At 60.6% G+C, this 57,671-nt stretch carries 51 protein-coding genes (2 of these 51 only partly in view); 36 read left to right on the top strand and 15 right to left on the bottom strand.

What is annotated here, in order from left to right; genetic code table 11:
* The 4 genes in view from gyrB to dnaA are tightly spaced (at most 39 nt apart) and all read right to left on the bottom strand, a layout consistent with a single transcriptional unit that may run on beyond the window.
* A protein-coding gene (gene gyrB, locus AC27VU_RS02725; protein WP_103484001.1) for a DNA topoisomerase (ATP-hydrolyzing) subunit B crosses the window boundary here: on the bottom strand, positions 1-500 show its start. 1,918 nt of this gene lie to the left of the window's left edge; only the first 500 of its 2,418 coding nucleotides appear in the window; it begins with the start codon at positions 498-500; its stop codon lies off the left edge, out of view.
* 5 nt (positions 501-505) lie between these two features.
* Positions 506-1,609, bottom strand: a complete 1,104-nt coding sequence (recF, locus tag AC27VU_RS02720; RefSeq protein ID WP_488723350.1) for a DNA replication/repair protein RecF — start codon at positions 1,607-1,609, stop codon at positions 506-508.
* Between the two features lie 14 nt (positions 1,610-1,623).
* Positions 1,624-2,727, bottom strand: a complete 1,104-nt coding sequence (dnaN, locus tag AC27VU_RS02715; RefSeq protein WP_003220202.1) for a DNA polymerase III subunit beta — start codon at positions 2,725-2,727, stop codon at positions 1,624-1,626.
* Between the two features lie 39 nt (positions 2,728-2,766).
* Positions 2,767-4,281 (bottom strand): chromosomal replication initiator protein DnaA, encoded by a 1,515-nt coding sequence (dnaA, locus tag AC27VU_RS02710; protein ID WP_003220200.1) that lies wholly within the window; start codon positions 4,279-4,281, stop codon positions 2,767-2,769.
* A 566-nt stretch (positions 4,282-4,847) separates the two neighbouring features.
* Between dnaA and rpmH the strand changes: the two genes are divergently transcribed.
* The 24 genes from rpmH (at position 4,848) to AC27VU_RS02590 (ending at position 28,977) form a co-directional block, all read left to right on the top strand.
* Positions 4,848-4,982 carry a 50S ribosomal protein L34 gene (rpmH, locus tag AC27VU_RS02705; protein WP_003213577.1) on the top strand — a complete coding sequence of 45 codons (135 nt, stop codon included), beginning with the start codon at positions 4,848-4,850 and terminating at the stop codon, positions 4,980-4,982.
* A 16-nt stretch (positions 4,983-4,998) separates the two neighbouring features.
* Positions 4,999-5,400, top strand: a complete 402-nt coding sequence (gene rnpA, locus AC27VU_RS02700) for a ribonuclease P protein component (protein WP_045122860.1) — start codon at positions 4,999-5,001, stop codon at positions 5,398-5,400.
* On the top strand, positions 5,393-5,638 hold the full coding sequence (yidD, locus tag AC27VU_RS02695; RefSeq protein ID WP_010565858.1) for a membrane protein insertion efficiency factor YidD: 246 nt from the start codon (positions 5,393-5,395) through the stop codon (positions 5,636-5,638). The genes rnpA and yidD overlap by 8 nt, the downstream gene beginning before the upstream one ends.
* Before the next feature lie 2 nt (positions 5,639-5,640).
* Positions 5,641-7,323 (top strand): membrane protein insertase YidC, encoded by a 1,683-nt coding sequence (gene yidC, locus AC27VU_RS02690; RefSeq protein ID WP_201136175.1) that lies wholly within the window; start codon positions 5,641-5,643, stop codon positions 7,321-7,323.
* Between the two features lie 81 nt (positions 7,324-7,404).
* Positions 7,405-8,775 (top strand): tRNA uridine-5-carboxymethylaminomethyl(34) synthesis GTPase MnmE, encoded by a 1,371-nt coding sequence (gene mnmE, locus AC27VU_RS02685; protein WP_400509879.1) that lies wholly within the window; start codon positions 7,405-7,407, stop codon positions 8,773-8,775.
* Positions 8,776-9,328: 553 nt separating this feature from the next.
* The gene (gene mnmG, locus AC27VU_RS02680) at positions 9,329-11,227 is read left to right on the top strand and encodes a tRNA uridine-5-carboxymethylaminomethyl(34) synthesis enzyme MnmG (RefSeq protein WP_488723349.1); all 1,899 of its coding nucleotides are present in this window, start codon (positions 9,329-9,331) and stop codon (positions 11,225-11,227) included.
* Positions 11,224-11,868 carry a 16S rRNA (guanine(527)-N(7))-methyltransferase RsmG gene (gene rsmG / locus AC27VU_RS02675; protein WP_003229789.1) on the top strand — a complete coding sequence of 215 codons (645 nt, stop codon included), beginning with the start codon at positions 11,224-11,226 and terminating at the stop codon, positions 11,866-11,868. Before mnmG ends, rsmG begins: the two co-directional genes overlap by 4 nt.
* A gap of 18 nt (positions 11,869-11,886) precedes the next feature.
* Entirely contained in the window at positions 11,887-12,684 is a 798-nt protein-coding gene (locus AC27VU_RS02670) for a ParA family protein (protein ID WP_003229787.1), read from the top strand.
* A 9-nt stretch (positions 12,685-12,693) separates the two neighbouring features.
* Entirely contained in the window at positions 12,694-13,566 is an 873-nt protein-coding gene (locus AC27VU_RS02665) for a ParB/RepB/Spo0J family partition protein (protein ID WP_003229785.1), read from the top strand.
* A gap of 148 nt (positions 13,567-13,714) precedes the next feature.
* Positions 13,715-14,122 carry a F0F1 ATP synthase subunit I gene (locus AC27VU_RS02660; protein ID WP_003229783.1) on the top strand — a complete coding sequence of 136 codons (408 nt, stop codon included), beginning with the start codon at positions 13,715-13,717 and terminating at the stop codon, positions 14,120-14,122.
* A gap of 16 nt (positions 14,123-14,138) precedes the next feature.
* Positions 14,139-15,008, top strand: a complete 870-nt coding sequence (gene atpB / locus AC27VU_RS02655) for a F0F1 ATP synthase subunit A (RefSeq protein WP_003229782.1) — start codon at positions 14,139-14,141, stop codon at positions 15,006-15,008.
* 133 nt (positions 15,009-15,141) lie between these two features.
* The gene (gene atpE / locus AC27VU_RS02650; RefSeq protein ID WP_003097235.1) at positions 15,142-15,399 is read left to right on the top strand and encodes a F0F1 ATP synthase subunit C; all 258 of its coding nucleotides are present in this window, start codon (positions 15,142-15,144) and stop codon (positions 15,397-15,399) included.
* 59 nt (positions 15,400-15,458) lie between these two features.
* Positions 15,459-15,929, top strand: a complete 471-nt coding sequence (locus tag AC27VU_RS02645) for a F0F1 ATP synthase subunit B (protein ID WP_003229781.1) — start codon at positions 15,459-15,461, stop codon at positions 15,927-15,929.
* Positions 15,930-15,941: 12 nt separating this feature from the next.
* The gene (locus AC27VU_RS02640; protein ID WP_007911956.1) at positions 15,942-16,478 is read left to right on the top strand and encodes a F0F1 ATP synthase subunit delta; all 537 of its coding nucleotides are present in this window, start codon (positions 15,942-15,944) and stop codon (positions 16,476-16,478) included.
* Between the two features lie 21 nt (positions 16,479-16,499).
* Entirely contained in the window at positions 16,500-18,044 is a 1,545-nt protein-coding gene (gene atpA, locus AC27VU_RS02635; protein WP_488723348.1) for a F0F1 ATP synthase subunit alpha, read from the top strand.
* Positions 18,045-18,094: 50 nt separating this feature from the next.
* Positions 18,095-18,955, top strand: coding sequence for a F0F1 ATP synthase subunit gamma (gene atpG, locus AC27VU_RS02630; protein WP_003229775.1), 861 nt, complete (start codon positions 18,095-18,097; stop codon positions 18,953-18,955).
* A gap of 27 nt (positions 18,956-18,982) precedes the next feature.
* On the top strand, positions 18,983-20,359 hold the full coding sequence (gene atpD, locus AC27VU_RS02625) for a F0F1 ATP synthase subunit beta (RefSeq protein ID WP_003229774.1): 1,377 nt from the start codon (positions 18,983-18,985) through the stop codon (positions 20,357-20,359).
* A 45-nt stretch (positions 20,360-20,404) separates the two neighbouring features.
* Entirely contained in the window at positions 20,405-20,830 is a 426-nt protein-coding gene (locus AC27VU_RS02620; RefSeq protein WP_003229772.1) for a F0F1 ATP synthase subunit epsilon, read from the top strand.
* A 117-nt stretch (positions 20,831-20,947) separates the two neighbouring features.
* Complete coding sequence (gene glmU, locus AC27VU_RS02615) at positions 20,948-22,315, top strand: bifunctional UDP-N-acetylglucosamine diphosphorylase/glucosamine-1-phosphate N-acetyltransferase GlmU (protein WP_488723347.1); 1,368 nt, start codon at positions 20,948-20,950, stop codon at positions 22,313-22,315.
* A 228-nt stretch (positions 22,316-22,543) separates the two neighbouring features.
* Positions 22,544-23,320, top strand: a complete 777-nt coding sequence (locus AC27VU_RS02610) for a DeoR/GlpR family DNA-binding transcription regulator (RefSeq protein ID WP_488723346.1) — start codon at positions 22,544-22,546, stop codon at positions 23,318-23,320.
* 2 nt (positions 23,321-23,322) lie between these two features.
* On the top strand, positions 23,323-25,155 hold the full coding sequence (glmS, locus tag AC27VU_RS02605) for a glutamine--fructose-6-phosphate transaminase (isomerizing) (protein ID WP_473018499.1): 1,833 nt from the start codon (positions 23,323-23,325) through the stop codon (positions 25,153-25,155).
* A gap of 75 nt (positions 25,156-25,230) precedes the next feature.
* The gene (locus AC27VU_RS02600; RefSeq protein ID WP_103484006.1) at positions 25,231-26,157 is read left to right on the top strand and encodes a LysR family transcriptional regulator; all 927 of its coding nucleotides are present in this window, start codon (positions 25,231-25,233) and stop codon (positions 26,155-26,157) included.
* Positions 26,158-26,259: 102 nt separating this feature from the next.
* A complete protein-coding gene (locus AC27VU_RS02595) occupies positions 26,260-26,886 on the top strand; it encodes a glutathione S-transferase family protein (protein ID WP_003229768.1) in 627 nt (208 codons plus the stop codon).
* A 60-nt stretch (positions 26,887-26,946) separates the two neighbouring features.
* On the top strand, positions 26,947-28,977 hold the full coding sequence (locus AC27VU_RS02590) for a 2Fe-2S iron-sulfur cluster-binding protein (RefSeq protein ID WP_488723345.1): 2,031 nt from the start codon (positions 26,947-26,949) through the stop codon (positions 28,975-28,977).
* Between the two features lie 140 nt (positions 28,978-29,117).
* Here the strand turns inward: AC27VU_RS02590 and AC27VU_RS02585 are convergent, their stop codons facing one another.
* The 8 genes from AC27VU_RS02585 to AC27VU_RS02550 are packed head-to-tail and all read right to left on the bottom strand — an operon-like array spanning position 29,118 to position 38,103.
* Complete coding sequence (locus AC27VU_RS02585; protein WP_488723344.1) at positions 29,118-30,248, bottom strand: glycosyltransferase family 4 protein; 1,131 nt, start codon at positions 30,246-30,248, stop codon at positions 29,118-29,120.
* A complete protein-coding gene (locus AC27VU_RS02580; protein WP_488723343.1) occupies positions 30,249-31,379 on the bottom strand; it encodes a glycosyltransferase family 4 protein in 1,131 nt (376 codons plus the stop codon).
* Entirely contained in the window at positions 31,363-32,730 is a 1,368-nt protein-coding gene (locus AC27VU_RS02575; RefSeq protein ID WP_488723342.1) for a glycosyltransferase family 4 protein, read from the bottom strand. The genes AC27VU_RS02580 and AC27VU_RS02575 overlap by 17 nt, the downstream gene beginning before the upstream one ends.
* Positions 32,727-33,980 carry an ABC transporter ATP-binding protein gene (locus AC27VU_RS02570; protein ID WP_003229759.1) on the bottom strand — a complete coding sequence of 418 codons (1,254 nt, stop codon included), beginning with the start codon at positions 33,978-33,980 and terminating at the stop codon, positions 32,727-32,729. The genes AC27VU_RS02575 and AC27VU_RS02570 overlap by 4 nt, the downstream gene beginning before the upstream one ends.
* The gene (locus tag AC27VU_RS02565) at positions 33,980-34,777 is read right to left on the bottom strand and encodes an ABC transporter permease (RefSeq protein WP_103521798.1); all 798 of its coding nucleotides are present in this window, start codon (positions 34,775-34,777) and stop codon (positions 33,980-33,982) included. The genes AC27VU_RS02570 and AC27VU_RS02565 overlap by 1 nt, the downstream gene beginning before the upstream one ends.
* Entirely contained in the window at positions 34,778-36,220 is a 1,443-nt protein-coding gene (locus AC27VU_RS02560; RefSeq protein ID WP_488723341.1) for a mannose-1-phosphate guanylyltransferase/mannose-6-phosphate isomerase, read from the bottom strand. It lies immediately after the preceding gene.
* A gap of 3 nt (positions 36,221-36,223) precedes the next feature.
* Complete coding sequence (gmd, locus tag AC27VU_RS02555) at positions 36,224-37,192, bottom strand: GDP-mannose 4,6-dehydratase (RefSeq protein ID WP_003229754.1); 969 nt, start codon at positions 37,190-37,192, stop codon at positions 36,224-36,226.
* Positions 37,189-38,103 carry a GDP-mannose 4,6-dehydratase gene (locus AC27VU_RS02550; protein ID WP_488723340.1) on the bottom strand — a complete coding sequence of 305 codons (915 nt, stop codon included), beginning with the start codon at positions 38,101-38,103 and terminating at the stop codon, positions 37,189-37,191. The genes gmd and AC27VU_RS02550 overlap by 4 nt, the downstream gene beginning before the upstream one ends.
* A 427-nt stretch (positions 38,104-38,530) precedes the next feature.
* Between AC27VU_RS02550 and AC27VU_RS02545 the strand changes: the two genes are divergently transcribed.
* Genes AC27VU_RS02545 through AC27VU_RS02520 form a run of 6 tightly spaced genes read left to right on the top strand, consistent with a single transcriptional unit; the run spans position 38,531 to position 46,735 of the window.
* Complete coding sequence (locus AC27VU_RS02545; protein WP_488723339.1) at positions 38,531-40,108, top strand: glycosyltransferase; 1,578 nt, start codon at positions 38,531-38,533, stop codon at positions 40,106-40,108.
* Positions 40,102-41,406, top strand: a complete 1,305-nt coding sequence (locus tag AC27VU_RS02540) for a glycosyltransferase (RefSeq protein WP_488723338.1) — start codon at positions 40,102-40,104, stop codon at positions 41,404-41,406. The genes AC27VU_RS02545 and AC27VU_RS02540 overlap by 7 nt, the downstream gene beginning before the upstream one ends.
* Positions 41,403-42,557, top strand: coding sequence for an acyltransferase family protein (locus AC27VU_RS02535; RefSeq protein WP_488723337.1), 1,155 nt, complete (start codon positions 41,403-41,405; stop codon positions 42,555-42,557). Before AC27VU_RS02540 ends, AC27VU_RS02535 begins: the two co-directional genes overlap by 4 nt.
* A complete protein-coding gene (locus AC27VU_RS02530; protein ID WP_488723336.1) occupies positions 42,551-43,369 on the top strand; it encodes a class I SAM-dependent methyltransferase in 819 nt (272 codons plus the stop codon). The genes AC27VU_RS02535 and AC27VU_RS02530 overlap by 7 nt, the downstream gene beginning before the upstream one ends.
* Before the next feature lie 47 nt (positions 43,370-43,416).
* On the top strand, positions 43,417-44,610 hold the full coding sequence (locus AC27VU_RS02525; RefSeq protein WP_488723335.1) for a DUF3142 domain-containing protein: 1,194 nt from the start codon (positions 43,417-43,419) through the stop codon (positions 44,608-44,610).
* Complete coding sequence (locus tag AC27VU_RS02520) at positions 44,597-46,735, top strand: hypothetical protein (protein WP_488723334.1); 2,139 nt, start codon at positions 44,597-44,599, stop codon at positions 46,733-46,735. Before AC27VU_RS02525 ends, AC27VU_RS02520 begins: the two co-directional genes overlap by 14 nt.
* Here the strand turns inward: AC27VU_RS02520 and AC27VU_RS02515 are convergent.
* Positions 46,732-47,361: a LysE family translocator gene (locus AC27VU_RS02515; RefSeq protein ID WP_488723333.1), complete on the bottom strand. Its 630-nt coding sequence runs from the start codon at positions 47,359-47,361 to the stop codon at positions 46,732-46,734. The two genes, AC27VU_RS02520 and AC27VU_RS02515, sit on opposite strands and share 4 nt — an antisense overlap.
* 144 nt (positions 47,362-47,505) lie before the next feature.
* Between AC27VU_RS02515 and AC27VU_RS02510 the strand changes: the two genes are divergently transcribed.
* Complete coding sequence (locus tag AC27VU_RS02510; RefSeq protein ID WP_045122687.1) at positions 47,506-47,979, top strand: Lrp/AsnC family transcriptional regulator; 474 nt, start codon at positions 47,506-47,508, stop codon at positions 47,977-47,979.
* A 96-nt stretch (positions 47,980-48,075) separates the two neighbouring features.
* Here the strand turns inward: AC27VU_RS02510 and lpdA are convergent, their stop codons facing one another.
* On the bottom strand, positions 48,076-49,476 hold the full coding sequence (lpdA, locus tag AC27VU_RS02505; RefSeq protein WP_338800395.1) for a dihydrolipoyl dehydrogenase: 1,401 nt from the start codon (positions 49,474-49,476) through the stop codon (positions 48,076-48,078).
* 210 nt (positions 49,477-49,686) lie between these two features.
* On the opposite strand from lpdA, the gene hflK (AC27VU_RS02500) reads away from it, so the two are divergent.
* The 5 genes from hflK (AC27VU_RS02500) (at position 49,687) to cfaB (ending at position 57,049) form a co-directional block, all read left to right on the top strand.
* Positions 49,687-51,648, top strand: coding sequence for a protease modulator HflK (gene hflK / locus AC27VU_RS02500; protein ID WP_488723370.1), 1,962 nt, complete (start codon positions 49,687-49,689; stop codon positions 51,646-51,648).
* Positions 51,645-52,688 (top strand): protease modulator HflC, encoded by a 1,044-nt coding sequence (gene hflC, locus AC27VU_RS02495; RefSeq protein WP_103522512.1) that lies wholly within the window; start codon positions 51,645-51,647, stop codon positions 52,686-52,688. The genes hflK (AC27VU_RS02500) and hflC overlap by 4 nt, the downstream gene beginning before the upstream one ends.
* The gene (gene hflK / locus AC27VU_RS02490) at positions 52,685-53,746 is read left to right on the top strand and encodes a protease modulator HflK (protein WP_103484020.1); all 1,062 of its coding nucleotides are present in this window, start codon (positions 52,685-52,687) and stop codon (positions 53,744-53,746) included. Before hflC ends, hflK (AC27VU_RS02490) begins: the two co-directional genes overlap by 4 nt.
* Entirely contained in the window at positions 53,743-55,644 is a 1,902-nt protein-coding gene (locus AC27VU_RS02485; protein WP_488723332.1) for a heavy metal translocating P-type ATPase, read from the top strand. The genes hflK (AC27VU_RS02490) and AC27VU_RS02485 overlap by 4 nt, the downstream gene beginning before the upstream one ends.
* 217 nt (positions 55,645-55,861) lie before the next feature.
* Positions 55,862-57,049, top strand: a complete 1,188-nt coding sequence (gene cfaB, locus AC27VU_RS02480; RefSeq protein ID WP_003229726.1) for a C17 cyclopropane fatty acid synthase CfaB — start codon at positions 55,862-55,864, stop codon at positions 57,047-57,049.
* Positions 57,050-57,093: 44 nt separating this feature from the next.
* Here the strand turns inward: cfaB and cls are convergent, their stop codons facing one another.
* Positions 57,094-57,671: the 3' portion of a cardiolipin synthase gene (cls, locus tag AC27VU_RS02475; RefSeq protein ID WP_103484022.1), read on the bottom strand. 862 nt of this gene lie beyond the right edge of the window; 578 of the gene's 1,440 nt are visible here — the last part of the coding sequence; its start codon lies beyond the right edge, outside the window; it ends in the stop codon at positions 57,094-57,096.

Raw genomic sequence — 57,671 nt, 5'->3', positions numbered from 1 at the left:
GTACCAGTGGTTTCGCTGTCGCCAACGATCGCCATCGGCGCCTGAGGTACACCGTGGACGTAGGTCTGTTCCCAGATCTTGCCGCTGCGGCGTACGGTCAGTACCAGCTCTTCGGACAGGGCGTTCACGACCGACACACCTACACCGTGCAGACCGCCGGATACCTTGTAGGAGTTGTCGTCGAACTTACCGCCAGCGTGGAGGACGGTCATGATGACCTCGGCGGCGGAAACGCCTTCCTCTTTGTGCACGTCTACCGGGATGCCACGGCCGTTGTCTTTAACGGTGATGGACTCATCCGGGTGGATGATGATGCTGATGTCGTCGCAGTGGCCAGCGAGGGCTTCGTCGATCGAGTTGTCGACCACCTCGAACACCATATGGTGCAGACCGCTGCCATCGTCGGTGTCACCAATGTACATACCGGGACGTTTGCGTACGGCATCCAGGCCTTTCAGCACTTTAATGCTCGTTGAGTCGTACGTATTTTCTTCGCTCAATGCCTTCACTCCCGATGGTCGTGGGTCTGGGTGATACGGCCCTGTTCCACGTGGAACAGAGCGACTGGCGTTTCCGTCTGCCAGCCTTCCCTCAATAATTCGTGATCTACACAGGTGATGAACACCTGGCAGCGTAAGTCTTCCAGCAAGCGGCACAGCGCGCGACGGTGGCTCTCGTCCAGCTCGGACGGCAAGTCATCCACCAGATAAATACACTGGCCGCGTCGGGCCTGGCTCACCAGATGCCCCTGGGCAATTCGCAAGGCACAGACCACCAGTTTCTGCTGACCCCGGGACAAGATGTCCGCGGCATTGTGTGCGCCCAATCTAAGACGCAAATCAGCCCGTTGCGGTCCGGCCTGGGTATGACCCATTTGCTGGTCCCGTTGCACGGATCCAGCCAGTACGGCACTCAATTCCCGGTCCTTGTCCCAGCCTCGGTAATAGCTGAGCGTCAAACCTTCAAGCTCAACCAGTTCGCTCAAGGTTTGTTCAAAGACTGGTTTCAAGGCTTTGATATAAGCGCGGCGGTATTCATCGATTTCAGCGCTGGCCTGGCACAGTTCCCTGTCCCAAACCGCTTGCGAAACGGCGTCAAGTGTACCATGCCGCAGCCAGGAGTTTCTCTGGCGCAAGGCCTTCTGCAAATGCTGCCAGGTCGACATGAAACGCGGTTCGACGTGGAACACACCCCAATCGAGAAACTGCCGACGAATCTTCGGCGCACCTTCGAGCAGGCGAAAGCTGTCGGGGTTGATCAGCTGCAACGGCAGGATTTCTGCCAGTTGCGCGGCGCTGCGGGCGTTCTGCCCGTCGATGCGGATCTGGAACTCCCCCTGACGGTCGCGAGATATCCCCAACGCACTGTGGCCACCCTCGGCCAATTCGACCTGACCGAACACGGTGCAGGCGAGTTGTTCGTACTGGATGACCGGCAACAGCCGCGTGCTACGAAACGAACGGGCAAGCCCCAGCAGATGAATGGCTTCCAGAACACTGGTTTTGCCGCTGCCGTTGGCGCCGTAAAGAATGTTGATGCGGGGGGAGGGGGAGAAGGTCACCGGGAGCAGATTGCGCACCGCGGTGACCGAAACACGACTTAAGGACATCCAGGATCAGCTGATTACAGACGCATCGGCATGACAACATAAGCCGAGTCGTCATTGTCGGACTCTTGCACCAGCGCACTGCTGTTGGAGTCGGACAGGATCAGGCGAACCTGCTCGGTGGTCATCACGCCCAGCACGTCGAGCAAATAGCTCACGTTGAAGCCGATTTCCAGCGAGCCGCCGTTGTATTCAACGCCCACTTCTTCTTCCGCTTCTTCCTGCTCCGGGTTGTTGGCCTGGATCTTCAACTGACCGTTGGCCAGTTGCAGACGGATGCCGCGGTACTTCTCGTTGGACAGAATCGCGGTACGGCTGAACGCTTCACGCAGGGCCTGACGATCGCCCAGTACCAGCTTGTCGCCGCCCTTCGGCAGAACGCGCTCGTAGTCCGGGAATTTGCCGTCGACCAGCTTCGAGGTGAAGGTGAATTCGCCGGTGGTGGCGCGGATGTGGTGCTGACCCAGAACGATGCTGACGTTGCCATCCGGCTCGGTGAGCAGACGCGCCAGTTCCAGAATACCCTTGCGCGGCACGATCACCTGGTGACGATCCGGCTGACCGATATCGGCCTGCATCGAGCACATCGCCAGACGGTGACCGTCGGTGGCCACGGCGCGGATCACACCGGCCGAAACTTCCAGCAGCATACCGTTGAGGTAGTAGCGCACGTCCTGCTGGGCCATGGCGAAGCTGGTGCGTTCGATCAGACGACGCAGTTTGCTCTGCTCCAGGCTGCAGGTCAGCGAACCCGGGCCTTCTTCAACCGTCGGGAAATCGTTGGCCGGCAGGGTCGACAGGGTGAAACGGCTACGGCCGGCCTTCACGACCAGCTTCTGCTCGTCGACCTTGATGTCGATCAGCGCGTCGTTGGGCAGGCTCTTGCAGATGTCCATCAGCTTGCGCGCAGGCACGGTGATGGAACCGGTTTCGGCCGGCTCTTCGAGTTGCACGCGACCCACCAGCTCGACTTCCAGATCGGTACCGGTCAGCGACAGTTGCTGGCCATCGACGACCAGCAGCACGTTGGACAGTACCGGCAAGGTCTGTCGGCGCTCGACGACGCCTGCGACCAGTTGCAGGGGTTTCAACAGGGCTTCGCGTTGAATGGTGAAATGCATGGTCTAGTCCCTTGCCTTAATAAGCTGCGCTGGTGTTCATCAAGTGGTCAGTGTACGCAGCAGGTTCTTGTAGTCCTCGCGGATGTCCGCGTCGGATTCCTTAAGTTCGTTGATCTTGCGGCAGGCGTGCAACACCGTCGTGTGGTCGCGACCACCAAACACATCGCCGATTTCCGGCAGGCTGTGGTTGGTCAGTTCCTTGGACAATGCCATGGCCACCTGGCGCGGACGAGCCACCGAGCGCGAACGGCGCTTGGACAGCAGGTCGGAAATCTTGATCTTGTAGTACTCGGCGACAGTGCGCTGAATGTTATCCACAGAGACCAGTTTGTCCTGCAGTGCCAACAAGTCCTTCAGGGATTCGCGAATCAACTCGATGGTGATATCGCGGCCCATGAAGTGCGAGTGGGCGATCACGCGTTTCAGCGCGCCTTCCAGCTCGCGGACGTTGGAACGAATTCGCTGGGCAATGAAGAACGCCGCGTCGTGCGGCAACTCGACTTTGGCCTGGTCGGCCTTCTTCATCAAGATCGCCACGCGGGTTTCCAGTTCCGGCGGCTCGACGGCAACCGTCAGGCCCCAGCCGAAACGCGATTTGAGGCGCTCTTCAAGGCCTTCGATTTCTTTCGGGTAGCGGTCACTGGTGAGAATGACCTGCTGGCCACCTTCAAGCAGGGCGTTGAAGGTGTGGAAAAACTCTTCCTGGGAACGCTCTTTACGGGCGAAGAACTGAATATCGTCGATCAGCAATGCGTCCACCGAACGGTAGAAACGCTTGAACTCGTTGATCGCGTTCAGTTGCAGCGCCTTGACCATGTCGGCCACGAAGCGCTCGGAATGCAGGTACACGACCTTGGCATTCGGGTTCTTCTTTAATAGATGGTTACCCACCGCGTGCATCAAGTGGGTTTTACCCAAGCCGACGCCGCCATAAAGGAACAGCGGGTTGTAGCCGTGCTTCGGGTTATCCGCTACTTGCCAGGCCGCCGCACGGGCGAGCTGGTTGGACTTGCCTTCGACGAAGTTCTCGAAGGTAAAAGTGCGGTTCAGGTAGCTGGTGTGTTTGAGCGCGCCTTCGACCTGCACAGTGCGCTGTTCGGCGCGAACCGGGGCCTGTTGCGACGCCGCACCGGCCATCGGATCAAAGCTGTCGCGGGACGGCTCTTCACTGACTTCCTCGGTTTTCTGCGTCGAGCGCTTGGCCGGGGCTGCGCTCGGCGCTGGCGTTGGCGGGCTGGCCGGCGCGGCATTGGCCTGAGCTTGCGCCGCAGCCAACGGTGCATTCGGCGCGGCGCGCGGTGCCGAGCTGCGTTTGCTGCCTATTAATAAGGAGAGCGCTGGCGCCATGCCGTTGCCGTGCTCATCCAGCAGTTCAAGGACGCGACCGAGGTACTTTTCGTTGACCCAGTCCAGCACAAAACGGTTCGGTGCGTAGACGCGCAACTCGTCGCCTTCGGCTTCGACCTGTAGTGGACGGATCCAGGTGTTGAATTGTTGGGCAGGCAGCTCCTCGCGCAAAAGCTCCACGCACTGCTGCCAAAGTTCCACTGACACGGATATCCCCTAAGTTGAAAGCCGGTGAGGCAAAAACAAGCGGCCATTGTAACGGCGAGCCGTCCACTTATCCACATGCAGGTTGTGTGGTGACCATGATTAATCAATGCGTTAACCGGTAAAAAGGCGACCAACGGTGTGTGAATAAGCTCTGTGGATAACCGCCTCTGAGGGCACTGGACAACTGGGGGTGGAACTCGGTGGATAACCTGCCTGTGGATAACTGACGGTTCCACACACAGGTTATCCGACAGCGCAGCACAGGCTGACCACGGTTTTCCACTGTAGTTGTCATTCTCTGTACATCAAGCCAGACAAGGGCTGAACGTGGTTATCCACAGAAGACTGTCGCCCTAGCTTTTATAAGCTTTACAGAAAAGCTTTAAATAATTCCCTTCTTTATTTTTATGTTTGGCAGACAAGGTCTTGGTTCTGGATGCTCCAGATATCTATTTATAAGGAAACGTTGGTTGGAAATTGACCTGAAGGCTTGCTTTCTCTAGAATCCCCGGTCTCTTAAAACGGGGGCCATTCCGGCCCGTTGTGGACGAACCAGGTAACACGACATGAAACGTACTTTCCAACCAAGCACTATCAAACGCGCTCGTACCCACGGTTTCCGTGCTCGCATGGCTACCAAGAACGGTCGTGCCGTCCTGTCGCGTCGCCGCGCCAAAGGTCGTGCGCGTCTGGCAGTTTGATAATCCGGCACTGGAGGTGAGTCAGGACTTCAGTCGGGAAAAGCGTCTGCTTACCCCCCGGCATTTCAAGGCAGTCTTTGACTCCCCTACCGGCAAGGTTCCGGGGAAAAATCTCCTGCTCCTTGCGCGCAACAACGATCTCGATCACCCCCGTCTCGGGCTGGTTATCGGGAAAAAGAGCGTAAAGCTCTCCGTTGAGCGCAATCGCCTCAAACGTCTGATGCGCGAATCGTTCCGTCTGCACCAGGACTCACTGGTCGGCTGGGACATCGTTATCGTCGCGCGTAAAGGTTTGGGCGATGTAGAAAACCCCGAATTGATTCAGCATTTCGGCAAACTCTGGAAGCGCCTGGCCCGTAACAAGCCAGTTCCAGCAGTCAACACCGAAACTGTAGGGGTAGACAGTCCAGATGCGTAAACTGGCCCTCGTTCCGATCCAGTTTTATCGCTATGCCATTAGTCCCCTGATGGCTGATCACTGTCGTTTCTACCCCAGTTGTTCCTGCTACGCGTTAGAAGCCATCGAAAATCATGGCCTTCTGCGCGGTGGCTGGCTGACCTTTCGTCGTTTAGGTCGCTGTCATCCGTGGAATCCCGGTGGTTATGACCCGGTTCCACCTATCCCTACCTCCCGTTCTTCTTCGATGGCCGAGTAATCATGGATATCAAACGCACGATCCTGATCGTCGCCCTGGCAATCGTGTCCTACGTTATGGTTCTTAAATGGAACCAGGACTATGGCCAGGCTGCCCTGCCGACTCAGAATGTTGCTTCCAGTACGACTGCATCCGGTTTGCCGGACACCGTTCCTGGCAATAACGCTTCCGCCAGTGACGATATTCCGCGTGCCGCAAGCGATACCAGCGCGCCTGTGGAAACTCCGGTCGCTGCCAGCAAGGATCTGATCCAGGTCAAAACCGACGTGCTCGATCTGGCGATCGATCCACAGGGCGGTGACGTTGCTCAACTGACTTTGCCACTGTATCCACGTCGTCAGGACCGTCCTGATGTGCCGTTTCAGCTGTTCGACAACGGCGGCGAGCGTACTTATCTGGCACAAAGCGGCCTGATCGGCACCAACGGTCCGGACGCAAGCCCGGCCGGTCGTCCGGTTTACTCCTCGGAGAAGAAAAGTTATCAACTGGCTGACGGTCAGGACCAACTGGTCGTCGACCTGAAGTTCAGCAAGGACGGCGTCAACTACATCAAGCGTTTCACTCTGAAACGCGGCCTGTATGACGTGACCGTCAGCTACATTGTGGATAACCAGAGCGCTCAGCCTTGGTCCGGTTCGATGTTCGCCCAGCTGAAGCGCGACGCCAGTGCCGACCCTTCGTCGACCACTGCCACCGGTACCGCGACTTACCTGGGCGCCGCCCTGTGGACAAGTTCCGAGCCGTACAAGAAAGTGTCCATGAAAGACATGGACAAAGGTCAGCTCAAGGAAACCGTCACCGGTGGCTGGGTAGCCTGGCTGCAACACTACTTCGTGACTGCATGGGTTGCGCCGAAGGGCGAAAACAACATCGTTCAGACGCGTAAAGACAGCAAGGGCAACTACATCATCGGTTACACCGGTCCTTCGCTGACCGCTGCACCGGGTGCCAAAGTTGAAACCAGCGCCATTCTGTACGCCGGTCCGAAAAGCCAGGCCGTGCTGAAAGAGTTGTCCCCAGGTCTGGAACTGACTGTCGACTACGGCATTCTGTGGTTCATCGCTCAGCCGATCTTCTGGTTGCTGCAACACATCCACGCGATCGTGGGTAACTGGGGCTGGTCGATCATCTTCCTGACCATGCTGATCAAGGGCATCTTCTTCCCGCTGTCGGCTGCCAGCTACAAATCCATGGCGCGCATGCGTGCCGTGGCGCCGAAACTGGCTGCACTGAAAGAGCAACATGGCGATGACCGGCAGAAAATGTCGCAAGCCATGATGGAGCTGTACAAGAAAGAGAAGATCAATCCGCTGGGTGGCTGCTTGCCGATCCTCGTGCAGATGCCGGTTTTCCTTTCGCTGTACTGGGTTCTGCTGGAAAGCGTGGAAATGCGCCAGGCGCCGTTCATGCTGTGGATCACCGACCTGTCGATCAAGGATCCGTTCTTCATCCTGCCGATCATCATGGGCGCGACCATGTTCATCCAGCAGCGTCTGAACCCGACTCCGCCGGATCCGATGCAGGCGAAGGTCATGAAAATGATGCCAATCATCTTCACCTTCTTCTTCCTGTGGTTCCCTGCTGGTCTGGTGCTGTACTGGGTTGTGAACAACTGCCTGTCGATTGCCCAACAGTGGTACATCACGCGTAAGATCGAAGCGGCGACGAAAAAAGCCGAGGCGTAACTTACTCTGTGGATAACACCACTCAAAACGCCCCCTAGTGGGGCGTTTTGCTATCTGCCACTTTTGTCTGGATTCCGGTTTATGAGCGCACCTCGTGAAACCATCGCCGCCGTCGCCACCGCTCAAGGTCGTGGCGGTGTCGGCATCGTCCGTATTTCCGGGCCGTTGGCCAGTGTTGCGGCCAAAGCCATCAGCGGCCGCGAACTGAAACCGCGTTACGCGCATTACGGGCCATTTTTCAGTGATGACCGGCAGGTGCTGGACGAAGGTCTGGCGCTGTATTTCCCGGGGCCAAACTCGTTCACCGGCGAAGACGTGCTGGAGTTGCAGGGGCACGGTGGCCCGATCGTTCTCGACATGTTGCTCAAGCGTTGCCTGGAACTGGGTTGCCGTTTGGCTCGTCCGGGTGAATTCAGCGAGCGCGCGTTCCTCAACGACAAACTCGACCTGGCTCAGGCCGAGGCGATCGCCGACCTGATCGAAGCCAGTTCTGCACAGGCTGCACGCAATGCCTTGCGCTCCCTGCAGGGGGCGTTTTCCCAGCGTGTGCATAACCTCACCGAACAACTGATCGGCCTGCGCATCTACGTCGAAGCCGCCATCGACTTCCCGGAAGAGGAAATCGACTTCCTCGCCGATGGCCACGTGCTGAGCATGCTCGACAAGGTGCGTGAAGAGTTATCCACTGTGCTGCGTGAAGCCGGGCAGGGCGCGTTGTTGCGTGATGGCATGACGGTGGTGATCGCCGGTCGTCCGAATGCCGGCAAGTCCAGTCTGTTGAATGCCCTGGCCGGCCGCGAAGCCGCAATCGTGACGGAGATTGCCGGCACCACCCGCGATATCCTGCGCGAACATATCCACATCGACGGCATGCCGTTGCACGTGGTGGACACCGCCGGTCTGCGCGATACCGATGATCAGGTGGAAAAGATCGGCGTCGAGCGTGCGTTGAAGGCGATCACTGAAGCGGATCGGGTGCTGCTGGTAGTCGACGCCACAGCGCCGGAAGCTGCAGATCCGTTTGCCCTGTGGCCGGAATTCCTCGAAACCCGGCCAGATCCGGCCAAGGTCACCTTGATCCGCAACAAGGCTGACCTGACGGGTGAAGCAATCGCTCTGGAAGTCAGCGACGATGGCCATGTGACCATCAGCCTCAGTGCCAAAGCCGCCGGTGAAGGTCTGGAATTGCTGCGCGAACACCTCAAGGCCTGCATGGGCTACGAGCAAACCTCGGAAAGCAGCTTCAGTGCCCGTCGCCGGCATCTGGAAGCTCTGCGCCACGCCAGTGCAGCGCTGGAACATGGTCGTGCACAGCTGACCTTGGCGGGTGCCGGTGAGCTACTGGCCGAAGATTTGCGCCAGGCACAGCACTCTCTGGGCGAAATCACCGGGGCATTCAGCTCCGATGATCTGCTTGGCCGGATCTTCTCCAGCTTCTGCATCGGCAAATAACCCTTCTGCTGTTCACAGACAGGCCCGTTCGCGGCCTGTCTGCACTCCTCATTTCTCAATTCCATTCTCCAGTGCCGGGCAGATTCTCTCGCCCTGAGCGGATTTCCGCTGCCCGCCAATCACTCATTCAGCTGATTTCTGTGGATTAAGCCCTGTGAATAACTGCCAATGAGGTCAGTTGATAACAGGGCCTCAAAACTGGATATAACTGCCTCTGTGGATAACCACTCCATTCATCCACAGGCTTAAACCGGTTATCCAAGGGCCTCATTGGCACCTGATAACAGGGTTTTAAAACTCTGTACACATTGAATAATAAGGCCTGTAGTAATCTATCCACAGAAAGGTCGGTCAGTAAGAATAAACATAAAAACAAAGGTTTTATAAATTTCTCTCTTTTTTATTCTTTTAACTTCGAGTTCTCCACAGCTGGTTAAATTTTGTGCAAAGGGTTCTTTAGGAAGGGCGAAGTCCCTATACTTGTCGACCAGGTCCAGAAACCTGATCTCAAACTATTCCTGAATTACCTACTTAAGCAGGCACGAGGTGCGTGGTGGATTTCCCTTCCCGTTTTGAAGTGATCGTCATCGGCGGCGGTCATGCCGGTACCGAGGCAGCACTGGCCTCAGCACGTATGGGGGCAAAAACCCTGTTGCTGACGCATAACGTGGAAACCCTCGGTGCCATGAGCTGCAACCCGGCCATCGGCGGCATTGGCAAAAGCCATCTGGTCAAGGAAATCGACGCCCTCGGCGGCGCGATGGCCATGGCTACCGATCTGGGTGGCATCCAGTTTCGCGTGTTGAACAGCCGCAAAGGTCCGGCCGTGCGGGCGACCCGTGCGCAAGCCGACCGGATTCTGTACAAGGCCGCTGTCCGCGAAATCCTCGAAAACCAGCCGAACCTGTGGATATTTCAACAGGCCGCTGACGACCTGATCGTCGAGCAAGAGCAGGTACGCGGTGTTGTCACCCAAATGGGTCTGCGTTTCTTCGCCGATTCCGTGGTGTTGACCACCGGTACCTTCCTCGGTGGACTTATCCACATCGGCTTGCAGAATTTCTCCGGCGGTCGCGCCGGTGATCCGCCGTCGATTGCCCTCGCGCATCGTCTGCGTGAACTGCCGCTGCGTGTCGGTCGCCTGAAAACCGGTACCCCACCACGCATTGATGGCAAGTCTGTGGATTTCTCGGTCATGACCGAGCAACCGGGCGATACGCCGATCCCGGTCATGTCGTTCATGGGCAACAAGGAACAACATCCGCGCCAGGTCAGTTGCTGGATTACCCACACCAACGCCCGTACCCACGAAATTATCGCGGCGAACCTCGATCGTTCGCCGATGTATTCCGCTGCCGGCGAAATCGAGGGCATCGGTCCACGGTATTGCCCGTCGATCGAAGACAAGATCCATCGCTTTGCCGACAAGGAAAGCCATCAGGTGTTCATCGAGCCGGAAGGCCTGACCACCCATGAGCTGTACCCGAACGGGATATCCACAAGCTTGCCGTTCGACGTGCAATTGCAGATCGTGCAATCGATCCGCGGCATGGAAAACGCGCACATCGTGCGTCCGGGTTATGCGATCGAGTACGACTACTTCGATCCGCGCGACCTGAAGTACAGCCTGGAAACCAAAGTCATCGGCGGTCTGTTCTTCGCTGGCCAGATCAACGGCACCACCGGTTACGAAGAAGCCGGTGCGCAAGGTTTGCTCGCCGGGGCCAACGCCGCGTTGCGTGCCAAGGGCAAAGAAGCCTGGTGTCCGCGTCGCGATGAGGCGTACATCGGCGTGCTGGTCGACGACCTGATCACCCTCGGTACCCAAGAGCCGTACCGCATGTTCACTTCCCGTGCCGAGTACCGCCTGATCCTGCGCGAGGACAACGCCGACCTGCGTCTGACCGAAAAAGGTCGCGAGCTGGGTCTGGTCGATGACGCGCGTTGGGCGGCTTTCTGCAAGAAACGCGAAAGCATCGAACTCGAAGAGCAGCGCCTGAAAAGCACCTGGGTTCGCCCTGGCACGCAGCAAGGCGATGCCATTGCGGAAAAATTCGGTACGCCGCTGACTCACGAATACAACTTGCTCAATCTCTTGAGTCGTCCGGAAATCGACTACGCTGGTCTGGTCGAAGTGACCGGGCAGGGCGCCGAAGATCCACAGGTTGCCGAACAGGTCGAGATCAAGACCAAGTACGCCGGTTACATCGACCGTCAACAGGACGAAATCGCCCGTCTGCGCGCCAGTGAAGACACGAAACTGCCTGCGGATATCGATTACACCAACATTTCCGGTCTCTCCAAGGAGATCCAGAGCAAGCTCGGTGCGACGCGTCCGGAGACGCTCGGCCAGGCTTCGCGGATCCCGGGTGTGACCCCGGCAGCGATTTCGCTGTTGATGATTCATTTGAAAAAACGCGGCGCGGGCCGTCAGTTGGAGCAAAGCGCTTGAGTTCTAAGGTCACTTCGCAACACGCCGAAGAGTTATCCACAGGAGCCCGCGAGCTCGGTGTCAATCTCAGCGCAGCCCAGCACGAATTGCTGCTGGGTTACCTGGCCCTGTTGATCAAATGGAACCAGGCCTACAACCTGACCGCCGTACGCGATCCCGACGAAATGGTCTCGCGGCACCTGCTCGACAGTCTGAGCGTGATGTCGTTTATCGAAAACGGTCGCTGGCTCGACGTCGGCAGCGGCGGCGGCATGCCCGGCATCCCGTTGGCGATCCTGTATCCGGACTCGCAAGTGACCTGTCTGGACAGCAACGGCAAGAAAACCCGCTTCCTGACTCAGGTCAAACTCGAACTCAAACTGGATAACCTGCAAGTTATCCACAGTCGCGTCGAAGCCTTCCAGCCTGCCCAGCCATTCAACGGGATCATTTCCCGGGCGTTCAGCAGCATGGAGAACTTCACCAACTGGACTCGCCACCTCGGCGATGCCGACACGCGCTGGCTGGCAATGAAGGGCGTCCATCCGGCCGATGAGCTGGTAGCATTGCCGGCAGACTTCAAACTCGATAGCGAACACGCCTTGGCCGTACCCGGTTGCCAAGGCCAACGCCATCTGCTGATACTGCGCCGCACGGCATGATTGGGAACACAAGCAAGAATGGCTAAGGTATTCGCGATAGCGAACCAGAAGGGTGGTGTGGGCAAGACCACCACCTGCATCAACCTCGCAGCATCCCTGGTCGCGACCAAGCGCCGGGTGCTGTTGATCGATCTCGATCCACAGGGCAACGCCACCATGGGTAGCGGTGTGGATAAACATGGCCTGGAAAACTCGGTCTACGACCTGCTGATCGGCGAATGCGATCTGGCCCAGGCCATGCACTACTCCGAGCACGGCGGTTATCAACTGCTGCCGGCCAACCGCGACCTGACCGCGGCCGAAGTGGTTCTGCTGGAAATGCAGATGAAGGAAAGCCGTCTGCGCAGTGCGCTGGCGCCGATCCGTGAAAACTACGATTACATTTTGATCGACTGCCCGCCGTCGCTGTCGATGCTCACCCTGAACGCACTGGTTGCCGCCGATGGGGTGATTATCCCCATGCAGTGCGAATACTTTGCGCTCGAGGGTTTGAGCGACCTTGTGGATAACATCAAGCGCATCGCCGAACTGCTGAACCCGAACCTGAAAGTCGAGGGTTTGCTGCGCACCATGTACGACCCGCGCCTGAGCCTGATGAACGACGTCTCGGCGCAGCTCAAGGAACACTTTGGCGAACAGCTGTACGACACGGTGATCCCGCGCAACATCCGGCTGGCCGAAGCACCGAGCTACGGTATGCCCGCACTGGCCTACGACAAGCAATCGCGCGGCGCACTGGCCTACCTGGCCCTGGCCGGCGAGATGGTTCGCCGTCAGCGCAAAAATTCACGCATCGCCGCTGCCCAGCCAACTTAAGGAATCCCCATGGCCGTCAAGAAACGAGGTCTCGGACGTGGACTGGATGCACTGCTGAGTGGTCCGACCGTCAGCGCGCTGGAAGAACAGGCGGCGCAGGCCGATACCCGTGAACTGCAACACCTGCCGCTGGATCTGCTGCAGCGTGGCAAATACCAGCCGCGCCGCGACATGGATCCACAGGCGCTGGAAGAGCTGGCGCAGTCGATCAAGTCGCAAGGCGTGATGCAGCCGATCGTGGTTCGCCCGATTGGCGGTGGCCGTTTTGAGATCATCGCCGGTGAACGCCGCTGGCGCGCCAGCCAGCAGGCCGGCCAGGAAACCATCCCGGCGATGGTCCGTGATGTGCCGGATGAAACCGCGATCGCCATTGCGCTGATCGAGAACATCCAGCGTGAAGACCTGAACCCGATCGAGGAAGCAGTCGCCTTGCAGCGCCTGCAGCAGGAATTCCAGCTCACTCAACAACAGGTTGCCGAGGCTGTGGGTAAGTCTCGCGTGACTGTGGCTAACCTGTTGCGGCTTATTGCACTGCCGGAAGTCATCAAGACCATGCTGTCCCACGGTGACCTGGAAATGGGTCATGCCCGGGCTTTGCTCGGTCTGCCGGACAATCAGCAGGTGGAAGGGGCGCGACATGTTGTCGCACGCGGCCTGACTGTGCGCCAGACTGAAGCACTGGTTCGCCAGTGGTTGAGTGGTAAACCGGAGCCTGTGGAAGCGGCCAAACCCGACCCGGATATCGCCCGGCTCGAACAGCGTCTGGCCGAGCGCCTAGGCTCTGCGGTGCAGATTCGCCACGGGAAGAAGGGAAAAGGTCAGTTGGTGATCGGTTACAACTCCCTCGATGAGCTTCAAGGTGTGCTCGCACACATCCGCTGAAACATTTCCTCATGTAGCGCGCAGTCGGAAATCACTACCTGACAGTTGAATAGGGGCAGAACCGCCCCTATACTCTGCGCGCATTTTGTCGGCACAAATTATGCCAAGTTATTGAATTTCGGCAGCCGACCATTGGAGAGCAATCGTGATGGAAACCCGCAAGCCAAACCGCCTGCCGTTCCATCGCCTGGCGGTTTTTCCGGTGTTGATGGCTCAATTTGTCATTTTGCTCATTGCCGCTTTGGCGCTCTGGCAATGGCACGGAGTCGTTGCCGGATACTCGGGACTTTGCGGAGGCCTGATAGCCTTGCTGCCCAATGTTTATTTCGCTCACAAGGCATTTCGGTTTTCCGGCGCCCGAGCAGCCCAGTCCATCGTCCGGTCATTTTATGCCGGCGAGGCAGGCAAACTGATTTTGACGGCAGTGCTGTTTGCACTGGTGTTTGCAGGTGTGAAGCCATTGGCGCCGATCGCAGTATTCGGCGCTTTCGTGCTGACTCAGTCGGTCAGCTGGTTCGCTCCCCTGCTGATGAGAACAAGACTTTCGAGACCTTAGGGCGTTTGAGGCAACCATGGCAGAAACAACCGCTTCGGGCTATATCCAGCACCACTTGCAGAACCTGACCTTCGGTCAGCTACCTAACGGCGGCTGGGGCTTTGCCCACACCGCAGCAGAAGCCAAGGAAATGGGCTTCTGGGCTTTCCACGTCGATACCCTCGGCTGGTCGGTCGCGCTGGGTCTGATCTTCGTTCTTCTTTTCCGCATGGCGGCAAAGAAAGCGACTTCGGGTCAGCCAGGTGCTTTGCAGAACTTCGTTGAAGTATTGGTCGAATTCGTCGATGGCAGCGTGAAAGACAGCTTCCATGGCCGTAGCCCGGTGATCGCACCGCTGGCACTGACCATCTTCGTATGGGTGTTCCTGATGAACGCCGTCGACCTGGTACCGGTCGACTGGATTCCTCAGCTGGCCATCCTGATCACCGGCGACCACCACATCCCGTTCCGCGCCGTGTCGACTACCGACCCGAACGCGACACTGGGCATGGCGTTCTCGGTTTTCGCACTGATCATTTTCTATAGCATCAAGGTCAAGGGCATCGGCGGCTTCATCGGCGAACTGACCCTGCACCCGTTCGGCAGCAAGAACATCTTCGTTCAGGCCCTGCTGATCCCGGTGAACTTCCTGCTGGAATTCGTGACTCTGATCGCCAAACCGATCTCTCTGGCTCTGCGTCTGTTCGGCAACATGTATGCCGGCGAGCTGGTGTTCATTCTGATCGCTGTGATGTTCGGCAGCGGCCTGCTCTGGCTGAGCGGCCTGGGCGTTGTTCTGCAGTGGGCGTGGGCGGTGTTCCACATCCTGATCATCACCCTGCAGGCGTTCATCTTCATGATGCTGACCATCGTCTACCTGTCGATGGCGCACGAAGAAAACCATTAAGAGCAGCCTCGGCTGATCTGATGTCCCTCCCGGTCAAACGGGAGGGGGCTCTTAAACGGGCCTCTGAAACGATTTGTTTTACCGCTTTAATCTAAAAAACCTAAACCATACGACGTAAAAGTCGGGAGGAAAGATGGAAACTGTAGTTGGTCTAACCGCTATCGCTGTTGCACTGTTGATCGGCCTGGGCGCACTGGGTACCGCAATTGGTTTCGGCCTGCTGGGCGGCAAGTTCCTGGAAGGCGCAGCGCGTCAGCCAGAAATGGTTCCAATGCTGCAAGTTAAAATGTTCATCGTTGCCGGTCTGCTCGACGCCGTAACCATGATCGGTGTTGGTATCGCTCTGTTCTTCACCTTTGCGAACCCGTTCGTTGGTCAGATCGCTGGCTAATTACCCGGATTCTTCCGAGTAATTTGGTGTGATGGACAACGTAACTGCGAGGTGTTGGCGTGAACATTAATGCGACCCTGATTGGCCAGTCCGTTGCGTTCCTGATTTTTGTACTGTTCTGCATGAAGTATGTATGGCCTCCGGTCATCGCTGCTCTGCACGAACGTCAAAAGAAGATCGCTGATGGTCTGGACGCTGCCAGCCGAGCAGCTCGCGACCTGGAGTTGGCCCAAGAGAAAGCGGGTCAGCAACTGCGCGAAGCGAAAGCTCAGGCAGCTGAAATCATCGAGCAAGCCAAGAAACGCGGTAACCAGATTGTCGAAGAGGCTGTTGAAAAAGCCCGTGTCGACGCTGACCGTGTGAAGGTTCAGGCTCAAGCCGAGATCGAACAGGAACTGAACAGTGTCAAAGACAAGCTGCGCGCCCAAGTGGGCTTGCTGGCTGTCGGCGGCGCCGAGAAGATCCTGGGTGCCACAATCGATCAAAACGCGCACGCAGAGCTGGTTAACCAACTGGCTGCTGAAATCTAAGCGAGGGCGATCATGGCAGAACTGACCACGTTGGCCCGACCTTACGCTAAGGCGGCCTTCGAGCACGCTCAGGCCCACCAGCAACTGGCCAATTGGTCAGCCATGCTCGGCCTGGCAGCAGCGGTGTCGCAAGACGACACCATGCAGCGCGTGCTCAAGGCCCCGCGACTGACGAGCGCAGAAAAGGCCGCCACGTTCATTGACGTGTGCGGCGACAAGTTCGATGCCAAGGCACAGAATTTCATCAATGTCGTTGCCGAAAACGACCGTCTCCCGCTTCTGCCGGAGATCGCCGCTCTGTTCGACCTGTACAAGGCCGAACAAGAGAAATCGGTAGACGTTGAAGTGACCAGTGCTTTTGCATTGAACCAAGAACAGCAAGACAAACTCGCCAAGGTTCTCAGTGCACGACTCAACCGGGAAGTGCGCCTGCAAGTTGCGGAGGATGCTGCCCTTATAGGTGGTGTCGTAATCCGCGCCGGCGACCTGGTTATCGATGGCTCGATTCGCGGCAAAATCGCGAAACTTGCCGAAGCATTGAAATCTTGAGTTTGAAGGGGCAGCAGAGCAATGCAGCAACTCAATCCTTCCGAAATAAGTGAAATTATCAAGGGCCGCATCGACAAGCTCGATGTGACCTCCCAAGCCCGTAACGAAGGCACTGTCGTCAGCGTATCTGACGGCATCGTGCGGATTCACGGTCTGGCCGACGTCATGTACGGCGAGATGATCGAGTTTCCGGGCGGCGTCTACGGTATGGCCCTCAACCTGGAGCAAGACTCCGTAGGTGCCGTTGTACTGGGCGCATACACCAGTCTGGCTGAAGGCATGAGCGCCAAGTGCACTGGCCGCATCCTCGAAGTTCCGGTTGGTAAGGAACTGCTGGGTCGCGTAGTCGACGCACTGGGTAACCCTGTTGACGGCAAAGGTCCACTGGGCAACACCGAGACCGACGCGGTCGAGAAAGTTGCACCGGGCGTGATCTGGCGTAAGTCGGTAGACCAGCCTGTACAGACTGGCTACAAGGCTGTCGATGCCATGATCCCTGTCGGCCGTGGCCAGCGTGAGCTGATCATCGGTGACCGTCAGATCGGTAAAACCGCTCTGGCGATCGACGCGATCATCAACCAGAAAGACAGCGGCATTTTCTGCGTCTACGTGGCAATTGGTCAGAAGCAATCGACCATCGCCAACGTGGTTCGCAAGCTGGAAGAAAACGGTGCACTGGCTAACACCATCATCGTTGCAGCGAGCGCTTCGGAATCTGCAGCACTGCAATTCCTGGCTCCGTACTCCGGTTGCACCATGGGTGAATTCTTCCGCGACCGCGGTGAAGACGCGCTGATCGTTTATGACGATCTGTCCAAGCAGGCAGTGGCTTACCGCCAGATTTCCCTGCTGCTGCGCCGTCCACCAGGTCGTGAAGCTTACCCAGGCGACGTGTTCTATCTCCACTCCCGTCTGCTGGAGCGTGCATCCCGCGTTTCGGAAGAGTACGTAGAGAAGTTCACCAACGGCGCAGTGACCGGCAAAACCGGTTCCCTGACCGCACTGCCGATCATCGAAACCCAGGCTGGCGACGTTTCCGCGTTCGTTCCGACCAACGTGATTTCCATCACCGACGGTCAGATCTTCCTGGAATCGGCCATGTTCAACTCGGGCATCCGCCCTGCAGTGAACGCCGGTGTTTCGGTATCCCGTGTGGGTGGTGCCGCTCAGACCAAGATCATCAAGAAGCTGTCCGGTGGTATCCGTACCGCTCTGGCTCAGTACCGTGAACTGGCGGCATTCGCCCAGTTCGCTTCTGACCTGGACGAAGCGACCCGTAAGCAACTTGAGCATGGTCAGCGCGTTACCGAGCTGATGAAGCAGAAGCAATACGCGCCAATGTCGATCGCCGACATGTCGCTGTCGCTGTATGCCGCTGAGCGTGGGTTCCTGACTGACATTGAAATCGCCAAGATCGGCAGCTTCGAGCAAGCGCTGATTGCTTACTTCAACCGCGATCACGCCGATTTGATGGCCAAGATCAACGTTAAAGGTGACTTCAATGACGAAATCGACGCTGGCCTCAAAGCCGGTATCGAGAAGTTCAAGGCCACCCAAACCTGGTAAGCCGCAGCGGGAGCCGCAAGGCTCCCGCTTGCTAACCTGATAGGTGTTACATGGCAGGCGCAAAAGAGATTCGCAGTAAGATTGCGAGCATCAAAAGCACGCAAAAAATTACCAGCGCCATGGAAAAAGTGGCGGTCAGCAAAATGCGCAAGGCACAAATGCGCATGGCTGCTAGCCGTCCTTATGCGGAGCGTATCCGCCAGGTAATTGGGCATCTGGCCAACGCCAACCCGGAATACCGCCACCCGTTCATGATCGACCGCGAAGTAAAGCGTGCCGGTTATGTCGTAGTGAGCAGTGACCGTGGTCTGTGCGGCGGCTTGAACACCAACCTGTTCAAGGCCCTGGTCAAGGACATGGCGGTAAACCGCGAAAACGGCGTCGAGATTGATCTGTGTGTAGTGGGTAGCAAGGGTGCGGCCTTTTTCCGCAACTTCGGCGGTAACGTCGTTGCAGCTATCAGCCACCTGGGTGAAGAGCCGTCGATCAATGATCTGATCGGCAGCGTCAAGGTGATGCTGGATGCTTATCTGGACGGCCGTATTGACCGCCTGTCCGTGGTATCCAACAAGTTCATCAACACCATGACGCAACAGCCTACCGTGGAGCAGTTGATTCCACTGGTGGCGACCCCGGATCAAGAACTCAAGCACCACTGGGACTACCTCTACGAACCAGACGCCAAAGAGCTGCTTGACGGCTTGATGGTGCGCTACGTGGAGTCGCAGGTGTACCAGGCGGTGGTCGAGAACAACGCGGCCGAACAAGCTGCGCGGATGATCGCGATGAAGAACGCTACCGACAACGCCGGTGATTTGATCAGCGATTTGCAGCTGATCTACAACAAGGCGCGTCAGGCTGCGATCACCCAAGAGATCTCGGAAATCGTCGGCGGCGCTGCCGCGGTTTAACGGTTCAAATATTCAGAGGATCCAGCTATGAGTAGCGGACGTATCGTTCAAATCATCGGCGCCGTTATCGACGTGGAATTTCCACGCGACAGCGTACCGAGCATCTACGACGCCTTGAAGGTTCAAGGCGCCGAAACCACTCTGGAAGTTCAGCAGCAGCTGGGCGACGGCGTGGTACGTACCATTGCGATGGGCTCGACCGAAGGCTTGAAGCGCGGTCTGGGCGTCAACAACACTGGCGCAGCCATCTCCGTACCGGTCGGTAAAGCGACTCTGGGCCGGATCATGGACGTACTGGGCAACCCGATCGACGAAGCTGGCCCGATCGGCGAAGAAGAGCGCTGGGGTATTCACCGCGCCGCTCCTTCCTTCGCTGAACAAGCTGGTGGCAACGAGCTGCTGGAAACCGGCATCAAGGTTATCGACCTGGTTTGCCCGTTCGCCAAGGGCGGTAAAGTCGGTCTGTTCGGTGGTGCCGGTGTAGGCAAAACCGTAAACATGATGGAACTGATCCGTAACATCGCCATCGAGCACAGCGGTTATTCCGTGTTCGCCGGTGTGGGTGAGCGTACTCGTGAGGGTAACGACTTCTACCACGAGATGAAGGACTCCAACGTTCTGGACAAAGTGGCACTGGTTTACGGTCAGATGAACGAGCCGCCGGGAAACCGTCTGCGCGTAGCTCTGACCGGCCTGACCATGGCCGAGAAGTTCCGTGACGAAGGTAACGACGTTCTGTTGTTCGTCGACAACATCTACCGTTACACCCTGGCCGGTACTGAAGTATCCGCACTGCTGGGCCGTATGCCTTCGGCAGTAGGTTATCAGCCGACTCTGGCTGAAGAGATGGGCGTGCTGCAAGAGCGCATCACTTCGACCAAGCAAGGTTCGATTACTTCGATCCAGGCGGTATACGTACCTGCGGACGACTTGACTGACCCGTCGCCAGCTACCACCTTCGCCCACTTGGACGCCACCGTCGTTCTGTCCCGTGACATCGCTTCCCTGGGTATCTACCCGGCGGTAGACCCACTGGACTCGACTTCGCGTCAGCTGGATCCGAACGTGATCGGCAACGAGCACTACGAAACCGCTCGCGGTGTTCAGTACGTGCTGCAGCGCTACAAAGAGCTGAAGGACATCATTGCGATCCTGGGTATGGACGAGCTGTCGGAAGCCGACAAGCAGTTGGTAAACCGTGCTCGTAAGATCCAGCGCTTCTTGTCGCAGCCGTTCTTCGTGGCTGAAGTCTTCACCGGTGCTTCGGGTAAATACGTTTCCCTGAAAGACACCATTGCTGGCTTCAAAGGCATCCTCAACGGTGACTACGACCACCTGCCAGAACAAGCGTTCTACATGGTTGGCGGCATCGAAGAAGCGATCGAGAAAGCCAAGAAACTGTAATCCCGGCGCCCGGCAACGGGCGCTAATTTAGGTTGAGGCAATCAGATGGCTATGACAGTCCATTGCGATATCGTCAGCGCGGAAGGGGAAATCTTTTCCGGCCTGGTCGAGATGGTGATTGCGCACGGTGCACTGGGTGATCTTGGTATCGCTCTGGGTCACGCGCCGCTGATCACTAATCTGAAGCCAGGTCCGATCCGCCTGATCAAGCAAGGCGGGGAAACCGAGGTGTTCTACATCTCCGGTGGTTTCCTCGAGGTTCAGCCGAACATGGTCAAGGTTCTTGCCGACACTGTGCAACGTGCCGCCGACCTGGATGAAGCTCAGGCTCAAGCAGCCCTCAAGGCTGCCGAAGCTGCTCTGCACGAGAAGAGCGCAGATTTCGATTACGGAGCTGCGTCCGCACGTCTGGCCGAGGCCGCAGCTCAGCTGCGCACCGTCCAGCAGATCCGCAAGAAGTTTGGCGGTTAATCCGTCAGCCACTTGTTGTGCGATTGATAAAAAAGGGTAGCCTCGGCTACCCTTTTTTCTTTTCCGATTTTTACAACCCGGTCGCAGTTGCTGACCACCCAGGATTGGTAGCCAGTCATGTCTCTCGAAATCGTTATCCTCGCGGCCGGTCAAGGCACCCGTATGCGTTCGGCGTTGCCGAAAGTGCTGCACCCGGTTGCCGGCAACTCCATGCTTGGCCATGTTATCCACAGCGCGCGGCAGCTTGATCCGCAGCGCATTCACGTGGTCATCGGTCACGGTGCCGATGTGGTGCGCGAGCGCCTGGCGGCTGACGATCTGAATTTCGTGCTGCAGGACAAGCAATTGGGCACCGGTCATGCAACGGCTCAGGCTGTGCCGTTCATCACCGCCGATACCGTGCTGATTCTCTACGGTGATGTGCCGCTGATCGAAGTCGAAACCCTGCAGCGTCTGCTCAAGCACGTCGTACCGGGCCAGATGGGCCTGTTGACCGTTGAGCTCGAAGATCCGACCGGTTACGGCCGTATCGTGCGCGACGCGAACGGCAAGGTTGCCGCCATCGTTGAGCATAAAGATGCCAGCGAAGCTCAGCGCGCGATCACCGAAGGCAACACCGGCATCCTCGCCGTTCCGGCCAATCGTCTGGCTGACTGGATGAGCCGTCTGTCGAACAACAACGCACAGGGCGAGTACTACCTGACCGACGTGATCGAAATGGCGGTCAACGATGGCCTCGTGGTCGCCACTGAACAACCGCACGACCCGATGGAAGTGCAGGGCGCCAACGATCGCAAGCAACTCTCCGAGCTGGAGCGACATTACCAGTTGCGCGCCGGCCGCCGGCTGATGGCGCAAGGCGTGACCCTGCGTGACCCGGCGCGTTTCGATGTGCGCGGTGAAGTGACCGTTGGTCGCGATGTGCTGATTGACGTCAACGTGATTCTCGAAGGCAACGTTGTTATTGAAGACGACGTGGTGATCGGCCCGAACTGTGTCATCAAGGACAGCACCTTGCGCAAAGGCGTGGTGATCAAGGCCAACAGCCACATCGAAGGTGCGGTTCTCGGTGAAGGCAGCGATGCCGGTCCGTTCGCCCGTCTGCGCCCAGGCACCGTGCTCGAAGCACGCGCACATGTGGGTAACTTCGTCGAACTGAAAAACGCCCGCATGGGCGAGGGCGCCAAGGCCGGGCATCTGACCTACCTGGGCGATGCCGAAGTTGGCGCACGCACGAATATCGGCGCGGGCACCATTACCTGCAACTACGATGGCGCCAACAAGTGGAAAACCGTGTTGGGCGAGGACGTGTTCATCGGCTCCAACAACTCGCTGGTGGCGCCTGTGGATATCTCGTCCGGTGCAACCACGGCGGCCGGTTCGACCATCACGCAGAATGTGGATAACGCGCAGTTGGCCGTTGGTCGCGCGCGGCAAAAGAATATCGATGGCTGGAAGCGGCCGGAGAAGATCAAGAAGAACTGAGTTATCCACAGCTGCACTTAATGCTTGAATCCAAACGTGGGAGCGGGCTTGCTCGCGAATGCGGTGTTTCAGTTTCACATTTCAGTGACTGACCCTCCGCATTCGCGAGCAAGCCCGCTCCCACATTCGTCTGGGTCGTTTCTAAAATTTTCGATCTGTCGCTTGACGATTTATGACCGATAGGTTTTGATTGCTTCCGTTATCTTTCGAATCGAAACTTAAGCCGCCATGTCGAAACGCAATACGCCCCAACGCCGGCACAACATCCTCGCCTTGCTCAATGAGCAGGGCGAAGTCAGTGTGGATGAACTGGCCAAGCGCTTCGAAACATCGGAAGTTACGATCCGCAAGGATCTGGCCGCGCTGGAAAGCCATGGACTGTTGCTGCGCCGTTACGGCGGGGCGATCACCATGCCGCAGGAACTGGTGGCAGAACCCGGCCAGAGCGTTTCGAAATACAAACAGGCAATTGCCCGCGCTGCCGTCAAACGCATTCGCGAGCACGCCCGCATCATCATCGACAGCGGCAGCACCACCGCCGCGATGATTCCCGAGCTTGGCCTGCAGCCGGGCCTGGTGGTCATGACCAACTCCCTGCACGTTGCCAAGGCCTTGAGCGAACTCGAACACGAACCGGTGCTGCTGATGACCGGTGGCACCTGGGATCCGCATTCGGAATCCTTTCAGGGCCAGGTGGCCGAGCAGGTACTACGCTCTTACGACTTCGACCAATTGTTTATCGGCGCTGATGGCATCGATCTGGTGCGCGGTACCACCACGTTCAATGAACTGCTCGGTTTGAGCCGAGTGATGGCCGACGTGGCGCGGGAAGTGATCGTGATGGTCGAGGCCGACAAGATCGGCCGCAAGATTCCCAACCTGGAGCTGCCGTGGAGCAGCGTCCATACCCTCATTACCGATGATCGCCTGCCCATCGATGCACGCGATCAGATTCAGGCCCGCGGTATCACCGTGATTTGCGCGGCTGTCAGTCAGGAGAAATAAGCATGTGTGGAATTGTCGGCGCAGTTGCTGAACGTAATATCACCGCCATCCTGCTCGAAGGCCTCAAGCGCCTTGAATACCGCGGCTATGACAGCGCCGGCGTGGCGGTTTTCACCAACGATGAAAAGCTTGAGCGCATGCGTCGTCCGGGCAAGGTCAGCGAACTGGAAACAGCGCTGGCCGCACAGCCGCTGGTTGGCCGTCTCGGTATCGCGCACACTCGTTGGGCTACCCACGGCGCACCGTGCGAGCGTAACGCGCACCCGCATTTTTCCGGCGATATCGCCGTGGTGCACAACGGCATCATCGAAAACCACGAAGCCCTGCGTGAGCAACTGAAAGCGCTGGGTTACGTGTTCACTTCGGACACCGACACCGAAGTCATCGCGCACCTGCTGAACCACAAACTCAAGGATCAGCCTGACCTGACCGTCGCGCTCAAAGCCACGGTCAAGGAACTGCACGGTGCCTACGGTCTGGCCGTGATCAATGCACAGCAACCGGATCGCCTGGTTGCCGCACGCAGTGGCAGCCCGTTGGTGATCGGCCTGGGCCTGGGCGAGAACTTCCTCGCGTCCGACCAGTTGGCACTGCGCCAGGTCACTGACCGCTTCATGTACCTGGAAGAAGGTGATATCGCCGAAATTCGCCGCGATAGCGTGCAGATCTGGGATGTTGATGGCAAAACCGTCGAGCGCCAGACCGTGCAATACAGCGATGGCGCCGAAGCCGCCGACAAGGGCGAATTCCGTCACTACATGCTCAAGGAAATCCATGAGCAACCGTCTGTGGTACAGCGCACCCTGGAAGGTCGCCTGAGCCCGAACCAAGTGCTGGTTCAGGCTTTCGGTCCACAGGCTGCCGAGCTGTTCGCCAAAGTGCGCAACGTGCAGATCGTCGCCTGCGGTACCAGCTATCACGCCGGCATGGTTGCGCGTTACTGGCTCGAAGAACTGGCCGGTATTCCGTGCCAGGTCGAAGTCGCCAGCGAATTCCGCTACCGCAAGGTGGTGGTGCAGCCAGACACCCTGTTCGTGACCATCTCGCAGTCCGGCGAAACCGCCGACACCTTGGCCGCGCTGCGCAATGCCAAAGAGCTAGGCTTCCTCGCCAGCCTGGCAATCTGCAACGTCGGCATCAGCTCGCTGGTGCGTGAGTCCGACCTGACTCTGCTGACCCAGGCCGGTCGCGAAATCGGCGTGGCCTCGACCAAGGCGTTCACCACGCAACTGGTCGGCCTGTTATTGCTGACCCTGTCTCTGGGTCAGGTGCGCGGAACCTTGGGCAAAGACGTCGAAGCCACGTTGGTGGAAGAGCTGCGTCGCTTGCCGACTCGTCTGGGCGAAGCGCTGGCGATGGACAGCACGGTGGAAAAGATCGCCGAACTGTTCGCCGAAAAGAACCACACCCTGTTCCTCGGCCGTGGCGCGCAATTCCCGGTGGCGATGGAGGGCGCCTTGAAGCTCAAGGAAATCTCCTACATCCACGCCGAAGCCTATCCTGCTGGCGAGCTGAAACACGGTCCGTTGGCGCTTGTGGATAACGACATGCCGGTGGTCACGGTGGCGCCGAACAACGAACTGCTGGAGAAGCTCAAGTCCAACCTGCAGGAAGTCCGTGCCCGTGGCGGTGAACTGATCGTGTTCGCCGACGAGAAAGCCGGGATGACCAACGGCGAAGGCACCCACGTGGTGCAGATGCCGCACATCCACGACATCCTCTCGCCGATCCTCTACACCATCCCGCTACAGTTGTTGTCCTACTACGTCGCCGTGCTCAAGGGCACCGACGTCGACCAGCCGCGCAACCTGGCCAAGTCGGTGACGGTGGAATAAGTTATCCACAGCTGACATTGACCCGCAAAAATCGCAGCCTCGGCTGCGATTTTTGTATCTGAATCGAGGACATCCATGGACCGCTTCCAGGAAATGCAGATCTTCGCCACGGTGGCCCAGGAGCAGGGCTTCTCGGCAGCGGCGCGACGTCTGGGTTTGTCCGCCGCCAGTGTCACCCGGGCGGTGGCGGCGCTGGAGCAGCGCATCGGTACGCAGTTGCTGATTCGTACCACGCGCAATGTGCACCTCAGCGAGGCCGGTCAGCGTTATCTGGAAGACTGTCGGAGAATTCTCGTCGAGGTGCAGGAAGCCGAGGATTCGGCGGCCGGCAGTCACGCCCAGCCCCGTGGGCAATTGACAGTGACCGCACCGGTGTTGTTCGGCGAGTTGTTCGTCACACCACTGATGGCCGGTTATCTGACGCAGTACCCGGACGTTTCGATCAATGCGCTGTTGGTCGATCGGGTGGTGAGCATGGTCGAGGAAGGCATTGATGTCGCGGTGCGCATCGGTGAGCTGCCGGACAGCAATCAGCACGCGATCCGTGTCGGCGAGGTGCGGCGGGTGATCTGTGCTTCGCCGGCCTATCTGGCACAGCACGGTCGTCCCGAGCATCCGCAGGCGCTGGCCGGCGCGCCGGTGGTGGCGACTTCGTCCATCGGCCAGTTACGCAGCTGGCCGTTTGTGGACCAGGGCGAAGCGATCAGCGTGCGGCCCGAGCCGAGGCTGGTGGTCACCGCCAATCAGGCGGCGATTGCCGCGGCCTGCCTGGGGTTGGGGCTGACCCGGGTGTTGTCCTATCAAGTCGCCGGCAAGGTGGCGTCAGGTGAGCTGGAAATCGTCCTCGCCGACTTCGAACTGCCGCCGCTGCCGATCCACGTGGTGTATCAGGGCGGCCGCAAGGCGCCGGCGCGGGTGCGCAGTTTTGTCGACTATGCGGTGAAGGCTCTGCGTGAGCATCCGGCGCTGCAGAACGCGGCGTTATTTCATCCGGTGAAATAATCGATTGCGATTGCTGGTGATTCTATTGCTTTGAGGATGGGTGGAAGATGGCCTCCATCGGCGCTGCCATCCCGAACGGCGCCACCTCCAGCGGAGTCGACCATGCAAGCGATCAAACTCTACAACTTCCCGCGTTCCGGCCACGCCCATCGGGTGGAGCTGATGCTGTCCCTGCTGCAACTGCCGACTGAACTGATCCTGGTCGATCTGGCCAAGGGTGAGCACAAGCAGGCGCCATATCTGGCGATCAACAGTTTCGGCCAGGTGCCGGCGATCGACGATGGCGGCGTGGTGTTGGCCGATTCCAACGCGATTCTGGTGTATCTGGCGCTCAAGTACGGCAATGGCCGTTGGCTGCCCACCGATCCGCTGGGCGCTGCGCGGGTCCAGCGCTGGTTGTCGGTGGCGGCGGGGCCGATTGCCTTTGGCCCGGCGGCAGCACGCCTGGTCACGGTGTTCGGCGCGCAACTGAATGCCGAGGAACTGATCACCCGTGCGCACAACCTGCTCAAGGTGATGGAACTGGAACTGGGCAAGACCCCGTACCTGGCCGGCAGCGAGCCGACCATCGCTGATGTATCCGCCTACAGCTACATCGCCCATGCGCCGGAAGGCAACGTGTCGCTGGATGACTACGCCAACGTGCGTGCCTGGCTGGCGCGTGTCGAAGCCTTGCCCGGTTTTGTCGGCATGCCGCGTACCGTCGCCGGTCTGCAGAAGACTGCCTGAGGGTCCGGCCCGATCTGATCGAGTTATCCACAGTGCGCCAGCGGCGCGGGGAGATGCGTGATGGAACGTTCACCGTGGCACGCTGGCGAGCAACAACTGCAGGCCCATGTCGGCGTTGCCGAACGCATGGAAACCTTCGGGCGCAAGGTGATTCGCGACTGGATGCCGGATCAACACCGCGCGTTCTATGCGCAATTACCGTTCATGCTGTACGGCGCGGTCGATGCCGAGGGGCGTCCGTGGGCCAGCGTGCTCGAAGGCGCGCCGGGGTTTGCCGGTTCGCCCGATCCGCAGCGCCTGCAGTTGTCCAGCCTGCCGGCGGCCGATGATCCGGCGCAGTTGCACGACGGCGCCGCCATCGGTTTGCTCGGAATCGAGTTGCACACCCGGCGGCGCAATCGTCTCAACGGTCGCGTCGGCAACCTCGACGCCAGCGGTTTCGCGGTGACGGTGGATCAGTCGTTCGGCAACTGTCCGCAATACATTCAACTGCGCCAGTTCCAGCGCGTGCCGCTGAGTGATCCGCAGACGCGGCCAGCGCAGCATGGCAATGGTCTTGATGACGCGGCCAGAGCCATGATCGAAGGCGCCGACACCTTCTTTGTCGCCAGTTACGTCGAGGTCGACGGGCAGCGTGCGGTGGATGTTTCCCATCGCGGCGGTCAGCCGGGTTTCGTCCGGGTCGAGGGGAACCGCCTGACCATCCCCGATTTTGCCGGCAATCTGCACTTCAACACCCTCGGTAATCTGTTGCTCAACCCCCGTGCGGGACTGCTGTTCATCGACTTTTCCACAGGTGATCTGCTGCACCTGAGCGGGCGTACCGAGATCATTCTGGAAGGGTCGCAGATCGAAGCCTTTCAAGGCGCTGAACGCCTGTGGACATTCGAGGTGGAGCAACGGGTGTGGCGTCCGGCGGCACTGGCCTTGCGCTGGCGCTTCGACGGCATGTCGCCCACCAGCCTGCTGACCGGCACCTGGGCCCAGGCCGATGCACGCTTGCAGGCCAAAGCACTGGGTGACCGCTGGCGGCCGCTGCGGGTGACCCGCATCGAGCGCGAAAGCCAGCACATCCGCTCGATTTATCTGCAACCGGACGATGGCGCGGGGATGCCGGTGTTTCAGGCCGGCCAGCATCTGCCGCTGCGCTTCAAGCTGGGTGATGAAACGCCTATCCGCACCTACAGCCTGTCGAGTGCGCCATCGGATGATTTCCTGCGTATCAGTGTGAAACGCGAAGGCCTGGTCTCAGGCCATTTGCACCAGCAGATCCGGGTCGGCGATATCCTCGAGGCGCGGGCGCCACAGGGGCACTTCACCGTGGCGCCGCTGGAGCAACGACCGCTGGTGTTGCTGGCGGCGGGGGTTGGCATCACGCCATTGCTGTCGATGCTGCGCGAGGTGATTTATCAAGGCCTGCGCACCCGCAGGATCCGGCCGACGTGGCTGCTGCAGAGTTCGCGCAGCCTGGCTGATCAACCGTTTCGTCAGGAACTCGATCGCTTGCTGGAAAATGCTGGCGATGCAGTGCGGGTGGTGCGCCTGCTCAGTCAGCCGGAGGCTGATCTTCAGGAGGGCGAAGATTTCGATCTGCGCGGGCGCATCGACGCTGCGGTGCTGCGCGATCTGCTGGACGTCGAGGATTACGACCAGATCGATTTTGCGGTCTGTGGCCCCGGCGCTTTTACCCAAAGCGTCTATGACAGCCTGCGCGACCTCGATGTTCGCGATGCGCGGATCCATGCCGAAACCTTCGGCCCTTCGACGCTCAAGCGCCAGCCGGACCCGGATGCCGTGGTCATCGAGCAGCCGCCGGCCGCCATCACTTCGGTACCGGTAGTGTTCGAACGCTCGGCCAAAGAGGCGCGCTGGCAGCCGGACGGCGGCAGTCTGCTGGAGCTGGCGGAAAGCCGTGGCCTGCGCCCCGAGTTCAGTTGCCGTGGAGGTTCGTGCGGCACCTGCAAGACGCGGTTGCTCAGTGGCGCGGTGAATTATCCACAGCCCCCGGCAGACATGCCGGAAGCGGGGCAGGTGCTGATTTGCTGCGCGGTACCGGCGCTGAGTGAACAGCCGCTGGTGCTGGATCTCTGACGGCTCATTTGAAATCACGACAACCCCCTGTGGGAGCGGGCTTGCTCGCGAAGGCGTCAGGTCAGTCGACATGATTGTTTACTGAAAGATCGCCTTCGCGAGCAAGCCCGCTCCCACAGGGGATGTGTTTCAGCAACGGGTCAGGCGTAGGACAGGTCTTTCTCTTCCAGCAGCTCCTGATACAGTTCGGTCCACTTGCGGGCCATCTCGTCGGCGGTGAACAGCTGCCGGTAACGCGCCTCGGCCTTGATGCCCATGGCTGCCGCGCGCTCCGGGTTTTCCCACAAGGTGCGCATCGCCTCGCGAAACGCCTGTGGATTGCTCGGGGGAACCACCAGGCCGGTTTCATTGTGGATATTGATGTAGCTGGTGCCGGTACCGATTTCGCTGGAGATCATCGGTTTGCCGTACATCGCGCCTTCGAGCAGCGAAATGCCGAACGCTTCGGAGCGCAGGTGCGACGGGAACACGATGGCGTAGCTCAGTTGCAGCAGGGCGACCTTGTCTTCATCGCCCAGGCGTCCGAGGAAGTGAATATTGCGCAGGCCCAGCGCAGCGGCCTGGGCATGCAGCTCCAGTTCCAGCGGCCCGGCGCCGACGATTACCACCGGATAATCCACGTCCTTCAAGGCATCGAGCAGGATGTGCAGGCCCTTGTAATAACGCATGACCCCGACGAACAGGAAAAACTTATCCCCAAGCTGCTGGCGCCAGCGATTCATGCGTTCGCTGTCCGCCTGTGGATAACCGGCCTTGTTCAAGCCGTACGGAATCACCCGGGTCTTGTCCTGGAACTGCTGCAACACGTCGCTGGTGTGCAGGTAGTTCGGCGAGGCCGCGACAATCCGGTCGGCGCTGGCGAGGAAGCGGTTCATCAGCGGTCGGTAGAGTTTGAGCAGATGCTTCTGGCGGATGATGTCCGAGTGGTAGGTCACCACGCTCGGCTTGTTCATGCCGCTGGCGAAGTGCACCAGGTCCATGAACGGCCAGGGGAAGTGGTAGTTGACCACATCGGCTTCGGCGGCCAGCTCGCGAAACTGTTTGAACACGCTCCAGGAAAAACCGGTGGAGGCGAACTGGATGTCGAGTCTGGCGCGATGCACTTCATGTTGACCGAGTTGCACCACGGGCGGGGTCGGATCGGCGCTGAGGGTCAGCACCTGACCGTCGATGCCATGATGTGCGCCGCTTTCGCACAGCTGGAAGATCACCTGTTCGATGCCGCCGACCGAGTCAGGCAAGTAGGTTTTGAAAAAGTGAAGAACTCGCATTCAGCCTCCCATGGCCTGGCGGTAGGCACCGGCGGTGGCCTGTGCGCAACGTTCCCAGGAAAATAGCCGCGTCCGGTGCAATCCGGCTTCTCGGCAGGCCTGCCAATGCGCTTGATCGTCGATCAGGCGATTCAGCGCATCGCGCAAGCCGTGTGCATCGTCAGGTTCAATGTAGTTGCCTGCCGCGCCGGCAACTTCCGGCATGGCTGAAGATCGGGTGAGGATCACCGGGGTGCCGCTGGCCATTGCTTCCAGTACCGGCAGACCGAAACCTTCATACAGTGATGGAAACACCAGCGCTCGAGCGCCGGCCAGCAGCTGGGCGACGTGTTCATCCGGCAGGTAGCCGAGCAAGCAAACGTGCCGTGAGGCCAGGGCCTGGCGCAGTTCGTCGCTGAACTGGGCCTGTTGCCAGCCGGCCATGCCGACGATCAGCAGCGGAAAGCGCTTGCGTACGGCATCCGGCAGCAAGGCGTGGGCACGCAGGGCCAGGCTCAGGTTCTTGCGCGGTTCCAGGGTGCCGACACACAAAAAATATTCTCGCGCGGCAACGGCATGCGCCTTGAGCACCGCTTCGATGGCGTGTGGTTCCCGTGGGTGGAAGCGCTCGGCCACACCCAGTGGCGCCACCACGAAACGCTCGGCCGGCAGACCAAAATAAGCCTGCGCCTCGTCGGCAATCGCCTGCGAGTCGGTCACGATCCGTTGCGCCTGTTGCACGCCAGCAGCCAGGCGCCGTTCGATTTCCTTGAGACGCGCCGCCGGTTGCGAATCAGGAAAGTGCAGATGGGTCAGGTCGTGCAGGGTGATCACGGTCGGGCCATCGAAGGCCAGCGGCCACAGGCTCGGCTCGTGATACAGGTCGATGCCTTGCGTGCGGCCCTGATCGAAGCGTTTCTGCTCCAGCCAGCGCCGCGCCTGATAGGCGCCGGGGATCTGCCGCAGCAGCGGCGTCAGGTGCGAATAGCCGGGCATCGCCGCTTCCGGCAGCGCCGAACTCCAGCCCCAGCCGTGGAACAGCGCCACTTCGACATCGGTGGTGCTGCGCAAGGCACGAACCAGTTCGGCGACGTAATGGCCGATGCCGGTGCGCGGTGCCTGCAGAATTCGGGCGTTAAGGGCAATGCGCATACGGCCTCGCTGGCGCCGATGGCGCTTTCAGGACGTTGTGTGCGGTGCGTTCGGTCAATTGGGCGCTGGCCTCGCGCCAGCCGATCCAGCGCCAGTCAGCCACATTGCGGGCAGCGGGGAACTGACCGCTTTGCTGGAATCGGATGATCAAGTCGGCGAGGCTTTGCGGGTCCTGCAAATCGAAGTAGGCCATGAACTCGCCGCCAATTTCGCGGAACACCGCGATGTCGCTGCCCATCGCCGGCAAGCCGCGCTGCATGGCTTCTACCAGTGGCAGGCCAAAGCCTTCGACAAACGAGGGGAACACCAGTGCACTGGCGTGGGCGTAGGCATGTTCGAGGCTGGTGTCGCTCAACTCGTTGAACATGAACAGGCGGCGATTCAGTTCGGGATGATTGTGCACCCGGGCGAGCAGAGCGTCGCACTTCCAGCCGATGCGTCCGGCGATGCACAGCCGCGCCGTGCAGCCGGCGGCCCAGGCCCGCTCGAAGGCATCGAGCAGGTACGTGTGGTTTTTGCGCGGTTCGATGGTGCTGACCATCAGGAACACGGGCTCCGGTGTACTGAACAGTTGTTGCAGGCGCGGTTCGACCGTAGCCCTGGCGCTGTGCAGATCCAGTTCGGAACCGAGATGGAAATAATCGAACCAGAGTCTGTCGGTGCGTGCCGGGCCGACCCGTCGCTGCAGTTCGGCGCGCAGCTGATCGCGCACCGTTGCGGAAATCGCCATGTAGCCATCGGCGGTGCGGGTGATCCAGTCGAACCATGCGCTGAAGACCTGCACCAGCCGCGTGTCGTAGAACTGCGGGTGGGTCAGCGGGATCAGGTCGTAGATCACGGCGACGATACCCACCCCGTCACGCTTGAGTTGTTCGGCGTGGGGAAAAAAGTCCGAATGCCAGGACGAATCCAGCAGCACCAGCTGGTCGCCAGGCTGATGTTGCAGTGGCGTGCAGCGCTTGAGCAGTTGCTTGCGGTTCATCAGCCTGATCAGGCGCAGCGGACAACCAAACAAGCCGAAGGAGGTCAGCCGGTAAGCGACGTACAGAATGCGTCGGGTGAATTTCGACGGACAGCGTGGATCAAGGCGCTGGTGCCACTGCCAGAATCGGTGGGCGAGGCGTTCCAGCCGCTCGCCAAAGGTCGCAACGGCGTTGAGCAATGGCGCGTCCAGCGGGGCCAGGCGTGTGACCCGATAGAGCTGGCCCCTGAGCGAAATCACCGGCAGGCACTCGACATCACCCACCCGCTCGGGCAGTTGCTTGATGACGTTACGCACCACTCGTTGAATACCGGAGTTGATCGCCGGGTGCTTGAAGACGTGGGTGCACTCCACCAGTAGCCGGGTCATGGTGCACGCTCGGTCAGCTCTGCCTCGCTATGGCGGGTGATCGAGGTCTTGGCGTTGAGCCAGGAACAGCCGACGAAATCTTCCTGGCGGTTGTTGATCACATGAAACACCAGGCCGTAATCGCGCCATTCGAAGTTGCGGTCCAGGTGCGAGTCCAGGCGTGACAGGCTCAGCGATACGGAATAGTTGCCCTTGCCCAGGCCCATGACGAAGGCAAAGCGGTAAGTGAAGCGTTCGCCGGCGTGCAGGTCAGTCAGAGCCTTGTTCAGACGATGGGTGTTGATGCCATACATCATCTGGCCCAGACGATCCTTGAGGATGAAGCCGAGCACCAGTCGTTCAATGTCGCGCCGAACCTCCACCTGAACTTCCAGTACCACTGGCTGGCCGACCTCGGCAGCGTCGATGGCGCGATCGTGTTCGTCCAGCAGGCGCACACTGAGAATGCCTGCCTCGCCGGTGCCGGACACGGTTTGCACCTCGCCGCCGGCGAGCATTTCCTGACGCACGATCTGCCCTTCGCGTTCGGCCATCAGGGCGTTGTAATAATCGAGCACCACTTCCGGCTTGTCGTACAGGGCCATGCGCCCATCCTTGAGCAGGATGGCCGAATCGCAGATCGACTGGATGGCCGAGCGATCATGGGAGACGATCAGCAAAGTGGTACCGGCCTTGCGGAAGCTGCGGATGCGTTCGAAGCTCTTGTGCTGGAAGTAGGCGTCACCCACCGACAGGGCCTCGTCGACGATCAGAATGTCCGGGCGCCGCGCGGTGGCGACGCTGAACGCCAGACGCATTTGCATGCCGCTGGAGTAGGTGCGGACCGGCTGGTCGATGGCTTCGCCGATTTCCGCGAAGTGTTCGATGTCCGGCATCAGCGTTTCGATCTCGCTGACCTGCAGGCCCAGCAACTGCCCGGCCATGAACGCGTTCTGGCGACCGGTAAAGTCCGGGTGAAAGCCCATGCCCAGCTCCAGCAGTGCGGCCACGCGACCTTCGATTTCGATCTTGCCGCACGTGGGCTGAGTGGTGCCGGTGATCATCTTCAGCAACGTGCTCTTGCCCGCACCGTTGGCGCCGACGATCCCCACCGCCTCGCCGGGCGCGATCTCGAACGCGACATCCTGCAGTACCCAGTGCTGATGGTGACGAACGGGTGAAAAAGGTATCAGCCATTCCGCCAGGCGACTCCAGCGCGTCGGGTACTGTTTATAGGCCTTGCCCAGGCCTGTAACGCGAATATGCCCCATCAGAGTTCATCCACCATTTCGCCGACGCGCTGGCGAAACAGGCGCAGGCCGATCAGACACATCAGCATGGCGGCGATGAACGCCGGTAGCAGCGAACTCCAGACCGGCCATTGCCCATACAGGAACAGGTTCTGATAGCTGCCGATCAGGCTGGTCAGCGGGTTGAGCTGCAACAGACGCTGGACCCACTCCGGCAGGATCGTGATCGGGTAAACAATCGGCGTCAGCCAGAACCAGAACTGCAGGCAGATGGCGAAGAGCTGGCCGACATCACGGAAGAACACGTTCAACACGCCAAGAATCATTCCCAGCCCGGCGCAGAACATCATTTGCAGCGCGATCAGCGGAATCAGCGCCAGCAGCGCCATGCCCGGCCAGCGTCCGGTGACCAGCAGGAAACCCAGAAACAGGGCGATGATGATCGCGAAATTGATCCCGGCGTTGATCAGCACGATCACCGGCAGGCAGATACGCGGGAAGCTGATTTTCTTCAGCAGGTTGGCGTTGTCCAGAAACATGGTCTGGCTGCGCAGGGTGATTTCCGAAAACATTCCCCAGGCCAGCAACCCGGCGCAGAGATAGACGCTGTAGGCCATGCTGTCGTCCACACCCGGCAGGCGCGCGCGCATGATGTGCGAGAAGATCACGGTGTAGACGATGATCATCGACAGCGGATTGAAGATCGGCCACAGAGCGCCGAACAGTGAGTTGCGGTAACGCGCTTGAAACTCCCGCTGCACGCTGCCGAGGATGAAACCCCGGTAGCTGTGCAGCGAGCGGTAAAGGGAAAGCAGCATTCAATCCGTCCTGCCGTATTGGTCTTCGAAGCGCACGATATCGTCTTCACCCAGGTATTCGCCGCTTTGCACTTCGATGATCACCAGGTCGATCACGCCAGGGTTTTCCAGGCGATGCCGGTGTCCGGCGGCGATGAACGTCGATTCGTTCTTGGCCACCAGATGGGTGCCCGTGCCGTTGTTGGTGACCTTGGCCATGCCTTCGACCACGACCCAGTGTTCGTTGCGGTGATGGTGCATTTGCAGCGACAGCTTGCCGCCGGGCTTGACCACGATACGTTTGATCTTGAAGCGCGGACCTTCCTCGAGCACGGTGTAGGTGCCCCATGGCCGGCTGACGGTGCGGTGCAGGCGGTAGGCTTCGTGGGATTTGTCCTTGAGCTGCTTGGCGACACGCCGCACATCCTGGGCGCGGTCGGCGTGGGCCACCAGCACGGCGTCGGCGGTGTCGACGATGATCAGGTTATCCACACCGACGGCGGCCACCAGCCGGCCTTCGCTCTGCACGAAGTTGTTGTGGCTGTCGATGAAGACCGCTTCGCCACTGGCGCGATTGTTGTCGGCATCGGCCGGCACCAGTGCGGCCACGGCGCCCCAGGAACCGATGTCGCTCCAGTCGAAACCGGCGGGCACCACCACGACTTTTTCCGAGCGCTCCATCAAGGCGTAGTCGATGGAGATGTCGGTGATTTCGGCGAACAACGTCGGTGACAGTTCCTGTTGCAGGCAGCCGACGGTTTCCACCGGGGCGCTGGCGTCCATGCACGCGCGGGTCTGTTCCAGCAGCTCCGGGGCATGCCGTTGCAGCTCGTTGATCACGGTCGCGGTGGTGAAACAGAACATGCCCGAGTTCCACAGGAAGTTGCCGCTTTCCAGGTAATGCGTGGCGGTCTGCAGATCGGGTTTTTCCACGAAACGCTGCACTTTCGCCGCGCCTCTGGCGTCCAGTGGCGCGCCGGTCTCGATGTAGCCGAAGCCGGTTTCCGGTGCAGTCGGCAGCACACCGAAGGTCACCAGATAACCGTCCTTCGCCAGGTTGACCGCGTGCTCGACGGCACTCTTGAGTGCGTCCTGGTTGACGATCAAATGGTCGGCGGGCATCACCACCATGATTGCGTTGTCGCCGTGCAGCGCCTGCAGTGACAGGGCCGCTGCGGCAATCGCCGGGGCGGTGTTGCGCCCGGTCGGCTCCAGCAGAAAGTGCCCGCGATGGCGCGACACGTGGGCGGCGCAATAGTGATCCTTGCTCTGGAAGTAGTACTCGCGGTTGGTCACCGTGACGATGTCGCCCCAGCCGTCGAGCAATGCTGCCGCCCGCTGGTAGGTCTTGCCCAGCAGCGACTGGCCGTCGGGCAGGGTCATGAACGGCTTGGGATGGCCCTCGCGGGACACCGGCCACAAACGAGTACCGGCACCGCCGGACAGAATCACGGGGATCAGCATGACCTACTCCTTGGCGACGCGTTTCATGTCCGCATCCATCATCATGCGGATCAAGGTGTCCAGATCGGTTTTCGGCTTCCAGCCCAGTACGCGCTGAGCCTTGGCCGGGTTGCCGAGCAGCACTTCGACTTCGGCCGGGCGGAAGAACGCCGGGTCGATCTTCACGTAGTCGCGGTAGTTCAGACCGACGTGATCGAAGGCGATGCGGCACATTTCGCGCACGGTGGTGGTGACGCCGGTGGCGACCACGAAATCGTCAGGCTTGTCCTGTTGCAGCATCAGCCACATGGCTTCGACGTAGTCACCGGCAAAACCCCAGTCACGTTTGGCGTCGATGTTGCCCAGGGCCAGTTCCTGCTGCTTGCCCTGCTTGATGCGGGCCGCAGCGTCGGTGACCTTGCGGGTGACGAACTCGATGCCGCGCAGCGGTGATTCATGGTTGAAGAGGATGCCGCTGCTGGCGTGCAGGTCGAAGCTTTCGCGGTAGTTGACGGTGATCCAGTGGCCATAGAGCTTGGCCACGCCGTAGGGGCTGCGCGGGTAGAACGGGGTGTTCTCGTCCTGTTGCTCGGCCTGGATCAGGCCGAACATTTCGCTGGTGGAGGCCTGATAGAAACGTGTGTGCGGGCTGAACTGGCGGATCGCTTCGAGCAGGTGGGTCACGCCCAGGCCATCGACGATGCCGGTGGTCACCGGTTGATTCCAGGACGCGGCGACAAAGCTTTGCGCGGCAAGGTTGTAGACCTCGTCCGGGGCTGACTTGATGACTGCGCGCTGCACCGAGCAGGCGTCAGCCATGTCGCCATCGAGGTACTCGATGTCGGCTTCGACGCCCATCTCGCGCAGGCGCCAGCGCGAATCGCTGCTGCGCCGGGCAACCAGGCCGTGAACCTTGTAACCCTTGTCGAGCAACAGTCTGGCCAGATAGGCGCCGTCCTGACCGGTGATCCCTGTGATCAATGCACTTTTCATTCTTGTTGTACTCGCTGCTCCCAGTCGGACAGGATCGCCCGCAGGGATTGTTGTGTTGTGATTTCAGGCGTCCATCCTGTGGTTTGGGTCAGTCGTGCGTGACTGCCGCAAACGCGACGCTGATCGGCACGACGCATGCGTGCCGGATCCTGAACCAGTTGCACCTGGACCTGCGCCAGATCGCTCAGCTGTTCGATCAGACTGCGGATGCTCTGCTCGCGGCCCGAGCAGATGTTGTACACCTGCCCCGGCGTGCCTTTTTCCAGCAGTGCGAAATAAGCCGAGAGCACATCGCCGACATCGAGGAAGTCCCGCGTGACGTCAATGTCGCCGACCTCCATTTGCGGGGCTTGCAGGCCCTGTTTGATGCGGTTGATCTGGCGCGCAGCGCTGGCGATGACAAAGCTGTCTTTCTGCCCGCTGCCGATGTGGTTGAACGGCCGCGCCACCAGCACCGGCCAGCTTTCGCTCAAGCCCCATTGCAGGCTGAGAAATTCTGCCGACAGTTTGCTCACCGCGTAGGGATTGCGCGGGCAGGGCGGTTGTTGTTCGGTGATCGGCAGGGCGGACTCGGCGACCTGGCCGTAGACATCGCCGGAGCTGACGTACAGGAACGTGCCGGCAAAACCGCGAGCCTTGAGGGCCTGTAACAGATTGAGGGTGCCGAGCAGATTGATCTCGAGGGTGCGGGCCGGGTCGCGGAAGGCTTCGGGAACAAACGTCTGGCCGGCCAGATGAATCACCGCGTCGGGCAATTGCGGCCACAGGTCGACGAGAGTGTCCGGCACCGTGAGGTCGTAGGGCGATGCGCCAGGCAGCAGCTGCCATGTCGAATCAGGCGACGCCAGACGCGACTGGATATGTTGTCCCACGAATCCACCCAGCCCCGTGACGAACAGACGCTTTTTCAAACCGCGACCCCTTGGTCTTGAATCTTCGCCATTTCCCACAGCCTCTATGGGCGTGTCTGTCAGAACGCTGGTAAATACCGGTCGGACATCGGGCGAAGTCATTGTTGTAGTTGTTTGGTTGCCAATCTGTGCCAATTACGCAGCAATTTCAACAGGCCAAACCGTGACTGGTCAGTTCTCGTCAGAGTAGCCTGATTTATTCTCGCCGGGTGGTTCGCGAATCCCCGACGGATGTGTTTAGAATGCCCCTCGTCGCGTTCTCCCGGTGTTGTTCAGAGTGACTGCAATCCCGGCTGCAACCGACCACTAAAACAAGAACAAAGACGGGCCCGAAGACGCAGGACGAGTGCCGGCATGCCGACCACGATCCAGCGCTTGGCCGTCATGGATTGAAGCGGCCGGGATGGCGACTTCATCGTGGGATGCCATGAATTTCATTCTTTACTCGGACGTCAACGACAGCTCCATCAGCCAGAGTCTCGGGCGTCCCGAATACAGTTATTACTTCGTGCTCAAGGCCTATCGTCCGGTGCTGGAAAGCCTTGGGCGGGTGCATGTGGTGTCCTCCAGCGCCGACGTCGATCCGCTGTACCGCCAATTGCGCGCGGCCGGCGAAGACAGCCTGTTTCTCTCCTTCACCCCGCCGCAGAAAACCCCGACCGACCTTGAATGCCCGACCGTCTGCGTGGTGGCCTGGGAGTTCGACTCTATCCCCGATGAGCAATGGGACAATGACCCGCGCCAGGACTGGACGCAGATGCTCGCACGTCAGGGCCGGGTCATCACGTTGTCGAGCCATACTGCGCGGGCGATCCGCCGGGCCATGGGGGATGACTTCCCGGTGCTGGTACTGCCGACGCCACTGTGGGAAAACTTCGCTGCCATCCGCGCACGTCACGTCAGTGAGCCGGTCAATCCCGGCACAACGCTGGCGATCAAGGGCTGCGTGTTCGATAGCCGCACGCTGGGCTTGTCTGCCGATGCGCTGATTCCGATACCGCCGACTGCCGAGGAAGAGGCAGCGCTGGCTGCGGAAATCGAGGCTGCGCGTCCGCCACCGCTGACCCTCAAGCGGCGCTTTGTGATTGCCCGCCACTACCTGCGTCTGTGGGTTCTGGATTCAGGTCGCGAGCAAGTACCGGCGGTGCCACGCGTGAAGTTTTTGCATCACTGGTACTGGGAAGGTGTGCGCGATCTGCTGTCAGACAAGGCGCATGCCTGGCTCGAACAGCGTTTGCCGAACATCGCCGGCGCCCCCGTCGTGCCGGTCATCGAACCTGCGCCTCTGGATTTGCCGGACACCTCGTCGGTTGTCGAAACCCGTGTCGATGGCGTGGTCTACGTCAGCGTGTTCAACCCCAGGGACGGCCGCAAGAACTGGCACCACATCGTCACCGCGTTCTGCTGGGCCTTTCGCGACAAGCCCGACGCTACGCTGGTGCTCAAGATTACCCATAACGATCTGACGTCCTACTACAGCGAATTGATGACCCTGCTTGCGCAGTTGTCGCCGTTCGCCTGCCGGGTGCTGGTGCTGCACGGTTACCTCGACGACGGGCAATATGCGCGGCTTTACGAAGCCGCCAGTTTTTACGTCAACGCCTCGCGCTGTGAAGGCCTGTGCCTGCCGTTGATGGAGTTCATGTCCAGCGGTAAGCCGGTGATCGCGCCGGATCACACTGCGATGGAAGACTATATCGACGATTCGGTGGCGTTCGTGGTCGAGTCCAGAGAGGAACTGACCATCTGGCCGCAGGACAGCCGCCTTATTTATCGCACGCTGCGCCACCGGCCGGACTGGGGTTCACTGAAAAACGCCTACGAAAGCAGTTATCGGATGGCCAAGGCTCAGCCGCAGGATTATCGGCGCATGTCCACGGCCGCGGTCGAGCGCATGCACCAATACTGCGCTTTCGCGCCCGTGCAGCAACGTATGGCGGACTTCTTCGGGCTGGTTGCGCACGCTCCGCAGGCTGTGTCAGTGACGGATAACGCCTCATGCTGATCATCATTTATTCGGAAACCAACCAGCACACCATTGCACAGAATCTGGGGCGCTCGGAGTACAGCTATTACTTCGTGCTCAAGGAATACCGCCCGGTACTCGAGCGGCTCGGGCGGGTGGTGGAAGTGCTCGATCCGCAGACCGAAGTCGACGCGCTCTATCGGGAGTGCGCCGCCCGGGGCGAGCCGTGCGTGTTCCTGTCGTTCTCGCCGCCGCATCGCACGCCGTTGAACCTGGCGTGCCCGACGCTGCCGGTGTTCGCCTGGGAATTCAGCACCATCCCCAACGAGCCGTTTGCTGGTGAGCCGCGTAACGATTGGCGCACCGTGCTGCGCGCCTGCGGTGCGGCGATCACTCATTCCAGCTACACGGTCAATGCCGTGCGCGAGGCGATGGGGGCCGATTACCCGATTGTCGCGGTGCCGGCGCCGGTGTGGGATCGCTTTGCCGCACGCGGTGCGCAGTTGCCACGTGAGCCGCAGGCGGGCCCGCTGCGCCTGAAGATCAAGGGCCTGGTGGCCGACAGTCGCCAGCTCGACCTGAACGCGTTCGCTCCGCTGCAGCTGCGCAGCGGCGTCGGCATTGATTTTGCGGCCCCGGTGACCGAGCAGGAGTTGCTGCTCGACGGCGTGGTCTACACCTCGGTGTTCAACCCCGGCGACGGGCGCAAGAACTGGCAAGACATGCTCAGCGCATTTTGCGTGACGTTCCGCGACAACGATGACGCGACGCTGGTGCTCAAGCTCACCCACCATGATGCCGAACTGGCGATGAGCGACATCCTCCATCACCTGTACAAGAACCAGTCCTATCGCTGCCGCATCGTGCTGATCTATGGCTATCTGGCGGATGCCGATTACGAACGACTGGTGCAGGCGACCCGCTACGTGGTCAACACCTCTTACGGCGAGGGCCAGTGCCTGCCGCTGATGGAGTTCATGTCCTGCGGCAAACCGGCGGTCGCCCCGCGCACCACGGCGATGATCGATTACCTGAGCGCCGACAATGCGTTCCTGATCGACTCCACCGATGAACTCACTGCCTGGCCGCACGACCCGCGCAGTGCTTTCCGCACCTTGCGCTACGTGACCAACTGGGCGTCGTTGTGCGTGGCCTATCGCGCCAGCTACGAGGTGGCCAGACACGATCCGCAACGGTATGCGCAGATGGCAGCGCAGGCGATTAACAGCCTGCAGGGTTTCTGCAGTCAGTCAGTGGCCGAGCAGCGTTTGCAAATGTTTCTGACGCAGTTGTTCGACCGCCTGCCTGCCGCCCATGTAGAGATTTCCGGCGCATGAGCAGCAAACGGATCATGGACATCGAAGTGCTGCGGGCAATCGCGGTGCTTGGTGTGCTGTTTCATCATTTGCAGGGCAGCCTGTTCACCGATCCGGTGCCTCTGCTGGGAAACATTCACGCCTGGGCGCAGTCGTGGTGGGGCGTCGATCTGTTTTTCGCGATCTCCGGATTCGTTATCGCCCGCAGCCTGATCCCGGCGCTGCGAGCTTGTACGACCCGGCAGGAATACTGGGCGCAGACGCGTAACTTCTGGTTGCGACGGGTATTTCGTCTGTTGCCGTCGGCGTGGTTGTGGCTGGCGTTGATACTGCTGGCCTGCGTGTTTCTCAACCGTTCCGGGGCGTTCGGCACCCTGCACGCCAACTTGCAAGCGACGCTGGCGGGAGTGTTGCAGTACGCGAACTTCCGCTTTGCCGACAGTTTCTTTAACTACGAATACGGCAGCAGTTTCGTCTACTGGAGCCTGGCGCTGGAGGAGCAGTTCTACCTGTTGTTCCCGCTGCTGATTCTGGTGTGCCGCAAACACCTGGTCTGGGTATTGCTGGCGCTGGTGGCAGTGCAATTGTTCACCCTGCGCACGCCAATGCTGATGGTGGTGCGTACCGATGCGCTGGCCCTCGGCGTGTTGCTGGCGATGTGGAGCGTGCAGCCGGGTTATCAGCGCTGGCAGCCGACGTTCCTGCAGCGGCCATGGGCCGGCGTATCGACGCTGATTTTGCTGGCACTGATGCTGAGCTACATGGCCACCGACCGCTTCACCTTTTCCTCTTACCGCATCGGCTCGATTGCCGTGCTCAGCGCGCTGCTGGTGTGGATCGCCTCGTACAACCGCGATTACCTGCTGCCGGCCGGTGCTCTGCAACGGTTGATGGCGTGGATCGGCAGTCGGTCCTACGGCATCTACCTGATCCATATTCCGGCCTATCTGCTGGTCCGCGAGCTGATCTTCCGCTTGCAGAGCGCCGGTCTGCCGAACCCGGCCGGGCACCCTGCACTGACCATCCTGCTGGCGTTCGGCCTGATCGTGCTGCTCAGTGAACTCAATTACCGCTTTATCGAAATGCCGATGCGCAATCGCGGCGCTGCGCTGGTGCGTCGCCTCGATACTTCGCGAACCGCCGTCCCATCCTCTGGAGCCACCTCATGCTGAGCCTTTTGAAGAAACTCAGGGCAGCGTCGCCTGCGCCGGTCCCCGCGCCGTCTGCTGCGGACAAAGTCGACCCGTACATGCTCGGCCTTTACGACGCGAAGCTCAGCGGCTGGTTCAACCAGGAGACCGACGAGCTGTTCACCGGGTTCCGGGTGAGTGCTGACGACATCCTGCTTGATGTGGGGTGCGGGGACGGCGGCAACGTGTACTTTTGCGGCATGCGTGGGGCGAAGATCATCATTGCCGACATCGACGGTGCCAAGGTTGAGGCTACTCGCCAGCGCCTGAGCGATACGCCGGCGCGTGAAATCGAATGCCATGTCACCGACTGCAACCCGCTACCGATCGCCGACGCCACCGCCACTCGGGTGGTGTCCACCGAAGTGATTGAACACGTCGACGATCCGGCGCAATTTCTCGCCGAGCTGGTGCGCGTCGGCAAGCCGGGCGCGTTGTACCTGCTGAGTGTGCCGCACCCCAGTTCCGAAGACCTGCAGAAGGACATTGCCTCGCCGGAGTATTTCCAGAAGCCCAATCACATTCGCGTCATCAGTGAAGAACAGTTCAAGGCAATGGTCAGCGGTGCCGGGCTGGAGATTATCAGCCATAGCCAGTACGGCTTTTACTGGTCGATGTGGATGCTGCTGTTCTGGGAGGCCAAGGTCGATTTCAGTAACCCGGATCACCCGTTGCTCGAGCATTGGGCCAACACCTGGCAAACCGTGCTCGACTCGCCACGCGGCGCGCAGATCAAGCAGGCGCTGGATGCGGTAGTGGCGAAAAGTCAGGTGATCATTGCCCGCAAGCCTTGAGCGGTTTGTGTAACCTTGCAGCCTGATGTCTCAGGGATCTGCAAGGTATGCGCGTTATCGTCGGCTTGTCGGCCATGCTGGCTGTGTTGTTGCTCTGCGCCTGTGAACGACAGGATGCAGCGCCGCTCGATCAGCAGCTCTACGTCTGGCAGCGGCAGTGGACACCGGCTCATGTGCTTGCACTGAAAGACAGTCGCGGCGACTTTTCGACGCTGCGGGTGCTGGCGTTGCAGGCCTTTCCGAATGCCGGATGGAGCCGCGCGCGCATCGATCCGGCGTTGCTCAAACAGGATGCTCGGCCGTTGATTGCGGTGATCCGGCTTGACGGCCAGCTCAAGGCGCTCGACGAACAACAAGTCACGGCACAGATCCTTCAGGTGCTGGCGGACTGGCAAGGGCAGGGGCTGACCCTGAGCGGCATCGAGATCGATCACGACGCCGGGAATGCGCGTCTGCCGGCCTATACCGAATTCCTTCTCCATCTGCGCGGCGCATTGCCGGCCAGCCTGCCGCTGAGCATCACCGCGTTGCCGGCCTGGCTCGACAGTCCGCAACTGCCGGCGCTGCTGGCAGCTGTCGACAGCAGTGTGCTGCAGGTGCATGCGGTCAGCGATCCGCGTCGCGGTCTGTTCGACCCCGAGCAGGCGCGGCGCTGGGCCGAGGCTTGGGGGCGGGTAACCGACAAACCGTTTTATCTGGCACTGCCGGCCTACGGGGTGGCGCTGTTGCCCGATGCTGACGGCGCCCCGGTGGTGGAAAGTGAAGTGCCACTTGAGCACGGCGGACAACGGCGCGAATTGCTCGCCGATCCGCAGCAATTGAGCCGACTGGCCAAGGAGTTGCGGGAGGATCGCCCGGCGCATCTGGCCGGTCTGATCTGGTTTCGCCTGCCGCTGGTCAACGATCGTCGCGCCTGGAGCCTGAGCACGCTGCGTGCCGTCGCCCGTGGCGAAGCATTGAGCAGTCAACTGAGCCTGACGCTCAGCGAGAGTAATGGCCTCTATGACATCGCCCTCAACAACCGCGGTAACCTCGACAACGCCTGGCCCGCACGCATCAGCGTGAAGGCGCGCGATTGCGAAGGCGCCGACGCGCTCGCCGGTTATGCGTTGCAACAAGGCCCGGATCTGCTTACCTTCACCCGCCAGCGCGACGGTCGTCTGCCGGCGGGCGGGCAACGCGCCATCGGTTGGGCGCGCTGTGCATTTATTGATCAAGGAGGTTCGCATGTTGACCCGTAACTGGCCCCGCCATCTGCTCTGCCTGAGCCTCAGCCTGCCGCTGGGTTCGGCGCTGGCCTGCGGCCCGGACTTCCCGATGCGCCTGCTCGACAATCGCGGGCAGACCCTGGCCGAGCTGCCGGAGGGCAACTTCAACTTTGAGCTCAGCCGCCTGGGCAAAGCCATCCCCGGGCTGAAGAACGTCACCGCGGCGACCTACAACCCCAACGATTTTTACGCTGAACCGACCGAGCCTGCCAATCAGCGTGACAAGGCCGAGCAGGCCGGTCTCACAGCCGAACAGCAAGCGCTGGTCAAACAGCTGCGCAGCCTGACGGATGCGCATCAGGTCGATGTGCAGGGCGCCAGCCTGCCGGCGGAGATTCGCCTGTACCTGGCCGGTGCCGTGGCGTTCGGCGCGGGCGACTATCAACTGGCGGTCGAGTATTTCCGCCAGTTGCTGGCGTTGCCAGCCGAGCAACGGCCGTTGCGCAGCACTTGGGCGGCTTACTCGCTGGGCCGTGCGTGGGTGGCCAGAAGTACCGAGGCCAACAACGCCATCGATGCACTGGAACAGGCGCGGGATGCCTTCCGCCAGGCTCGGCAGTTGAGCATCGACGGTTTCAGTGACCCGTTGGAACTGGGCGTCGCCAGCCTCGGCGAAGAGGCGCGGGTACTGCGCACCTCGGGCGATTGGGCCGGCGCCATCGAATTGTACGAAGCGCAGAACCTGCACGGTTCGGCGGTGGGCAATACCTCGCTCAAGCTGCTGATGAATGATCTGGCGCAGTTGCCCGAGGAGCAAGTGGCGAAGTTGCTCGAACACCCTTCGGTGCAGCAACTGGTCACCGCCTCGTTGATCAGTCGTCAGGGCTGGTCATTCGGCGATGAGCCGCCAAACCAGAAGAAACTGGTCAAGCTCCTGCAGAACAGCACCCGCGGCAGCTTCGACAACGCCGACCGGCTGGCGGCGGTCAATTATCAACAGGGCGATTACACCAACGCCAAGGCCTTTCTCGAACACGCCGATGACGGCGGCCTTGCGTGGTGGTTGCGGGCCAAACTGGCGGTGCGTGACGGCGATAAAAATGCCGCGGCTGCCGCCTATTCCAAAGCCGCGCAGGCCTTTCCGCAGACCGAGGATTGGGGCTATCGGCGCACGCAGGACTGGGACTTTGAAACCGTTCAGCCCAAATGCCGGGTCGAAGGCGAGAGCGCGATCCTGGCGCTGCAACGCGGTGAATACCTGCAAGCCTTTGTTCAGTTGTACCGCAGCAACAACATCTATTGGTTCGACGCCGCGACAGTGGCCGAGCGGGTGCTGACGGTCAATGAACTGAAACGCTACGTCGATGACAACGTGCCGGCGCCACCGCCGCTGACCCAGCAGGAGCGCGACAACTATGTGCAGTTGCCAGTTGCCGCCAGCCTGCGCAATCTGCTGGGCCGACGTCTGTTGCGTGAGGGGCGGTATGAAGAAGCGGTCGGCTACTTCGACAATCCCGACCTGCAAAACAAAGCGAAGCTCTACGGCCAGCAGCGTCTGAAAGCCGACAGCGCCTGGTGGCCGACCAAACGCGCCAGTGCGTTGTACAACGCTGCCTGGACGGCTCGCGAGTGGGGTATGGATATTCTCGGTTACGAGATGGCACCGGATTACGCCACGTTCGGCGGCAACTACAGCCTGGAAAACGCCGCGCTGAAAGTCGGGCCGCTGGTCGCTGAAGACGAAGTCAAACGTCAGCAAGCCAGCGAAGCCAAGCCGGACGAGCGTTATCACTACCGCTTCGTTGCCACCGCGCTGGCCAGTCGTGCCGCCGACAACCTGCCGCACACCAGTCAGGCGTTTGCTGCTGTGTTGTGCAACGCCGCCGGTTGGAACAGCAGCCTGCAGGAACAGAGCGATCTCTATGAACGCTATGTGAAGGAAGGTGCTTACGTGCCGTGGGCGGTGGATTTCGGTCATCAGTGCCCGTACCCGGACTTTGAAAACGCCGACAAGCGCTACGTCACCCAGGTCACCGATGCCGCGCGTTCGGCACTGCGCCCTTACAAATGGCCGGTGCAGATCGGTGGGGCGGTGCTGGTGGTCGGCGTTGCGTTGTTCCTGATCACTCGTCGGCAACGCCGGGCGCGCAAAGACTAGGCCTGTTGCACGAACGTCAGGCGCAGGGCGAAGCCGATCAACAGGCTGCCGAACAGCCACTGCTGCAAGCGTTGGGCCGAGGGACTGCGTTGCAGCCAGCGGCCCAATGCGGCGCCGATCAGCGCGTAAGTCGAGTCAAACAGCAGCCCGGCAGCCACCAGCAACATGCCGAGGATGGCGAACTGCGTCAGCACCGGGGCACCGTCGGCGACGATAAATTGCGGAAGCAGCACCGAGCAGAACAGCAGCGCCTTGGGGTTGAGCAGATTGGTCAGCAAGCCACGGCGGATCGCTTCACGCCATTGTCCGTGGACGTCGGTCGCACCGGCGGCATTCAGGTCCGGCAGCAAGGTGCTGCGCAGGCATTGAATGCCGATCCACAGCAGATAGGCCGCCCCGGCCAGACGCACCACGTCAAACGTCCACGGCGCGGCTTTGAACAGCGCCGCCAGTCCCAACGCCGCCAATGCGACATGACATCCCCGAGCAATCGCCAGGCCCACCGCGGTGGCCAGCGCGGCGCCGCGGCCCTGCCGGGCGCCGGTTTGCAACAGCAAGATCATGTCCGGCCCAGGCAACAGATACACCACCGCCAGCGCCAGAAAAAACATCCACATACCCGCCATGCTGCCGCCCTTTCGTTGTCGATTCGGTCGGCTCAGTCTATGGCCGAAGGGTGGGGCAGGTGCTTGCGTAGTCGGCTTCAAAATGGGCCAGTATTGGCATAACCTGCTTTCTTTTTTCGATCTGACCATCAGGATCTGCCAAACATGAAACTCGACGCCTTCGACCGCAAGATTCTCGCCGCCCTGCAACGGGACGGACGCCTGAGCAACGTCGAGCTGGCGGACGAGATCGGCCTGTCGGCGTCACCGTGCCTGCGCCGGGTGCGGATGCTGGAGGAGGCCGGGGTGATTCGCGGCTACCAGGCCAACCTCGATCGCGATGAAGTGGGACTGGGGCTGACGGTATTTGTCGGGGTCAAGGTCGAGCGCCACAACGATGAACAGGCCGAAGCCTTTTATGCGGCGGTGACGGCGTTGCCGGAGGTGATCTCGGCGTTTCTGGTGTCGGGGGAGTCGGATTTTCTGTTGCAGGTGGTGGTGCCGGACTTGCGCGCGTATGACCGGTTTCTCAGCGGCTGCCTGCTGAAGCTGCCGGGGGTGAGTGACATTCGCAGCAACTTTGCGATTCACACGGTGAAAACCCCGGGGGCGTTGCCGTTGGGGCATCTTCCGCTGTAGAGCGGGTTGCTCCTTTCGCGAGCAGGCTCGCTCCCACATTGGAATGCGATCGAATGTGGGAGCGAGCCTGCTCGCGAAGAGATTGCCGGTCGACGGTTACATCTGTGTCGCCATTCCTTCCACATTCATCGCCGCCTGACGCAGCGCCTCGGAGCGGGTCGGGTGCGGATGGCAGGTCAGCGCGATGTCTTCGGCCGAGGCACTGAATTCCATGGCTACGCAGTACTCACCGATCATTTCGCTGACGCTCGGGCCGACCAGGTGCACGCCGAGGATTTCGTCCGTGCGTTCGTCGGCAAGGACCTTGGCGAAGCCTTCGGTCTCGTGGTTGATCTTCGCCCGGCTGTTGGCGGTGAACGGGAACTTGCCGACCTTGTAGGCGCGTCCTTCGGCCTTGAGCTGTTCTTCGGTCTTGCCGACGCTGGCCAGCTCCGGGCGGGTATAGATGACGTTGGGAATCAGGTCGTAGTTGACCTCGCCGGCCTTGCCAACGATTTGTTCCACGCAGGCCATTGCTTCGTCTTCGGCCTTGTGCGCGAGCATCGGGCCGGATGTCACGTCGCCGATCACCCACACGCCGGAGGCTTCGGTGCGGTGCTGGCGGTTGGCGAGCATGCCGCGCTTGTCGGTGCTCAGGCCGACGTTCTCCAGGCCCAGACCTTTGGTGTACGGGCGTCGGCCGATGGCGACCAGCACGTAGTCGGCTTCCAGTAACTCGGCGCTGCCACCCGCTGCAGGTTCGACGCTGAGCTGTACGCCGCTGGCCGAAGTCGTGGCGCTGGTGACCTTCGAACTCAACTTGAAGCTGATGCCTTGCTTGCTCAGCGAGCGCTGCAGGGTTTTGCCGGCCTCGCCATCGACGCCGGGGCAGATGCGGTCGAGGTATTCGACCACGGTCACCTGGGCGCCGAGACGGCGCCAGACCGAGCCCAGCTCCAGGCCGATCACCCCGGCGCCAATCACCACCAGATGCTTGGGTACTTCGCTCAGCGACAGCGCGCCGGTGGAGTCGAGGATGCGCTGATTGTCGATCTCGACGCCGGGCAGGGGCGTGGGTTCGGAGCCGGTGGCGATGATGATGTCCTTGGCGCTCAGCTCGGTCTTGTTGCCTTGATCGTCGCTCACCGTGACTTTGCCCGGGCCATCGATGTGGCCCCAGCCCTTGATCCAGTCGACCTTGTTTTTGCGAAACAGAAACTCGATGCCTTTGGTCAGGCCGCTCACGCTCTCGTCTTTCTGTTTCATCATTTGCGCGAGGTTGAGCGTGGGTTTGACCTCGATCCCGAGGTTGGCGAATTCCGCACCCATGGCCGCGTCGTACAGTTCCGAAGCATGCAGCAAGGCCTTGGATGGCATGCAACCGACGTTCAGGCAGGTGCCGCCGAGGGTGGCGCGGCCTTCCACGCAAGCCGCCTTCAGGCCCAACTGGCCGGCGCGGATCGCCGCGTTATAACCACCCGGGCCGCCGCCCAGAATCACCACGTCATAGTTGCTCATGCTGTTACTCCTGGTTGGGAATGCGGATCGCTAAAAGTAGTAGTCGAATAAAATTACGAACGTAATATGTGCATTTCCGGACATTTCGGTCAAGGCTTCAGGCAAGCGACAGGTTGGACATCTTTAGATAAGTGCATTTGTGTACGAATATTTCACGCTTTTCGTTATATCGTAACGAATGGGCGAATGAACCAATGGCTTTGGGGTGATATGCAAGTCGATCTGGATGTCGATGGCACGCAAGTGACCGGGTTGCCGCGCTTTCAACAAGCGGCCACGCAGGGGCGGCGATTGCGTCGTCTGGCCATCGGTCTCGGCGCGTTGGCCGGGGCAGGGTGGGTGCTGGCGCTGTTTGTCGAGCTGTTTGCCGCGCAATCGATATGGCCGGCGTTGCTGATGAATCTGGGCGCGGCGTTGCTGGTGCTGGTCGCTGGCCTGCAGTCGGCGTGGTGGGTGACGCAATGGCGTGCGCGGGTCATGCACCCGGTGGCGCAGGAACCGCTGAACGAGGTCGAGCAAACGGCCCCTGATGGCTGGTACGAACGGCTGCTGGAGCGTTTGGGTCAGCGCGGCCTGCACCTGCTCGGTCAGATCGGCGCGGCCGCGTTGTGGCTGGGTGGCTGGTCAGTGCTGATAGTGCTCAGCATCGAACAGGTGTGGAATCTCGCGTTGCCGGCCGCGACCGTCGGTTTATCGGCCACGGTGGGCGCAGCGCTGATGTTGCTGTTGGGTTTCGGCTTGCTGGTGCTGGAGCGGCAACTGGCTCAGGAAACCCCGGCGCAATGGCCGGAAGCCGGAAACCTCGCACAATTGGCGAGGGTGGCGATCATCAGTCTGGTGCTGGGCGCGTTGTGCCTGCTGTTCGCCAGCGAGGCTTCGGTGTGGCCCGTGCGCCTTGCGGTATTGATTGGAATCTTGCCGGGACTGGTCGCGATCGAGTTGCTATTGCGCGCAGTCCTGTCGGTGTTCAGCCCCCGTCGCGAGCAGCTCGAACCGACCCTGCTGGCACGCAGTTTTGTCGCTGACATGCTGCGCTGGCCTCCGCAGCCGCTGCTGGCCTTGCAGCACGAATTGCACAATCGTTTCGGCATCGATCTGCGCCAGATCTGGGCGTTCAGCTATATGCGCCGCGCCTTTCTGCCGGTGCTGGCACTGGTCGCTGCTGTCGGCTGGATGCTGACCGGGATCCACGAAATCCCGCTGCAAGGGCGCGGTATCTACGAGCGTTTCGGCAAACCGCTGCAAGTGTTCGGCCCCGGATTGCACGCTGGGTTGCCGTGGCCGTTGGGCCGTGTATTGAGCGTCGAGAACGGCGTGGTGCACGAGTTGGCAACCAGCGTCGGCGATGCGCCTGCGCCGACCCAGGCCGAGCCAGCCGAAGGCCAGGCGCCGATGACCGCCAACCGTTTGTGGGATGCCAGCCACGTCAACGACAAATCCCAGGTGATCGCCAGCAGCCGTGGCGATCAGCAGAGCTTTCAGATCGTCAACATGGACGTGCGCTTCGTCTATCGCATCGGCCTGCGGGATCAGGATGCCTTGGCGGCTACCTACAACAATGCCGATGTACCGACGCTGATCCGCAGCACCGCGAGCCGGATTCTGGTTCACGATTTTGCCTCGCGCACCCTCGACGGTTTGCTCGGTGCCGACCGGGTAGGGCTGGGCGAGGAAATCGGCCGCGCGGTGCAAAATGATCTGCAGCAACTCAACAGCGGCGTGGAAATTCTCGCCACGGTGGTCGAAGCGATTCACCCGCCAGCCGGTGCTGCCAATGCTTACCACAGCGTGCAAGCGGCGCAGATCGGCGCGCAGGCGTTGATCTCCCGTGAGCGCGGTGCGGCGGCCGAAGCCAGTAATCAGGCGCAATTGCAGGCCAGTCTCGCCCGCGATCAGGCCAGTGCCAGCGCCCGTGAAATCAACGCCACAGCGCAGGCGGCGGATCTGAAGTTCAGCGCTGAACAGAAAGCCTACGCCAGCGCCGGCCAGGCATTCGTGCTGGAACAATATCTGAGTCAACTCAGCCTCGGCCTGAGCAAGGCCAAACTGCTGGTACTCGACCACCGTTTAGGCGGCAGCAGCAATGCGCCGACCATCGACCTGCGTACGTTCACGCTGCCGGCTGATCCGACGCCCGCGCGCACCCCCGCTCAACCAGGAGTTGCCCCTTGAGCCAGTCGCACACTCACGATTCCCATGACCACAGCGGCCACGATCACGGTCATGCCGGCCACCATCATCATGGGCATCATCACCATCACCACGGTGCGCCGGAAGAGGCGGGGCCATTCCCGTGGCGGCGGATGGGCTGGGCGCTGTTGCTGGTGGCGTTTGCCATCGCTGCGGCAAGCCTGGTGCAGGTGCGCTCGGGCGAGGCGACCGTTATCACCCGTTTCGGCAATCCGTCGCGAGTGTTGCTTGATCCCGGTTTGAGCTGGCGCTGGCCCGCACCGTTCGAAGCGGCGATCCCGGTGGACCTGCGCCTGCGTACCACCTCCAGTGGTTTGCAGGATGTCGGCACCCGCGATGGTTTGCGCATCATCATTCAGGCCTACGTGGCGTGGCAGGTGCAAGGCGACCCGGACAATGTGCAGCGTTTCATGCGCGCGGTGCAGAACCAGCCGGACGAAGCGGCACGGCAGATTCGCACCTTTGTCGGTTCGGCGTTGGAGACCACCGCCAGCAGTTTCGACCTGGCGGATCTGGTGAACACCGATGCCAGCAAAGTGCGTATTGCCGATTTCGAAGCGCAACTGCGTCAGCAAATCGACCAACAGTTGCTCGCGACTTACGGTGTGCGCGTGGTGCAGGTGGGCATCGAACGCCTGACCTTGCCTTCGGTGACCCTCACGGCCACGGTTGATCGGATGCGCGCCGAGCGTGAAACAATCGCCACTGAGCGCACCGCCATCGGCAAGCGTGAAGCCGCGCAGATTCGTTCTGCTGCCGAGCGCGATGCGCGAATTGTGCAGGCCGATGCCACGGTGAAAGCGGCAGAAATCGAAGCGCAGTCGCGAGTCGAAGCCGCGCAAATCTATGGCCGTGCCTACGCTGGCTCGCCGCAGCTGTACAACCTGCTGCGCTCGCTCGATACCTTGGGCACCATCGTGACGCCGGACACCAAACTGATCCTGCGCACCGATGCCGCGCCATTCCGTGTGCTGGTGGACGGTCCGCCGAATGTTGAAAACAAATCCGGATCGCAGCCATGAGCGATGAAGTTCCACGTGGAACACATTCGTTGAGCAGTCCGTGGATTCAGGCCGGACGCCTGGCGTTTTTCGCCTTGTACGCAGTGACCGTATTGGCGGCGTTGGCGTGGGCGTTTTCCAATGTGCGGCAGATTGATCCGCAGAATCGCGCAGTGGTTCTGCACTTTGGCGCACTGCAGCGCATCCAGAATGCCGGCCTGTTGTTGGCCTGGCCGCAGCCGTTCGAGCAAGTGGTTTTGCTGCCAGCGGCGGATCGGGTGATTGAGCGCCGAGTGGAGAATCTGCTGCGCAGCAGTGAGGCGATCAAGGCTGATCGCGTTGCGACTTTCGCCACACCCTTGAGTGATGCGCTGGCCGGTTCCGGCTATTTGCTGACCGGCGACGCCGGCGTGGTGCAACTGGATGTGCGGGTGTTTTACAAAGTCACCGATCCCTATGACTTCGTGCTGCAGGGTGATCATGTGCTGCCGGCACTGGATCGGCTGGTCACGCGCAGCGCTGTGGCCCTGACCGCCGCACGGGATCTGGATACGATTCTGGTCGCTCGACCGGAATTGATCGGTGCCGACAATCAGGCCGCTGAACGCCGCGAACGCTTGCGCGGTGATCTGGTGCAAGGCATCAACAAGCGTCTGGCTGAATTGAAGGCGAGCGGGCAGGGCATCGGCATCGAAGTGGCGCGAGTAGATGTTCAATCGAGTCTGCCTGACCCGGCCGTCAGCGCGTTCAATGCCGTTTTGACCGCCAGCCAACAAGCCGACAAAGCCGTCGCCAATGCACGCACCGAGGCGGAAAAGCTCACCCAGACCGCCAACGAGCAAGCTGACCGCACCCTGCAAGTGGCCCATGCACAGGCCGGTGAGCGGCTGGCGAAGGCGTCGGCCGACACCGCCACGGTGCTGAGCCTGGCCAAGGCGCAGCAGCAGGGCACCGACCCGCAGATGCTGCTGCGGCTGTACCGCGAACGTATGCCGAAGATTCTCGGGCAGGCCGGGTCAGTGACCACGGTCGATCCGAAAGACGATTCCCGCCTGATCATTCAGGGAGCCAGTAAATGACCGCGACCACAGCCGCACCGAGCTTGTTGTCCTCGGCCGAACAACGCCGCGCTGCACGGCAATTGACCCTGGCGATGCTCGCCCTTGGCTTGCTCGGCCTCGGTCTGATCTGGCGTTGGCTGGTGCCGGAGCAAACCGGTGTCAGTCAGTTGCTGCTCGGTTTCGCCTCCTTATTAGTGGCGGTGCCGGTGATGCGCTCGGCGTGGTACAGCCTGCGTTATCCAAGCCTGCACGGCATCACCGATCAACTGATTGCCCTGGCGATGCTCGGTGCGTGGGCGACCGGCGATCTGCTGACGGCGGCGTTGCTGCCAATCATCATGATCTTCGGCCATGTGCTGGAAGAGCGCAGCGTGATCGGCTCGCAGGAAGCGATTCATGCTCTCGGCCAATTGACCCGCAGCCACGCGCGCAAGATTCAGGCGGACGGCTCGATCATCGAAGTCGATAACGGCACGCTCAAACCCGGCGACACGGTCGAGGTGCGTGCAGGAGATCGGGTGCCGGCGGATGGCCGGGTGCTGTTCGGTCAGGCCAGCCTCGACACGGCGTCGATCACCGGCGAATCGGTTCCGGTGGAAACGGCGGTGGGCATGACGGTGTTTGGCGGGGCGATCAACCTCGACGGCTTGCTGCGCATTGAGGTGACACGTACCGGCGATCAATCGACGCTGGGCAAAGTCATCGCGCTGATGCAGAACGCCGAACGCTCGAAGCCACCGATCACCCGCCTGCTTGAACGTTATGCCGGCAGTTACATGGTGCTGGTGTTGCTGTTGGCGGCGGTGACCTGGTTTGTCACTAATGACGCGCAAGCGATGCTCGCGGTGCTGGTGGCGGCCTGTCCCTGTGCCTTGGTGCTGTCGGCACCGGCCACGGCGATTGCCGGAGTGGCGGTGGCGGCGCGCCACGGCATTCTGATCCGCAGTTCGGCGTTTCTCGAAGAACTGGCGGACCTCACCTCATTGGTGGTCGACAAGACCGGCACCCTGACTTACGGCACCTTGCGCTTGCAGTCGATCAACAGCCCGCGCCTGGAGCAGTCCGCGGTCATGGCGTTGGCGGCCAGTCTTGGCGCGGCCAGCAGTCATCCGGTCAGCCGGGCACTGGCGGGGCTGGTCAGTCAGGAGCAGAGCCTGCCGCTGACGGACATTCACGAGCGTCAGGGCCTCGGGGTCGTGGCCATGACCGCGCAAGGCGAGGCGGCGCTGGGGCGTCCCGAACTGTTCGCGCAACTGGGCATCGTCACGACGTCCGTTCCCGAGCACGATGGGCCGATCGCCGGGTTGGCGCTGAATGGCGAGTTTGTTGCTTGGTTGTTGTTGGCCGATAGCGTCAAGCCGGAAGCCCGCTTTGCCCTCAATGAATTGCGTGAACTGGGTCTGGGTCGCCAACTGCTGCTGACCGGCGATCGCCAGAGTGTCGCCCAGACACTGGCCCGCGAAGTCGGCCTGCAAGAGGTGGAAGCCCAGGCGCTGCCCGAGGACAAACTCAACCGCGTGCTCAAGGAAATCGACAACGGTTTCCGGCCGATGGTGGTGGGTGACGGCATCAATGATTCGCTGGCGCTCAAGGCCGGTGTGGTCGGTGTAGCGATGGGCGCCGGCGGTGCCGATATCGCGCTGGCCTCGGCGGATATCGTATTGATCGGCAGCGACCTGCGCCGCCTCGGCACCTGTGTGCGGCTCAGTCGTCAGTGTCGGCGCACCTTGCAGGTCAATGTGATCATCGGTCTGGGCTGGACCCTGGCGATCGTGGTGTTTGCGGCATTCGGCTGGCTCGGCGCGGCGGGGGCAATGATTGCCGCGCTGCTGCACAACCTCAGTACGCTGCTGGTGTTGGGCAATGCCGGGCGTTTGCTGCGGTTTCAGGAGCCGCTGCTCAAACTCAAGGATTGATCACTGAAGCGGGTTTCATCGAACTGTGCGCCGGATAGACAGTCATCTATGGAAGAGGGCGCACACTTCTTTGCCGTTATCTGGGCTGAAACAGTGAGTGCATGACGGCATGTTGGAGCGTCTGGAACGATAGCGTCGGCTAATTAAATCGATAGCCTGCTATTTTTCAAGGATGGTCTACCCTCAGATCTGACGTCTGAAACAAGGGGGATTTTCCATGCTCGCGCAACTTCCACCAGCCTTACAGAATCTGCAGCTTCCGCTTCGCCTGCGGCTCTGGGACGGCCATGAATTCAATCTGGGTCCGGCGCCCAGCGTTACCATCGTGGTCAAGGACCCGCAGATGGTCAGCCAGCTCACGCATCCAAGTCTCGACGCGCTGGGGGCGGCGTTTGTCGAAGGCAAGCTTGAGCTGGAAGGCTCGATCAGCGAGGTCATCCGGGTCTGCGACGAATTGAGCAGCGCCTTGCTCAATGAGGACGACGATGCACAGCCTGTGCGCTCGGTGCACGACAAGGAAACCGACGCCAAGGCCATTTCCTATCACTACGACCTGTCCAACGCGTTCTACCAGTTGTGGCTGGACAGCGACATGGCGTATTCCTGCGCGTATTTCGAAACCGGCAGTGAAACCCTCGAACAGGCACAACAAGCCAAGTTCCGGCATCTGTGTCGCAAGCTACGTTTGCAGCCGGGCGATTACCTGCTGGATGTCGGTTGTGGCTGGGGCGGTCTGGCCCGTTACGCGGCGCGTGAATTCGGCGCCAAGGTGTTCGGCATCACCCTGAGCAAGGAACAGCTGGAACTGGCCCGCGAGCGCGTCAAGGCCGAGGGCCTGGAAGACCAGGTTGAACTGCAATTGCTCGACTATCGCGATCTGCCGCAGGACGGGCGTTTCGACAAGGTGGTCAGCGTCGGCATGTTCGAACACGTTGGCCACGCCAACCTCGCTGAGTACTGCAAGGTTCTGTTCGGCGCGGTGAAGGAGGGCGGTCTGGTGATGAACCACGGCATCACCGCCAAACACACCGACGGCCGTCCGGTAGGCCGCGGCGCCGGCGACTTCATCGAGAAATACGTGTTCCCCAACGGCGAGCTGCCGCACCTGGCGATGATCTCGGCCGAGATCAGTGAAGCCGGGCTGGAGATCGTCGACGTCGAAAGCCTGCGTTTGCACTACGCGCGCACACTCGACCATTGGAGCGAGCGCCTGGAGGACAACCTCGAAGCCGCCGGGAAACTGGTGCCGGATCAGGCGCTGCGCATCTGGCGGCTGTATCTGGCCGGGTGTGCTTACGCGTTCGCGCGTGGATGGATCAACCTGCACCAGATTCTCGCGGTGAAGGCGCATCCGGATGGCAGCCATGAACTGCCCTGGACTCGCGACGACATCTACCACCCTTGATGCCTGAACCATGCCCTCTCGCTCGGAGAGGGTGATGGGGCTTGCTAGAGAATCGGTGAAATGAGCCGGGCGATCCGCATGCCGAGCTGTTGCAGGCGGTGGACTTCCCGGCTCTCTTCTTTGGCGACTTCGTAAGCCTGCTCGAAGTCATCGTTGAGCATCTGTTCTACGCTGGCAGCGAACTCGCAGTCGACGGTCAACAGCATCACTTCGAAATTCAGCCGGAATGAGCGGTTGTCCAGATTGGCGCTGCCGATGGCGCTGATCTCGCTGTCGATCAACACCACTTTCTGATGCAGGAACCCCGGCTCGTAGCGGAACACCCGCACGCCGGCGCGCACCGCTTCGAACGCATAGAGGCTGGAAGCGGCGTAGACGATGCGGTGATCGGGGCGCGATGGCAGCAGCAGGCGCACATCGACGCCGCGCAGCACCGCCAGGCGCAACGCGGCGAAGACGGCCTCATCGGGAATGAAGTAAGGACTGGTGATCCACACCCGCTCGGTCGCGGCGTGGATCGCTTCGACGAAGAACAGCGAACAGGTTTCGTAGGCGTCGGCCGGGCCGCTTGCCAGCAACTGGCAGAGCACGCCGTCCTCCGGGTAAACGTCCGGCAGGATCA

This window comes from Pseudomonas sp. 14P5.3.2 (assembly GCF_057799175.1).
The sequence above is the reverse complement of the archived record's forward strand: the minus strand, read 5'-3'. Positions and strand labels throughout refer to the sequence as shown.

What these genes read in the sequence shown, in the direction of transcription:
- recF (WP_488723350.1), bottom strand. Translation starts at nt 1,609, where the DNA reads ATGTCCTTAAGTCGTGTTTCGGTCACCGCGGTGCGCAATCTGCTCCCG.
- dnaN (WP_003220202.1), bottom strand. Translation starts at nt 2,727, where the DNA reads ATGCATTTCACCATTCAACGCGAAGCCCTGTTGAAACCCCTGCAACTG.
- rpmH (WP_003213577.1), top strand. Translation starts at nt 4,848, where the DNA reads ATGAAACGTACTTTCCAACCAAGCACTATCAAACGCGCTCGTACCCAC.
- yidD (WP_010565858.1), top strand. Translation starts at nt 5,393, where the DNA reads ATGCGTAAACTGGCCCTCGTTCCGATCCAGTTTTATCGCTATGCCATT.
- yidC (WP_201136175.1), top strand. Translation starts at nt 5,641, where the DNA reads ATGGATATCAAACGCACGATCCTGATCGTCGCCCTGGCAATCGTGTCC.
- mnmE (WP_400509879.1), top strand. Translation starts at nt 7,405, where the DNA reads ATGAGCGCACCTCGTGAAACCATCGCCGCCGTCGCCACCGCTCAAGGT.
- AC27VU_RS02670 (WP_003229787.1), top strand. Translation starts at nt 11,887, where the DNA reads ATGGCTAAGGTATTCGCGATAGCGAACCAGAAGGGTGGTGTGGGCAAG.
- AC27VU_RS02665 (WP_003229785.1), top strand. Translation starts at nt 12,694, where the DNA reads ATGGCCGTCAAGAAACGAGGTCTCGGACGTGGACTGGATGCACTGCTG.
- AC27VU_RS02660 (WP_003229783.1), top strand. Translation starts at nt 13,715, where the DNA reads ATGGAAACCCGCAAGCCAAACCGCCTGCCGTTCCATCGCCTGGCGGTT.
- atpB (WP_003229782.1), top strand. Translation starts at nt 14,139, where the DNA reads ATGGCAGAAACAACCGCTTCGGGCTATATCCAGCACCACTTGCAGAAC.
- atpE (WP_003097235.1), top strand. Translation starts at nt 15,142, where the DNA reads ATGGAAACTGTAGTTGGTCTAACCGCTATCGCTGTTGCACTGTTGATC.
- AC27VU_RS02640 (WP_007911956.1), top strand. Translation starts at nt 15,942, where the DNA reads ATGGCAGAACTGACCACGTTGGCCCGACCTTACGCTAAGGCGGCCTTC.
- atpA (WP_488723348.1), top strand. Translation starts at nt 16,500, where the DNA reads ATGCAGCAACTCAATCCTTCCGAAATAAGTGAAATTATCAAGGGCCGC.
- atpG (WP_003229775.1), top strand. Translation starts at nt 18,095, where the DNA reads ATGGCAGGCGCAAAAGAGATTCGCAGTAAGATTGCGAGCATCAAAAGC.
- atpD (WP_003229774.1), top strand. Translation starts at nt 18,983, where the DNA reads ATGAGTAGCGGACGTATCGTTCAAATCATCGGCGCCGTTATCGACGTG.
- AC27VU_RS02620 (WP_003229772.1), top strand. Translation starts at nt 20,405, where the DNA reads ATGGCTATGACAGTCCATTGCGATATCGTCAGCGCGGAAGGGGAAATC.
- glmU (WP_488723347.1), top strand. Translation starts at nt 20,948, where the DNA reads ATGTCTCTCGAAATCGTTATCCTCGCGGCCGGTCAAGGCACCCGTATG.
- AC27VU_RS02610 (WP_488723346.1), top strand. Translation starts at nt 22,544, where the DNA reads ATGTCGAAACGCAATACGCCCCAACGCCGGCACAACATCCTCGCCTTG.
- glmS (WP_473018499.1), top strand. Translation starts at nt 23,323, where the DNA reads ATGTGTGGAATTGTCGGCGCAGTTGCTGAACGTAATATCACCGCCATC.
- AC27VU_RS02600 (WP_103484006.1), top strand. Translation starts at nt 25,231, where the DNA reads ATGGACCGCTTCCAGGAAATGCAGATCTTCGCCACGGTGGCCCAGGAG.
- AC27VU_RS02595 (WP_003229768.1), top strand. Translation starts at nt 26,260, where the DNA reads ATGCAAGCGATCAAACTCTACAACTTCCCGCGTTCCGGCCACGCCCAT.
- AC27VU_RS02590 (WP_488723345.1), top strand. Translation starts at nt 26,947, where the DNA reads ATGGAACGTTCACCGTGGCACGCTGGCGAGCAACAACTGCAGGCCCAT.
- AC27VU_RS02585 (WP_488723344.1), bottom strand. Translation starts at nt 30,248, where the DNA reads ATGCGAGTTCTTCACTTTTTCAAAACCTACTTGCCTGACTCGGTCGGC.
- AC27VU_RS02580 (WP_488723343.1), bottom strand. Translation starts at nt 31,379, where the DNA reads ATGCGCATTGCCCTTAACGCCCGAATTCTGCAGGCACCGCGCACCGGC.
- AC27VU_RS02575 (WP_488723342.1), bottom strand. Translation starts at nt 32,730, where the DNA reads ATGACCCGGCTACTGGTGGAGTGCACCCACGTCTTCAAGCACCCGGCG.
- AC27VU_RS02570 (WP_003229759.1), bottom strand. Translation starts at nt 33,980, where the DNA reads ATGGGGCATATTCGCGTTACAGGCCTGGGCAAGGCCTATAAACAGTAC.
- AC27VU_RS02565 (WP_103521798.1), bottom strand. Translation starts at nt 34,777, where the DNA reads ATGCTGCTTTCCCTTTACCGCTCGCTGCACAGCTACCGGGGTTTCATC.
- AC27VU_RS02560 (WP_488723341.1), bottom strand. Translation starts at nt 36,220, where the DNA reads ATGCTGATCCCCGTGATTCTGTCCGGCGGTGCCGGTACTCGTTTGTGG.
- gmd (WP_003229754.1), bottom strand. Translation starts at nt 37,192, where the DNA reads ATGAAAAGTGCATTGATCACAGGGATCACCGGTCAGGACGGCGCCTAT.
- AC27VU_RS02545 (WP_488723339.1), top strand. Translation starts at nt 38,531, where the DNA reads ATGAATTTCATTCTTTACTCGGACGTCAACGACAGCTCCATCAGCCAG.
- AC27VU_RS02540 (WP_488723338.1), top strand. Translation starts at nt 40,102, where the DNA reads ATGCTGATCATCATTTATTCGGAAACCAACCAGCACACCATTGCACAG.
- AC27VU_RS02535 (WP_488723337.1), top strand. Translation starts at nt 41,403, where the DNA reads ATGAGCAGCAAACGGATCATGGACATCGAAGTGCTGCGGGCAATCGCG.
- AC27VU_RS02530 (WP_488723336.1), top strand. Translation starts at nt 42,551, where the DNA reads ATGCTGAGCCTTTTGAAGAAACTCAGGGCAGCGTCGCCTGCGCCGGTC.
- AC27VU_RS02525 (WP_488723335.1), top strand. Translation starts at nt 43,417, where the DNA reads ATGCGCGTTATCGTCGGCTTGTCGGCCATGCTGGCTGTGTTGTTGCTC.
- AC27VU_RS02520 (WP_488723334.1), top strand. Translation starts at nt 44,597, where the DNA reads ATGTTGACCCGTAACTGGCCCCGCCATCTGCTCTGCCTGAGCCTCAGC.
- AC27VU_RS02515 (WP_488723333.1), bottom strand. Translation starts at nt 47,361, where the DNA reads ATGGCGGGTATGTGGATGTTTTTTCTGGCGCTGGCGGTGGTGTATCTG.
- AC27VU_RS02510 (WP_045122687.1), top strand. Translation starts at nt 47,506, where the DNA reads ATGAAACTCGACGCCTTCGACCGCAAGATTCTCGCCGCCCTGCAACGG.
- lpdA (WP_338800395.1), bottom strand. Translation starts at nt 49,476, where the DNA reads ATGAGCAACTATGACGTGGTGATTCTGGGCGGCGGCCCGGGTGGTTAT.
- hflK (WP_488723370.1), top strand. Translation starts at nt 49,687, where the DNA reads ATGCAAGTCGATCTGGATGTCGATGGCACGCAAGTGACCGGGTTGCCG.
- hflK (WP_103484020.1), top strand. Translation starts at nt 52,685, where the DNA reads ATGAGCGATGAAGTTCCACGTGGAACACATTCGTTGAGCAGTCCGTGG.
- AC27VU_RS02485 (WP_488723332.1), top strand. Translation starts at nt 53,743, where the DNA reads ATGACCGCGACCACAGCCGCACCGAGCTTGTTGTCCTCGGCCGAACAA.
- cfaB (WP_003229726.1), top strand. Translation starts at nt 55,862, where the DNA reads ATGCTCGCGCAACTTCCACCAGCCTTACAGAATCTGCAGCTTCCGCTT.